A 53968-nucleotide genomic window follows, 5' to 3' on the forward strand; every position below is an offset into this window, starting at 1 on the left:
GTGCCGCTGTGACGTCGATGAAGACGCAGTACTTCGCCAACGAGGAAATGTCCGTGAGCTGGGACGACCAGCAGGTGCTGGTACTGTGCAGGGAGGCGGCGTACCTGAAGATTCCTGCCGCCAAGCTCAAGGCCGGAGCGTTGACCGCCGAGCAGCGGCAGATGATCGTCTATCAGGCGCTGATGTCCGGCCTGGGGGCTGTCGCGGGCGTTGTCGGGCCGGCAGGCGAACTGGTAGCCGTGGCCGATGACGGTGGCGAGACCCGCAGCGTTGGCGAAAACAGCTGGGCCTATGGTGTTGAGCGATACGAGGTGATCACCCAGCGGTTGCCGGACGGTGCACTTCGGGTCCGGACCCGCAAGACGGAAACCGGGAATACCACGCCTCCGGCGGGCCCGGACGATGTGTTCAGCACCGAGGACGACCAGGCGGCACGCTTGTCCGAACTGGCGCCGGTGGGCAGCTGGACCGAAGTGGTGGTGCGCGGTGGCGCGCGCCAGCCGCATGTGGATCCGGCGATGTCGCTGCAGGGCTGGATCTCGATGGGCGATGACCGGGCTGCGACGGTGGCCGAGGCGCGCAAGCTGCACGGCTGCAAGTAAGGGCCGCGAGGGGTCAGATCCCTTTGCCAGGGGCAAAGGGATCTGACCCCTATCGTTGCCGGCCTCATCGTTCCATTTATGTGCTCAATATTCACTTGCGCGCCAGATTGGCAGGTCTAGAATGCGCCCCATGAACCGGATGCCGCTCCTGAAGTTTTTCACCCTGACCCGCGCAAGCGCGGAACGGGCGTGTCTGCCTGGAGCCCCACGAGGCCGTTGAGACGGCCATCGCTGGACCTTCGACAGAGCGCCCTTCGGGGCGCTCTTTTCGTTTCCGCAGTTCCATTCCCCGTAACCCGATGTGCCGCAAGGAGAACGTGCCATGCACCAGATCGCCGAGACCGAACGCTAGCCGCGCACCCTGTCGCCAACCGGGGTGCGCGGCCCCCGAAGTTGGCTTTGCAGGAACCTTTCTCATGAACACCCAAGTCCTTTCCCGCCGTCGCAACCTCGGCATCATTGCCCACATCGATGCCGGCAAAACCACGCTGACCGAACGCCTGCTGTGGAAAAGCGGCGAAATCCACCGCGTCGGCGAAGTGCACGACGGCAATGCGACCACCGACTTTTCGGCGATCGAGCGCGAGCGTGGCATCACCATCGGCGCTGCCGCCGTGCAGGCGCAGTGGGCGCCGCGTGACCTGCCGCCGCATCGGCTCACGCTGATCGACACCCCCGGCCACATCGACTTCGCGATCGAAGTCGAACGTTCACTGCGCGTGCTCGACGGTGCCGTGGCCGTGTTCTCGGCCGTGGACGGCGTGCAGCCGCAGTCCGAGACGGTGTGGCGCCAGGCGCGCCGCCATCGCGTGCCGCTGATCGCTTTCGTCAACAAGATGGACCGCGTCGGCGCTTCGTTCGAGCGCGTGCTGGAGCAGCTGCAGGACAAGCTGCAGGCACGTCCGTGGGCGCTGGGCGCACCGCTGGGCAGCGAAGGTGGCTTCAACGGCTGGGTCGATCTGGTCGATGAGCGCGTGCTGCAGTGGCAGGATGGCGCCGCAACCACGATGACCCCGTGGGACGACGCGGTGCGCGCCCAGTGGCAGGCACAGCGCGATGCGCTGGTCGAAGCCGTGGCTGATCACGACGAGCAACTGGCCGATGCCTGGCTGGAAGGTCGCGTGATCGATGCCGGGACGCTGCGTGCGGCGATCCGTCGGGCGACGCTGGCAGGTGCGGGCGTGCCTGTGCTGGCCGGTGCTGCGTTCAAGGACAAGGGCATCGAAACGCTGCTGGACGCCGTGGTCGATTACCTGCCGTCGCCGCTGGATCGCCCTGCGGTGAGCGCCGAGAGCGAAGGTGGCGAGGTGGTGCTGCCGCCGGATCCGGACGGTCCGCTGGCGGGCCTGCTGTTCAAGATCACCCACCAGCAGCACGGCGCGCTGAGCTTCGTGCGGCTGTACTCGGGCACCTTGAAGGTGGGCGACGCCGTGGCCAGTTCGCAGCATCCGCAAGGGCGGCGCGTCAGCCGCCTGGTTCGCGTGCAGGCCGACCAGACCCACGACATCGAACAGGCCGTGGCCGGTGACATCGTCGCGGTACTGGGCTGGAAGGATGCGGTCAGTGGCGAGACGCTGAGCAGCCGTGCGCTGCCGTTGCGCCTGGAGAACATCCAGGCACAGGCGCCGGTGCTGGCCTGGCGGCTGGAGCCGGCGCGTGCGGCCGACCTGATCCGGATGGCGCAGGGGCTGGCCAACCTGGCCCAGGAAGACCCCTCTTTCCGCGTCGAAACCGATCGCGATACGGCGGAAACCCTGGTCTGGGGCATGGGCGAGCTGCACCTGGAGGTGATGGTCGAACGCCTGCGCAGCGAATGGAAGGTGGACGTGGGCGTGGGCTCGCCGCGCGTTGCCTACCAGGAGACGCCGATGCGTGCGATGACGGGCGTCGTCGGGCGGCTGGTCAAGCAGACCGGCGGCCAGGGCCAGTTCGCGCACGTGGTGCTGGACGTGGCGCCGCGTGAGGACGATCAGATCGTGTTCAACGATCGCATCGTCGGTGGCGTGGTGCCGCGCAGCTTCATCACGGCGGTGGAAAAGGGCGTGCGTGCCGCACTGTCGGAAGGGCCGCAGGGTCATCCGGTGGTCGGTATCGAGGTCAGTCTTGTTGATGGCCAGACCCATGCCAAGGACTCGTCGGAGATGGCGTTCCACCGTGCGGGTGCCGAGGCGATCAAGGCGGCGCTGGCCGAGGGTGGCACGCAGCTGCTGGAACCGGTGATGGCGGTGACGGTGCATTCGCCATCAGCGTCGGTGGGTGATGTGGTGGGCGACCTCAACCGTCGCCATGGTCGCATTGCCCGCATCGACGACCAGGACGGTCGCGCCGAGGTCAGTGGCTTTGCGCCGCTGGCGCAGCTGGTGGGTTACACCACGTCGCTGCGTTCGCTCAGCCAGGGGCGGGCGAGCAGCGAGGCGCACCTGCACGGCTATGAGCCGGTACGCGCTGCATGAGGAAGGTGAGGGGAGCCCGTTCGCGGGCTCCCTTTTTTTTGTGGTCGGGAACGCGCATCCACGCATGGCGCGGATCTACTGGGAGTTGACGGGTTTCCGTATCCACACAAGGCGCGGCGATTCCGCAGTAGATCCACGCCATGCGTGGATGGAGCCCTCGGCATGCGATTTTTTGCATTGCATTGCAACAAAACTGCAGAAAAGGCTGGATTAAAGTGATGCCTCACGATAAATTGCGCACCCCCCGTTGCTCGCCGCCGCCCGCACCCCTCTCATGCGTGATGACAAAGACCCCGGAACCCTGGAGCTGACCCTGCCGCGCAAGCGCGGCCGTCCGCCCAAGTTCGGGTACGCGATGAGCGATGCGCAGCGCGCCGCGCGTTATCGCGCGCGCCGGGCAGGGCAGGCCAACCATGCCGACGTGCGTTCCTGCAGCGATATGGTGCTGCTGGACAAGATCCGTGCCGCGGTGAGCGCGCGCGACACCGAGCTGGCCGGGTTCCTGGTGCACGTGCTCTGGCAGCGCTACCCCTTGCAGCTGAAATAGGCCGTCGGTGGGGTGGCCGTTGTCATCGAGCTTGTTGATAATGCGGGATTCAGGTTGTTCCCGCTGGCGCGCCCGGGATGGCAGGCGCGCATGATCGAACGGTTCCCAAGATGACCACCACCAGCGACACCACCACCGAAGCGGCGCCGAGCGGCGCTCCCCTGTTCTATACCCGTCCGGTGCCGCTGCAGGCCGATGTGCACGCCGATCTGCGCATCCTGCCGGGCAGGCTCGAGTTTGCGGCCGGCAACAACGCCATTCCGCTGGTGCTGGGCGAGTTCTCGCTGGCCCTGCACCACTTCCCGATTCTGTTTGCTGGCCCGACCGCCGTGCCGATGGCGGCCGTCGGCGTGTCCGACCAGAACCTGTTCATCAAGGACGGCCTGTGGGAAGACGAGGCCTACATTCCGGCCTACCTGCGTCGCCACCCCTTCATTTTCATCGACACCGGTGCGGACAACGACTTCCTGCTGGGCATCGACGAAGAGAGCTCGCGCGTGGTCAAGGGCGGTGACGAAGGCCAGCCGCTGTTCGTGGACGGCAAGGCCACCGACATGGTGCAGCAGGCGCTGGAGTTCTGCGGCCAGTACACCCGCGAGCACGAACAGACCCAGGCCTTCTCCAAGGCCCTGATCGACAACGGCCTGCTGGTCGAGCGCAACGCCACCGTGCGCACTCCGGATGGCCGCGAGTTCAACCTCAATGGCTTCCTGGTGGTGGACGTTGAGAAGTTCGTGGCGTTGCCGGAAGCGACCGTGGTCGAGTGGCACCGCAGCGGCTGGTTGGCGCTGATCCATCAGCACCTGATGTCGCTGGGGCGCTTCAACGACCTGACCCGTCGCCAGGTCGAGCGCCTGGCGGCCTGATCAGCTTGAAGGCACGGCTTCCGCCTTGCGGGAGCCGTGCCACTGCTGCAATCCCTGCAGCAGTCGCCATGCCTCGACCCAGTCGGGCGTGGCCTGCTGCCCCAACTCCCACAGGGCGGCCGCGGTGCCGGCCTGGTCGATTGCCCGGCACATCTGCAACGTGCCCTGCAGGCGGTGCGCATGATGGCGCAATGTCGCGGCATCGGCGTCCTGCAGGGACTGTTCGATCCCGGCCAGCTCATGGGCGATATCCGCAGCAAAATCCGGGTCGGCGCCCCGCGCGCTACAAGGCGCGGCAGCGTGCGCCGAAGGCGGAAGGCCCAGCGCCTGCAGCAAGTCTGCCACCTGCAGCGGCTTGACCAGGACGGCGTCGAATCCGGCCCGGCGACAGCGCGCCACGTGCCGGCGCCCCATGCGGGCGGACAGGGCAATCACTCGCAGGGGCGCCTTTGCCCGCGCGCGCAGCTGCTGTGCCAAGCCGTAGCCGTCCCGGCCGTGGAGCCCGATATCCAGCACCACCGTGCCGCGCGGTCGCAGCGCCTGTTCGGCCAACGCGGTTTCCGCATCGGCAACCGCGCACACATCGGCACCCAGCCGACGCAGTTGCTCTGCCACGACGCGCCGGCTGAGTGCATGGTCCTCGACCAGGAGCAGCTCTGTGCCCGTCAACGGCGCCTGCTGCGGGCGCTCGATGGGGGGCGGATCGCGAGGGACAGCGCGGACCGGCAGTCGCAGGGTGAAGCGACTGCCGCGCCCATGTACGCTGTACGCGGCCAGGTTGCCGCCCATGGCAATGGCCAGCTCGCGCGCAATCGTCAGGCCCAGGCCAGTGCCGCCGCGCTTCTGGCCATCCTCCCCCTGCTGGAACGGGCGGAACAGTAGCGGCAGTTGCGCGGGGGCGATACCGATGCCGCTGTCGATCACATCCAGCAACAGCTCCCTGGCAGACGGGATGGGTGACAGCTGCAGGCGCACTTCGATGCCACCGGCATCAGTGAACTTCAACGCGTTGCCCAGCAGGTTGTCGACAATCTGGCGCAGCCCGTCAGCATCGAGTGCGACCGTCGGCGCGGGGTCGGGCGTGCAATCAAGCTTGAGGGACAATCCCCTGCGCAGTGCCTCCAGCCGGATCGCGTCCAGTGCATGGGCACAGAGCTGGCCGACGTCGCAAGGTACGACGTGGGGCCTGAAGCTGCCGCTGGCCAGACGCGAGAACGCGAGCGAGCGGTCGAGCAGCCCGCGCAGCGCGTGGCCGGCGGCACGCGCGGCCGCGAGCAGGTCGTGCTCTCTCCTGGACAGGCGCGACTGGCTCAGCAGGTCGATCGAAGCCAGTATCGTCTGCGCGGAATTGCGCACTTCGTGGCTGATCATTCCTGCCGCGCGCCCAAGGCGTTGTTCCGTGCGACCGATTCGCCAACGTAGTGCCTGCCAGAACATGGTCAGGCCGATGAGTATTGCGGCCACATACAGCAGCCAGGGCAGGTGCAGGGCGCGCACCCGGTCAAGCGCGTTCTCGACGGGGGCGGGCAGCATCTGCTGCGCCCACAATGCCAGCAGGCCCGCGTGCTCTTCGAGCGTGATGTCGTGCAGTGCCTGGTCGATGCGCGTCAGCAGCTGCTGGTCCTCGCGGCGCACGAGCAGGTGCAGATCGGTGGAGAAGTCGCTCTCGAACGGATGAAGCTGCAGTTTGCCCGCGAAGTGCCGCCGGATCATCGCGTGCAGTGTAGCTTCCAGGCCGATCGCAGCATCGGCGATGCCGTTGTCCACGGCGGCCAGGGCTGCATGCCGATCGGGCAAGTGCAGCAGGCGGACCTGCGGATGGTGGGTTGCCAGCCAGCTGGCATAAGGGCCGCCGCGAATCACGGCCAGCACCTGCGCCTTCACGCTGCCGACGTCACGTGGCGCGTGCTCGCCTTTACGCACGGCCAGGACCGTCTTGCCGCCATCGAAGGCGCCGGATGCCATCAGGCCGGGGCAGGGCCGTGGGCGATGCGCCGGGCCGCCCATCACCAGCACCAGATCGGCCTCGTGCCGGCAGACGGCAGTGACCGCTGCCCTCGTGCTGGTGTAGGCGATGTCACGGAAGCGCAGTCCGGAATGGTCAGCCACGAGCTGCGCATAGCCGTGGGCGAGGGTTGGGAGCGGGATCGAGTCTGCCAGTGGTGCAGGCAGCGGGCGCAATGATGGCGCGGTGGCGACCCGCACTTCGCGACCCGCCGGCCACGCCTGCAGATGTGCATCCTCGGCCGAGGCTGCTGGCAGCAGGATCAGGACCATCAACGAGGTGACAAAGGTATGCAACCGGAGGCGAACACGGCGCCTCATCGGAGGTTCCGCTGCTCTCGCAGTGCATAGATCTCCACGTCATTGCGCAGCCCGAGCTTGCGCAGGGCGGCCACCTTCTGGGTGCTGACCGTCTTGACGCTGCGGTGGCGGCGCAATGCGATCTCCGACACGGTCAGGCCGGACAGGAGCAGGTCCAGCACTTCGCGTTCATTGCGACTGAGTTCGTCGCGGCAGGCCGGGACCAGGCAATCGGCCGGCAGGCGGCACAATCCCTGCGATACACGCACGATGGCCTCGGACAGCATCTCCAGCGGCTCGGATTTGCTGACAATGCCGCTGATGCCGGCTGCCAGAAGGTGGTCCACGCGGGTTGTTGGCGTCAGCGTGGCGAAGGCCAGCAGGGGCACATGAGGAAAGCGCTCCCGCAGCAACGGAACCAGCTCATCACTGCTGCGGTCGCCAGGCGCCAGGGTGAGATCGATGATGGCGACATCCACTCCCAGCTTGCGCAGGCAGCCGATGAACGCGTCGCTGTGGGTGTGGCTGGCGACAATGTTGAAGCGGACATCGCGGCCCAGGTGCAAGGCGGTGCCGCGGCGGACGACTTCGTGATCGTCTAGCAGTGCGAGCCGCAGACGGCGCGGTGCAGGGTATCCATTCATGCGCTGGGAGGTGATCGGCGCCCGGGAGGGCGTGGCGACCATTCTGGCGCTGCTGCCGCGCCGGGCACCGAATTTGCTGGATTTTTGCGATTATTCCTAAGAGTCAATGTGCGCGAACCATCAATCCAGGGGTGTTAATTGATGTAATGGATCGCCACGCCCGAATCCAGGCCCTTCAGAAGTTGGCGGGCGATGCCGCCCAGCGCAAAGGGTCGTGGCGTGTCATCGGACCGACTGCGGCACGCGTCTGAGCTTGCGGGTGTCATAACCCATGGCCGCAATCCGTGCGACCGCCTGCTCATAGTCATGCTCGGACACCTGTGGTGTGCGGGCCATGTACCAGACGTAGTCGCGCTTGCTGCGCGCCACGATGGTCTGGCGGTAGCTCTCGTCGAGCCAGGCAATCACGTATTCGGCCTGGATTGGCCAGATGAACTGCATGCCCCAGATCGCGCCATTGCCTTCCTTCTCCACACGACCGATGGGATGCATCGACTTCTGCGGCGCATCGAAGCTGCCCTTGCGGTAGGTGAAGGTGGTCTGGATGCGCCCGTCGGGACGAAGTGCGTAACTCTCCACCGCGTCGAAGGCCTCGCGTTCGGGGCGCGACGGGATATGCGCGATCACATACCAATCGCCCATGAAGCGCGGCACATCCACGGATGGCGGGCGCGGCAGCGGGCGGGTGTCGCTGGAACTGCAGCCGGAACCGAACAGGCCGACCGCGATCAGGGGAAGCAGCGAGAACATGCGCATGTTGCACCTCAGCGGGGTCGGAACAGATAGTGGGCCACCAGCCACTGCTGGCCGTCGTCATAGCCAAACAACTCGGCACAGGCCATCCAGAACATCCGCCAGCGCTGCCACCAGACCTTCGCTGCAGCCTGGCCATAGGTTGCGATCAACACCGGCATCACCTGCTGGCGGGCCGCATCCTGGTTGGCCAGCCAGTGGTCGGCGGTGCGCTGGTAGTGGGTGCCGTCCAGCAGCCAGCGCTGGTCGAGCCGCAGGTCGCGCTGGAAGTGCAGCAGGGTGTCAGCTGCCGGCATCAGCCCGCCGGTGAAGAAGTGCCGCCCCATCCAGTTGTCGCCGCCGTCTGTCTCGAACGGATACATCAATGTGCGATGGGCGAAGATGTGCACGAACAGTGCACCCTCCGGCTTCAGCCATCGTGCGATGCCTGCCAGCAGACGCTCGTAGTTGCGTACGTGCTCGAACATCTCCACCGACACGCAGCGGTCGAAGCGTGCCGCAGGCAGCTCAAGCTGGTTGACATCGCGGGTGATCACCTCGACGTTGTGCAGCCCCCTGGCTTCACACTGCGCCATGATGTGCTGGCGTTGGCTGTGCGAATTGGAAACGGCGGTGATGCTGGCCTGCGGGTAGCGTTCTGCCATCCACAGGGTCAGTGAGCCCCAGCCGCATCCCAGTTCGAGAATCTGCTGGCCATCGGCCAGGCCTGCGCGCTGGCCGTACAGTTCCAGCATCGCGTCCTCGGCCTGGTCCAGCGTTTCGCGCCCGGTGGGGTAGTAGCAGCTGCTGTACTTCAGTCGCTTGCCCAGGCAGGCCTGGAAAAAGGCAGCTGGCACTTCATAGTGCTGTCGGTTGGCTGCGTCGGTGTGCAATGCGAGTGGGCTGTCGGCCAGCTCGGCGATGCGCCGGCTGAAGCGCGCCGACTGGCCTTCGATGCCACCCTCGCTTTCCTCATGCAGGCGTTGCGCGCACAAGCGGCGGATGCCCGCACGCAGCGCCGCATCGGGGACCAGCCCGCGTTCGGCCCAGGCGATCAGCCCGGTTTCCGCATCTTCGGCTGGGTTCAGTGACGGGATCGCGCTCATGCGGAATGCTCCTTGGAAGAACGGGGAAACCAGGGAAAGAACATCGGTGTACTGCGCTGGTAGGCGCGATAGTCGTCGCCGCGGCTGCGCAGCGCCTGTTTCTCGGTGAATGGGATGCCGCTGAGGTAGCGCAGGAACACGTACATCAGCAATGGGCCGGCCCACGCCAGCCACCACAGTGGCGAACCGACGGCGAGCAGCACATAAGTGAACCAGTGCAGCCACTCGAAGAAGTAGTTGGGGTGGCGGGAATAGCGCCAGAGCCCTTCGCGGCAGGTGCGGCCCTTGTTTGCCGGGTCGGCGCGGAACCGGGCCAGCTGCCGGTCGGCCAGTGCTTCGCCGCCGACGCTCAGCAGCCACACCAGCGCGGCGGCCACGGCCCACCACGTCATGCGGCTGCTCGGGTTGGCAGCCACTGCGACAAAGGGCAGGGCAAACAGCACCACCAGCAATGCCTGCGCCATGAAGAAGCCAAAGATCTTGCCCTGGTGACCCTGCCAGTGTTCGCGCAGATAGCGGTAACGCCCGTCTTCCGGTTCGCTACGGACCCGGTGCCAGAGGTGCAGGGCCAAACGGCTGCCCCACAGGCCGCCGAGCACGCCCAGCGCGATCCGCGGCATCGTCGCGCCGTCGCCGAGCAGCGCCAGCAACAGGGCCGATGCACCGACGCCCTTGGCCCAGAGCACATCGACCACGCCGATGTTCTGGTGGCGGCGCTGCCAGGCCCAGCCCCAACTCATCATCAGCAAGGTGTACAGGAGGACCCACAGGAGATGATTCATGAAGGAACTCCAGCCAGGGGCGGCGAGCTGGCTCGTGAGCCGCGACGGGCGCAGTGGCACAGCAGTGAAAGCGCGATGCACCAGCCCGCACCCAGTACCAGCAGGCCCTGCCATGCCGGCACAGCGAACCGCACTGCATCAAAGCCACGTGCCGCGGACAGATAGGCCAGCGGTGCCAGCAGCAGGCCGAACAGCGCCGGCAGGGCACGGTGGCGCAGCAGGAAGCGCATCGAGGTCGTCAGCGTCATCGCGAACGCGGCCCACAGCGCCATGATCCACGGCGGAGGCGCCCAGGCGAGCGGGGCGGCGGCGTAACGAACGGTGCCGGTCGCAGCGGCGCTGGCATCGACCAGCCAGGCGCAGGCCAGCGCCAGCACCATCAACCGAAGGTCCAGCCGTGGTTGCGGCGACGTCAGCAGCTGGCTGCCGATGTAGAGAGAGGCTGCCAGCAACGCCGGCCACTGCCAGCCGCGCCCGGCGCCGGCCACGGCGCACAGCCAGACCAGCTGGTTGCCAAGCAGATTGGCCCAGAACCGGCGCATCTCAACTGCCTTGGCCCGATGAGGCGCCCGGGCGATGCCCCGGGCGCGCCATCAGCAGATGGGAGACCCCGATCGAGCGCTCCAGGAAGCCGCCCTCGCAATAGGCCAGGTAGAACTCCCACAGGCGGCAGAAGCGCGTATCGAAGCCCTGCGCCTGCACGTCGGGCAACCGGACGAGGAAGCGCTGGCGCCAGGCGCGCAGGGTCAGCGCGTAGGAGTGGCCGAAGTCCTGCTGGGCGATCAGCTGCAGGTCGCTGGACCGCGTTTTGGCGGCCATGATCGCGTTGATCGACGGAATGAAGCTGCCGGGGAACACGTAGCGCTTGATGTAGTCGACGCTGCGCCGGGCCTGCTCGTAGCGATGGTCCTCGATGGTGATGGCCTGCAGCAGGGCAACGCCATCAGGCTTCAACAGGCGCTGCAACGTCGCCATGTAGGTGTCCAGGTATTCGGCGCCGATGGCCTCGATCATCTCGATCGACACCAGCTTGTCGAACTGGCCCTGCAGGTCGCGGTAGTCCTGCATCAGCAGCGTGACCTGGCCTTGCAGGCCTGCGGCGCGCACGCGCTCTGCCGCCAGCGCATGCTGTTCTGCGGAGATGGTGGTGGTGGTGACGTGGCAGCCGTAGTGCTGCGCGGCGTGCAGCGCAAAACCACCCCAGCCGGTGCCGATCTCCACCACGCGGTCGCCCGGTTTGAGCTTCAGCTGCTGGCAGATGCGGTCCAGCTTGCGCCGGGAGGCGGATTCCAGCGACTCGTCTTCTTTGTCGAACAGGGCTGAGGAATACATCAGGTCCGGCGACAGGAACAGGGCAAAGAAGTCGTTGCCCAGGTCATAGTGCGCGGCTATGTTGCGGCGGCTGCCCTCGCGGCTGTTGCGGCGCAGGCGGTTCCAGCCCCGCAACAGCCAGCCGCCCAGGCGGGCCGGGCCACGCTCCATGCCGTCGAGCAGGTCGCGATTGCGTACCAGCAGCCGAATCAGCGCCACCAGGTCATCGCAGTGCCATTCGCCCTGTATGTAGCTTTCACCTGCACCCACACTGCCTTGCGCTGCAACCTTGCGGTAGAACGCTGGGTCATCGATGGTGACGGTGACATGCAGTTCGCCATTCGCATCGCCCAGCCAGACTTCGCCGAGTGCATCACGCACGCACAGGCGGCCGTCGCGCATGGGGGCAAGCTGGGCCAGCAGGCGGCGGCGCAGGAATGCATCCAGGGCGCCGGGACGTGGCAAGGCGACCAGGGGAGTCATCGAATTCATCGTGGTTTCTCGGCAAGAGCAGGGTGGTCGTGCACGGGGTTGCGCTTCAGCCACAGCCGCAGCGCGTGCCAGTGGATGGCGGCCACCACCTGCGTGGTCATCAGGGGGTAGCAGGCCAGTACCCGGGCCAGCCCAGGGCCGTCCAGCACCCTTCGCTGCATGGACTGGGTGGCGTCGAACTGCCGAACGCCGTCGCGCCAGACCTGCATGTGCACGCGAAGATCATCACCAGGTGCGTTGAACCGCCAGTCGTAGCGGCAGTCCATCGGCATGAAGGGTGAGACGTGAAAGGATTTGTCGAATGTCCAGCGCAGTGATGCCCCGTCGCCGGTGGCCGCAGCTACCGGCAGCACATAGGCGTGCCGCTCCTTCCACGGGGTATTGGTGATCTCGGCGACGATGCAGTCCAAGGTGTTGCCATCGGCCCGGTAGCAGTAGTAGAAGCTGACCGGATTGAATACGTGCCCGGCGAAGCGAAGATGGGTGAGCAGGCGCACCGGGCCGGTGGGCCGATAACCCAGGGTAGCCGCGGCATGGTCGCGCACCGCATCGGGCAGTGGTTGCGCAGGGTTGCCGAAGTAGTCACTGCGGCGGAACTCGGCCAGGTTGCGGCGATTGACCGACCACAGCCAGCGCCCGGCGAACACGGTCTCCAGCTCGTCCAGATCGAGCAGCAGCTGCGCGATCGGATAGCGGAACGCGTGGGGCTGCGGATGATGCCGTCGGTGCATCACCTGCCCGAAGTAGAGTGCGCTGGCACTCACGCTGCCACCTCGCCGGGTGCGATGGTGTCGCGGTGCGGGGTGCACTCGCGCATCGCGTCCACCACGCGGCGGGCGCTGCGGATGCCGTCTTCGTGGAAACCCCAGCCCCAGTACGCGCCCGCGAACCAGGTGCGGCGGCGGCCCTGCAGCTCAGCCCAGCGCTGTTGCGCGCGTACCGCTGCGTGGTCGTGGACCGGATGGGCATAGTGCAGCCTGCGCAGCACCTTGGCCGGATCGATCGCCTCGCTGCGGTTGAGGGTCACGACCAGCGGGGTGTCACCGGGCAGGCCCTGCAGAAGGTTCATGCAATAGCTTACCGTACAGGGCGCGCCTGGCTCCTTGGGAACGTGTGCATTCCATGCGGCCCATGCCTTGCGGTTGCGCGGCAGCAGCGATGCGTCGGTATGCAGTACTGCTTCGTTGGCCTGGTAGCGGATGGCGCCGAGCACGTCGCGTTCGACCGGATCGGCGTCACGCAGCAGGGCCAGCGCCTGGTCGCTGTGGCACGCCAGGATGACCTCGTCAAAGCCCTCCACGCCGGCCGCGCTGTGCACGCGCGCGCCCCACGGCATGCGCTCGACCGAATGGACCGGACATTCCAGCCGCTCGCGTACCCGCCAGCGGGCACGCAGGGCATCGACATAGCGTGCCGAGCCACCGCTGACTACCCGCCAAGGTGCGCGCCCGGTCATCTGCAGCATCTGGTGGTTGGCCATGAACTGGGCCAGGTAGCGGGCCGGGAACTGCATGACCGTGTCGGTCGGTGACGACCACAGCGCTGAAGCCATCGGCAGCAGGTGCTCGTCGATGAACGCAGCACCGTAGCGCTGGCTGTGCAGGTACTGGCCCAGTGTCGGGCCTTCGCCTTCGGCAAGCAGCAGCGGTGCATCCCGGTAGAACCGGCGCAGGTCGGCCAGCATTCCCCAGAAGCGTGGCGAAACCAGGTTGCGACGCTGGCAGAACAGGCCATCCAGCGACGTGGCGTTGTACTCGACGCCACTGCGCTCGCTGTGCATTGAGAAGCTCATGGTGGTCGGCTGCGAGGCCACGCCCAGTTCTTCAAATAGTGCCGTCAGCAGCGGGTAGTGCAGGGGGTTGAAGACGATGAAACCGGTATCCACCGCCATGCGCGTGCCGTCCACCTGCACGTCATGGGTGTGGGTATGCCCGCCCAGGTAATCGTTGGCCTCGAACAGCGTCACTTCGTGTTCGCCGTCCAGCCACCAGGCGCTGGCCAGGCCAGCGATGCCGGAGCCGATGATCGCGATGCGCATGTCAGTACCTCGCCTTGGCCAGTACCCACTCGGGGATGGGCTTGAGCCCCCTCACCAGGCCGAAGGCCGCCATTGCGCGCAGCCCGTACCAGGTCAGGTCGATCTCCCACCAGCGGAACCCCTGGCGGACGGTGCCAGGAAAGAAATGGTGGTTGTTGTGCCAGCCTTCGCCGAAGGTAAGCAGCGCCAGCCAGAGGTTGTTGCGGCTGTCGTCACGGGTCTCGAAGCGCCGCCGGCCAAAACGATGGGCGAGTGAGTTGATGGTGACGGTGGCGTGGAACAACACCACGGTGGAAATGAAGAAGCCCCACACCAGCAACTGCGGGCCAGAGGTGTGCAGCCCGGGCGCCCAGCGCTCCAGGCCGGCGCCGAGTGCGTACAGTGCAGCAGCCAGCAGTACCGGTACCGCCGTATCAAAGCGGTCCAGCCAGCGCAGCTCGGGGAAGCGCGCCAGGTCAGGCACGCGCGATAGATCCGTGGCGAATGCCTCACGGGTCAGGAACCAGCCCATGTGGCTGCGCCAGAAGCCGCCTTCGCGCGGCGAGTGCGGGTCCAGCGGTTGGTCGGCATGCCGATGGTGATGGCGATGGTGGGCGGCCCACCACAGCGGCCCACGTTGCACGCTGGACGCGCCGATCACCGCGAACACGAACTGCACCGTTCGCGATGCCTGGAACGTCCGGTGCGAGAAGTAGCGGTGGTAAAAGGCGGTGATCGCAAACATGCGCACTGCGTAGAGGGCTGCGGCGACGATCACTGCGGTCCACGAGATACCTACCCAGATCACCGCGATGCAAGCCAGGTGCATCAACGCGAACGGTACGGCGCGCAGCCAGTCGATGCGTCCGGGCTCGCCAGCGGCGTGGTCTGCAGCGCTGCCGGTGTCGACCCAGCGCTTCAGGGTGCGCAGCAGGCGCCAAGGTCGGCGGGGGAGGGGCGCTACAGAGGCCATGGCGGATCTCGGCGGGTGTCGTGTCTTCCTCTACGCAGCAGTGCGCGCAATGGATGCGGCCGGCTGTGGAGAATTTCGGCTTCACTTGGGCATCACGCTGCAGCGCCCCACCAGGGGTTGCGTCCAGGCCTGTTGCCATTCGCTGGCGGACCGCTCGGCAACCGGCGAGCTGAAGCGCACCGTGACCTGTGGGTAGGTGCCGCGGGCATCGCGCAGGTTGCTGGTGCCGCGGAACTCCAGCAGGCGGCGGTCGGCGCTGGCATAGACCAGCGACAGGCGCGGTGCGATGCCGCCGTACCAGGTGTCCAGACTGGCCTCGATGGCCTGGGCGTCGATGCCCTGCCACCGAACAGGTTTGGTGCGCCGCACCTGCACCGGGAAGAAGCGCTGCCGCCCCGGCACCAGGAAGGGCAGGCTGATGCGTTCACCTCGCATCAGCGCTGGCCAATGCTGACGCACCGCGGCGTCGAAGCCCGTGTCGATCACCGCATCCGGCGCCAGCTCAAGCCGACGCTGACGCAGCTCGCTGGCGGCATCTTCTTTCCAGGCGATGGACACCGATTCGCCACTGGCGTCGACTTCAGCGGTTTGCCCGCTACGGCTGTCCTGCAGCGAATAACCCCGGGCCTGCGGGCGCGCGCTGGCCGGCAGATGCTTGCGGGCGAAGGGGCGGCCATCAGGGCACTGATAGAGCACCCAGCGTTCGGCACCCTCCGATGGGCCGCGCCGCCAGTGCACTTCACGATAGAGCAGGTCGCCCTGCGCCGAGGTGGCCACGCCCTCGTTGCGCAGCCAGGGCGCCGCCAGCGCGGCATGGGGCAGGCATAGCAGCAGCCAGGCAGTGCGCATGGTATTCGTCCGGTAGGGAGGCTCAGGTCATACGGTGGCCGTGGCTGCTTGGATGCGCAGTGCCTGCTGCATCCAATGGCCACCCCTGCGCGTAGAGAGGACAGACCTTCACCTGCCCGCCGCTCACGCAGATGTACCCTGACGCCGCCAGCACCCTCCTCAACTTCGATACCGCACGCACCGTGTCCAGTTCCCAGCAGCCGAGCAGCGAGCCGACGAACTGGGCCGATGACATGGACAGTGTGGCGCGGCTGCGCGACCGCGACTGCTTCATGCGGATCTATGACTACTTCATGCCGCGGCTGTGCGTGTATCTGCGTGGCCTGGGGGCACCCGACGCCGTGGCCGAGGAAATGGCGCAGGAGTGCCTGCTGCGCCTGTGGTTGCGGGCGGCCGACTACGATGCGGCCCAGGGCGCGCTGAGTACGTGGCTGTACCGGATTGCGCGGAACCTGCATATCGATCGCATCCGTCGCGAGCGAAGCTGGATGCAGGTGCAGGCAGCGGTGGAAGACGCCGCGGCCGTGGACGTGATCGAGCGCAGCAGTGCCGAGCAGTTCGCCGACCAGGCGCGCCTTCGCCAGCGCATCAACGAGCTGCCCGCCGTGCAGGCGAGGCTGGTGCGGATGTCCTATTTCGAGGCGAAGAGCCACAGTGAGATTGCCCAGGCGCTGGGCATGCCGCTGGGGACGGTAAAGTCACACCTGCGACGTGCGTTCCTGCAACTGCAGGCCAAAGTGGGAGGTGCGCTGTGAATCCGCACCACCACCTGCACGAATCCACGCTGATGAGCTATGCCGCCGGCGCGCTGCCGGCGCCGTTGAGCATCGTGGCCGGTGCCCACCTCGAGCAGTGCCCCCACTGCCGCCAGCGCCTGCGCGATGCCGAGGCAATCGGCTCGGTGTTGCTGGAGCAGACCCAACCGCCCGCTGCCGACGGGCGTCGCGAGCAGTTGCGCGAGGCCATGCAGATGCAGCTGGCCTCGGAGGCGCCGAGCGCCATCGCCGGAACCAGGCGCCCTGTGCCGAGGGAGCGGCCAGAGGCCGACCCCGACCACCTTCCTGCATCACTGCACCCGTACTTCGGCGCATCGCTCAGCGAGCTGCGTTGGCGCTGGATGGCGCCCGGCGTGCATTGCATCCGTGCCGAGCAGATGCCCTCGCTGATCATGCTGAAGATTGCCCCGGGCAAGTGCCTGCCCATGCACAGCCATGGCCGCAGCGAACTGACCCAGATCCTGCGGGGTTCGTACAATGACGCGCTGGGGTTGTTCGCACCGGGTGACGTGGCAGATCTGGACGAAGACGTGGAGCATCAACCGGTGACCGCGCCCGGTGTCCCCTGCATCTGCGTGTCAGCGCTGGATGCGCCGCTGGTGTTCAGTGGCTGGCTGGCGCGGAAGATCCAGCGTTTCGTGAAACTCTAGCGGGGATGACGATGGCCGGGACGGGCGCATTACGGATTCTGTTGACCGGTGCCGCAGGCCTGGTCGGGCAAGGTGTGGCGCTGGCCTGCCAACGCTCACCACAGGTGTCCGGCCTGACAGCGCTGGTCCGCCATCCGGGAAGTCTGAGCGGCGCCGGCAGCGAACTGATCGTTCCGGACTTCCTGCGTATCCAGGACCGGTCGGATGAACTGGCCGGGTTCGATGCCTGCTTCTACTGTGCCGGGGCGCCACCGGTTGGAACGGCAGAGGCCGAGTACCGACGCGTGACCCTGGACAGCACTCTGGCGGTGGCCCTTGCCTGGGCGGCTGCGAATCCCGAAGGGTGCTTTCTGTATGTATCCGGTGCCGGCGCGGACCCTCGGAGCCGGCTGATGCCGTTGAGGATCAAGGGCGAGACCGAAGTCGCATTGCAGAGCCTGCCGGTGCGCACCGTGATGCTGCGCCCGGGCGGTGTCAGGCCGGTCCCGGGCACCGGCACCCGTCATGCCCTGTTGAAGCCCCTTTACTGGGGCGGTGCGCCATTGATGAAACTGGCCGGTGCGGTTGCACCTTCGTTGGTGACGAGCAACTTGGCACTGGGCCAAGCGATGATTGCCTTGGCCGTCAGGGAGCATCCACCGGCGACGGTGGAGTGCGCGGACATCAACCGGATCGCGGCCGGCGGGCGCGATCCGGCGTCCTGACCTCAGTGTGGCGCTGCCTCCAGCGCGGTGCGCACGGCCGCCGCCAGATCGCTTCGGGTGAACGGCTTTGGCAGCAGCGCAACGGCCCGCCCTTGGCTGCCCACCTGGTCGTGGTCACGGGGATAGCCCGACGTGAACAGCACGGCGACCTCCGGCCAGCGTTCACGGACTTCCCGCACCAGCTCCCATCCCGACATGCCGGGCATCACCACGTCCGAGAACAGCAGGTCCACCCTGGTATCCGGGCGTTCCAGCAGCCGCAGTGCGGAAGGGCCGTCGTGGGCTTCCAATACCCGGTAGCCCAGCAGCCGCAGTGCATCCACCGTGTGGGCGCGGACATCGTCGTTGTCCTCGGTCACCAGGATGGTTTCCTCGCGCGGCGAATAGCCTGCCAGGCCGGTCTGCGGAGTGCGCGCCTCGCTGGGCAACGGCAGCAGTGAACGCGGGAACATCATGGTGATGCTGGTGCCGCCGCCTTCCACCGAATCGATCAGCACGTGGCCGCCTGACTGCTTGACGAACCCGTGCACCATCGACAGGCCCAGGCCGGTGCCACGGCCAACCTGCTTGGTGGTGAAGAAGGGTTCGAAGACCCGGGCGAGCGTCGCCGCATCCATGCCGTGGCCGTTGTCGCGCACCCGCAGCATCACGTACTCGCCCGGCGTTGCATCCGGGAACAGCGCGGCATAGTCGTGGTCCAGATGGCTGTTGTCGACTTCAATCACCAGCCGCCCGCCATGCGGCATCGCATCGCGGGCGTTGACCGCCAGGTTCAGTACGGAGGCCTCCAGTTGGCTGATGTCGATCTCCACGCACCAGATGTCCTCCGCGCTGCGGATCTCCAGCTGCACCAGTTCACCCAGTGCACGCTGCAGCATGTCGTGCATGTCCAGCAGGCGGACATTGAGGTCAGCGGCCTGGCTGCGCAGCGGCTGGCGGCGGGCAAACGCCAGCAGGCGCTGGGTCAGGCTGGCGGCACGGCCCACCCCCTTCAGCGCATTGTCCAGCGCACGGCCCACCAGCGCACCGGCCTCGCCAGCCCTTTCACTGAGCAGCATGGCGTGCTCGACATTGCCGGAAATGACGGTCAGGATGTTGTTGAAATCATGCGCGATGCCGCCGGTGAGCTGACCGACCGCCTCGATCTTCTGTGACTGGCGCAGCGCGTGCTCGGCCTGCAGGCGTGCGGTGGTTTCGACGGCCTCGGAGACAACGGCGGTGACCGCCCCTTCGGCGTCGAGCAGCGGACGGAACGAGAAGTCGAAGCTGCGGCGGCCGGTCGGAAGCTCCAGCTCCAGCGCATGCAGTGAACTGCGGCCCTGCGCTGCGTCTCCGACGGCGCGGTCGATCGCTGCGCCCATGCCCTCGGTGGTGGCGAACCAGACCGATTCGGCGAAGTGCTGGCCAACAATGTCCTTCTTGTCTGCAAGTACAGCGGCCAAGGAAGCGTCATTGGCATCGACCACGCATCCGCGCAGATCCAGCAGCACCTGATGCTGGAAGCTGGACTCGAAGATCGCCTGCAGGCGGCGCTTGCTGGCGCGCAGCTCGGCCGTGCGCGCCTGCACCTGCTGCTCGAGCAGCTGGTTGTCCTCACGCAGGGCCAGCTCGGCCTGCTTCAGCAGCGAGATGTCGCTGCCCAGGCAGATGTAGCCGGCCACGCTGCCATCGGCGGCATGCTCCGGCACGCAGTCCATCTGTACGAAACGCGACTCGCCACTGCGATGGACGAGCTCGACCTGGAAGCTCGTGCGTTCGCCCTGCAGTACCCGTTCAAGGCTGGGCAAGGCGTGTTCGAAAGCGGAGATGCCGCTGACATCGCGCGCGGTCCGGCCCAGCAGCTCGGCCAGGCTGAATCCATGCCAGTCCAGGAACGCCTTGTTGGCGAACCGGTAGCGATGCGCGTTGTCGAGCTGGGCGATCAGCGCGGGTACGGCATCGGTGACCTGCTGCAGCTGCGCCTGGCTCTCGTTCAGCGCCGCCTGGGCATGCATCAGCTGGGCGCGTTCATGGGCTTCCTGGCGAGCGCGGCGGATCGCATCCGGCAGGCGTTGCAGGCGCTGCTTGACGACGTAATCGCGCGCGCCACGGGTCAGCGCCTGTACGGCCAGCTCTTCGGTCAGCGTGCCGGAGACGAAGATGAAAGGGGTCTGTGGAATCCGCTCGCGCGCCAGCGCGAGGGCCGCATCGCCATCGAATCCGGGCAGCACATGGTCGGCCAGGATCACGTCGAACGCACGGTTGTCGATGGCCTCGATGAACGCATTGCGCGTCCACAGGCGCTCGACCTCGAACTCCAGGCCGGCACGCCGCAGCTGTGCGGTGATCAGCTCCGCATCAAGCGCGCTGTCCTCCAGCATGAGGATGCGCAGGCGCTCGCTGCGGCGCGATCCATCACGCATTGTGCTGCCCCGAGCCGCTGGGCCGGTGCGGTGGTGGCTGGTTGGTGATGCCCCAGAACATGCCCAGTCCTTGGATGGCGTCAAAGAACTCCTTGAAGTCGACCGGCTTGACCACGAATGCGTTGACGCCCAGTTCGTAACTGCGCACCAGATCCTGCTCCTCGCGCGAAGAGGTCAGCATCACAACCGGGGTGCTGCTCAGGTACGGGTCGCCACGGACCTGCTCCAGTACCTCCAAGCCATTGACTTTGGGCAGCTTCAGGTCCAGCAGCACGACCACCGGGCCGCCGTGCATGGCACCGGCGAACTTGCCTTCGCAGCGCAGGTAATCCAGCGCTTCGGCGCCGTCGCGTACATGGATGACATCGTTCAACAGCTGGCAGCGCTCAAGCGCGGCCATCGTCAGCTCTGCATCCTTGGGGCTGTCCTCTACCAGGAGGATCGGCCGCAGGTCCCTCATGGGTGTTCTCCTGTGGAGCGGGGTAGGGTGAAGTGAATGGTCGCGCCCTTGCCGGGCTCGCCCTCGGCCCAGGTACGGCCGCCATGGCGGCCGATGATGCGGCGGACATTGGCCAGGCCGATGCCGGTGCCTTCGAACTCTTCGACGTGGTGCAGGCGCTGGAACACGCCGAACAGCTTGTCCACGTAGCGCATGTCGAAGCCGCAGCCGTTGTCGCGCACGAAGAAGTGGTCTTCCTCGTCGTTTCGCTCGTGACCAACCTCGATCACTGCATGTTCGCGCTCGCGGGTGAACTTGATCGCGTTGGCCAGCAGGTTCTGCCAGACCAGGCGCAGCATCGTCGGATCGGCTTCAACCTCCGGCAGCGGTGCGAGCGTCCACTGCACGTCGCGGCCGGTGTAGTCCAGGGCCAGGCTCCGGCGCACATCCTCGGCCAGCGCGGTCATGTCCAGCCGCACACGCCCCAGCGTGGAGCGTCCCATCTGCGAGAAGCTGAGCAGGTCATCCACCAGCGTGCCGGCGGACTTGGCCGATTCCACGATCGTGTCCAGGAAGCGGCGCTCGGTATCGTTCAGGCGTTCGCCCGCCGAGCTGCCCAGCAGCTCGGAATAGCCGACAATGTGACGGAAGGGAGCGCGCAAGTCGTGGCTGACCGAATAGGAGAAGGCTTCCAGTTCCTTGTTGCTGCGGAGCAGCTGCTCGTTCAGTTCGGCCATTTCCTCGGCCTTGCGCAACACGATATCGACGATGGCCGTGCGCATTTCGTGTGCCGCTTCGCAGTCAGCGTCGCTCCACGGCAGGCTGCGCTGCTGCACGGTCTCCTTCCAGGCCTCGAACGAGTTGCGCGGGGACAGCGCAACGCCCGGTGCGGCTTCCTTGCGGGGATCGCCACCCCAGCGCACGGTACGCACCACTTCCGGCCGGAACCACATCAAATAACTGTCATGCAACTGCGAAATGGACACCGCCAGCAGGCCGCTGGCCACATCGGCCAGGTGCGCGGCAGGCGACCAGTCGGCTGCCAGGTGATCGGTGCAGTAGGTTTCCTGACCGGCCTGCTGCGCGGCCAACCAGTTCGCCAGGGCCAGCACGTCGCTGGCGGAAGGGCACTGGCCAACACGCAGGCAATCGCCTTTGTGAACGATCGCCGCGCCGGCCGCGCCGGTCAGCGACAGCAGGCTGGCCTCGTCCTGGCGCAGGGCCGCCATGAAGTCCTCGTCGCCGGCCATGCGACCCAGCAGCTTGACCAGTATCGAGCGCCGCGCGACGCGCTCTTCGATCGCACGCGCCCGCTCCTTCAACGCGATCTGCAGCGACAGGATCTGGCCCATGAGCTCGCAGGCGGTACGCACGTGGTAGGGCAGGCGCCGTGGCTGCACGGTGTGGCAAGACACCAGCCCCCACAAGCGGCCTTCATGCACCAGCGATACCGACATCGATGCGCCGGTCCCCATGTTGCGCATGTACTGCAGGTGGACCGGCGAGACGCTGCGCAGCACGGCCAGGCTCAGGTCGGTGGCTGGTGCGTCGCGATGGTCGTCGGCCCGCATCAACGGCGCGGGGGTGTAGTTGTTGTCCGCGATCAGGCGCACCCGGTTGCGGCGGTAGAGTTCGCGGGCCTGCGCAGGAATGTCCGATTCGGGGAAGCGCAGGTCAAGGTAGGACGGCAACAGGCCGTTGCCATCCTCGGCCACCACGATGCCATTCCAGCCGGCATCGAACTGATAGACCAGGGTGCGGTCAAAGCCGGTCAGCCGGCGCATGTGCGCGGCAGCCAGCTGGCAGAGGTCTTCCACGGTGCCGGCCGACTCGATCCCGGCCATCAGCTCGCGGATGGCCGGATACAGTTCTTCCAGCGAGCCGGGCTGGCCGGGAACCGGCGCTTCCAGCTCGACCAGCAGATCGGTGGCGGAGCGGTGCACCAGCAGTTGATGGCGGCCATGGCCATCCAGATGCACGGCACCGACATGCGCGCTGCTGCCGACCGTCGCCTGCTGGAACAACGCCTGGAACGGCGCCAGCGCACCGCCAAGCACCTTGCTGACATGCTGCGCCAACGGCTCGCCGAACTGCTGCAGCAGCCCCGGATGGCTGATGGCGCGCTCGAGCACCTGCAGGGACTGCGGCTCAACGACCAGAAGCACACCGTACGGCTGGATCGCGCCGGGGGTATGGATCGGTTCGCGCGCGCAGCTGGACGAGGCGGTGTCGTGCGCGGATTCAGCAGAAGGCATCAAGGGCAGGGCTCATGGTTCGTGGATGGCTGGATAGCCCAGTGATACATCCGTATCCATCAATGGTGAAGCAAAATCGTGCATCCGCCTACCAGTGTGTGCGTGTGAAGCGTGTTTCTGTCCAAGCTGAATTCTTCATGTAACGACCAGGTCGAACACTTGCAGTTTTCGCGAAGAGTACATCTGCGCTGCACATCAGCTCGACAGGTCATTGCCTAGGGTGGGTCCACTTCCCTGAGCGACCGCCCCGTGAATCTGCAGACCGTGCCCTTGCCCCCGTATCGCATGCTGCCTGACAGCTGCCAGTTCGAACTGCTGGATGTGGATGCGCTGCAGGACCCTGCCAGTGGCCGGTTGCTGCATCTGTACTCGCTGGTGGCCCGTTGCCTGTCCTGCGAGACGATCTTCAAGGCAGAGGAAGGGCGGGGCCTGGTCAGCCATACTGCGGCGCGGGTGGTGCGATGCCCCACTGGCTGCGGACAGCAGGCCTTCAAGCCGGCCCTGCTGCGGAGCTGGCACCGGCAGGCCGCGGCCCAGGCGTGACCGGCAGAGGTCACAGCAGCCCGGGATTGGCTCGCCATACCGCGAAGTTGAGCGCTGAAGCGAACGAGATCCAGGCCAGATAGGGAAGCAGTAGCGCCGCCGCAATCGGACGGACGCGCGCAAACGCGACGGTTGTTGCGCATACCAGCGCAATCAATACAAGAATGTCGGCGAAGGCCAAGGCGCCCAGCTTCCAGCCGAAGAACAGCCAGCTCCACAGCGCATTGACGGCAAGCTGCACCAGGTAGAGCATCAGCGCCGGTCGTGCTCCACGCCAGCCGCGTTCGCGCCAGACCAGCCAGGCGGCAATGGCCATCATGGCGTAGAGCAAGGTCCACACCGGACCGAAGACACTGGCCGGTGGTGCCCACGGGGGAAGGGCGAGGGTGGTGTAGAAGCTTGCCGCGGATGCCGACGCCCACGCCCCCAGAGTGGCCGCGATGAAGGTGATCGCCATCCATCCCAGAAGCCCGAAAACCTGTGAACTCAGCTTCATACCGTGCAGCTCCATGATGCGCTTGCTTGCGCCTACGCACTGAGGCCGCAAATGGATGCAGGCCGCCAGCCTTCAGTCCGATGAACCTGCGGCGCCCGTCCCCTGGCTCGCTGGCAGCAGGGAAGGCCGCTGATCAAACCACTCGCGTGCCTTGGCCAGGTGCCACTGGCGCTGGTCACCGTCCAGCTCGATGCCCGCACCCAGCAGCCCCCAGCGCAGATACAGGTCCCCGCGCTTGCGCTGGTCGAGCAGATCCAGCCGCGCGCGTACCGACAGGCGATCGTTCTCGGCCTGCAGTCCATCGATGACCAGATGGCCTGGGCGCCAGCGCAGCGTTGCCTGTGCCTGTACCTGTCCGGAATCCAGCAGCGACAAGGTCCAGCGCGGGTAGTCGGTGCGCTCTGCGAACAGTGCAAGCAACGGACGGGCGTCGCTGAGATCCAGATCCGTGGTGGCATCGACCTGGAAGGGCGACTGCGCATCGATGCGGCCACGCTTGAAGGCCACGCGGCCCTTCCATGCACTTGGGCGCTCTGTACCGGCCACCTGCACATTGCGCAGCTCCACGGTGGTGCCGGAGAGATCGAAATGACGTTCATCGAAGTCACCGCGGCGCAGGGTCGCGTTCACGCCGATATCGCCGCCCATTTCCAGTCCCGCCACCTTGGCACTGGCGTTGCGCGCAAACAGCCGGGCCGTGCCATGACCGACGCGTCCATCGGTGTCGAGCGTGGCATCGCCGCTCAGGCTGCCGGTGCCTTGAAGCAGCCGCACCTGCGGCGAGCCGAGGTAGCGGTTGTAGGCCGTCAGATCAGGGATGGTGGCTTCACTGAAGCGCAGCTGCGCGCGTACCCCTTTGCGCAACTCCTGCAGGCGGCCATCGCCGGCCAGGTCCAGGGCCAGGTCACGGCCGTCGAACAGGCGCACGCCCTTGGCATCGGTTGGCTGCGCAGTGAATCGTGGCAGTCGGACAGCCAGCTGTGCCTGGCTGGGGCTGCCGGCCTTCAATACGCCATGGGCACTGGCCGTGCCCGCCAAGCGGACGCCGGCGACCTCGGCCACGGCCGCGGCCGCCGGGATGTCCACGGTGCTGCCTTCGATCAGTTCGCCGTTGCGCAGGCGCAGATCGGCTTTCAGCGTGCCGCCTCCGTCCAGCTGCAGCCACGGCTTGCGGACGAACAGGGCAGGGATCCAGTTGAGCGAAGTGAACGTCCATTCGCCGCGCACGGTACCAGAGCTGCGCTCCAGCAGCTGGGCAGGCTGCTGGAAGGGGATGTCCCGGCCACGGACGTGCAGTTCGGCATCCACTTCGCTGCCTGAGCCGGGTTTGGGCGGCAGGCGGGCCTGCAGGCGCAGGTCGTTGGCCACATTGAGCTGCAGGGCCAGCACGCCGCGGTCGGGGGCGCCGTCACCCAGGTAGAGCGGCACCTGCCAGATTGCGCGGTCCCCGGGCTGCAGCTGGCCGTCGATCAGGTGCAGCGCCAGTTGCAGGCGTCCGGGTATGGGCGCGCTGGAGATCTTCGGCGTTGTGGCATCCGTGTCCATGCGCAGGCCCTGGCTGCGGGCGTCGACCTCGAGCTGGGCATGCAGCAGCTTCAGCTTGGCCAGACCAGGCGCCTGGTCCCGATAGTGGCGCGGATAGCTGAAGCGTGCGCTGAGATTCATGTCACCCAGCAACTGCACACCGTCATAGCTGGTGTCCGCGTCGGCGAACGCAACTTCGGACTCGAAGAGCTCCGAAGGCCCGCCGCGTAGCTGCTTGAGGAAGCCCACCGTGCCGTGGCCCTTGCCGATGATCAGCAGCTTGCCAAAGCGTGCGCTGCGGATGCTGTCGCTGTGGATGGCGTCGAAACGCAGGGTCCAGCCGCGGTCACTGCGCGGCGGTGGCGGGATGGCTTCTTCGACGCGGCTGATCTCGGCGGAAACCCCCGTCGCCTGCAAGCGCGGAACCCGCACCTCGCGCTGGAACAGGGGCAGCACCGCCAACCGGGCGCTGGCGCGCTCGGCATGCAGCGCGTAGACCGTGTGGTTCACGTGGCCGCGCATGTGCACGTTCCAGGCGATGACATGGCCGGGCAGCAGCGTGATGGCCGGGCCGGTGGTCATCACGAACTTGTGCGGCTTGCGGTTGGTGACCTGATCGAACAACGGGGTATTGAGGAAGATGTTGCCGGCCAGCAGGTACAGCAGGTAGACGCCCAGCAGGACGTAGGCAGGAACGCGCCACCGTCGAAGCCGGTGCGGGATGTGCACGGAAACAGGAGGCATCTACTGCTCTGAGGGCTGGAATTCCCACAACTATTGCGGAGCCGACGGCGGTGGCGCGTGAAGCAGCTACGGGGCAGGGGCTGGATTCTGGTAGTGTCCGGCCTGGTCACCACCACAGATCTGCAGGAGACGCATGGAGATCCGGCCCGCCCGTGCAGGCGATTTCGACGCGATGTGGGGCATGTTCAAGGCGGCCATTGCGGCGCAGGATGCGCTGCCCTTTGCCGGCTCTTTTGGAGTCGAAACGTTTCGCGCGCATTGGTTCCAGGCCCAGGCACCTCATGTAGCTATGCTGGAGGGCCGAGTTGTGGGCATGTACAAGATGGGCCCGAATTTCCCTGACCTTGGGGCGCATGTGGCCAGCGCCACGTATGTGGTGGATGCGCCGGCACAAGGGCAAGGCGTGGGCCGGGCCCTGGTGGAGCACAGCCTGGAACGGGCGAGGGCGGAAGGATTCCTGGCCATGCAGTTCAATTACGTGGTCAGCACCAATGGGCCGGCTGTGGCGCTGTATCGGAAGCTGGGGTTCGATGTGGTGGGAACGCTACCGAAGGCGTTCCGGCATGGGACGCTGGGCTTGGTGGATGTCTTTGTGATGCACAGGTTCCTGTGATTGCCCAGCCGCAGCTAACGCAATAGGCAGATCAAGGTGCTCGGGAGCGAGCTGTGGCATTGGAGTTGGGCTGAGCGACTCCCAGCTCTTGATCAAGAATGAAAGTAGCTCGACGACCTGTCTCGGCCTTTCGCGGGATGCGAGGAGCACAGTGGCGACGATGTAGAGGCAACAAGCCATTGCGATCGGCGCCCATAGCAACACCACGCCTTCCTGCCTAATGAGATTGGCCGCAGCCAAAGCACTGCCCGCCAATGCGGGGGCCAAACCCAGCCGGCGGAGATCGCCCGAGAAGAGACCAACCCGTTGCTCAAGCATGTCCCAGTGCCACTTGTACTGTGTCAGTGCGTACTCGACAAGGTGCTTTGGAAAGGTGCGGAGCAACTGGATCTGCTTCCAATCTTGAATCGTGTCGCGGCGCATTCTCCGGAGCATTGCAGGAGTGGGATCCTTGCGCGCTCTTCGGTTGGCGATAACCGCATTGACGAGTGAGGATAGGATGTACGCGACAACGAGTACGAATCCTGTAAAGAAACCGGATTGAAGGTAGGGCTCCGCCGGCTCCTGCAAAGATGTAGCTGCAGTCACAACGGCCGAGGCGGCAGTGATCACGAGCACGCCAACATATGCGATCAGAAGGCTGCGTTCTAAGAGGTATGGCCAGGTCGCTGTAGTGCTGGGCAACGAGAGCGGCTTCTCGCTTGTCAGCTCGTTGAGAATTCCCAGAATTTCGGCAAGGCATTGCTCATCGTGTTGCTGGTTTGTCATGTCCGGCGGCAGGTGAAGACGGTTCACTTTGATATCGACGGTAAGAGATGGCGCTGAAGGTCGTCCTACGCAGAGGCTTCTTGAGGAGACGCAAAGCTGAAGTGGATGGGTGCCAACCCACCGGTTCGGTCCAGTCTCATGTGAACATAATATACATTATGCGAAATGCTGTATCGGGCGTGATCCGGTTCATGGGTTCTGCTTGGCTCTGGCTTGGCTCTTGCCTCCCTGTTGGCTCCCCCGACAAGGATGAGATTGCAGCATATGTTCACCCCTGAGGGTCACCAACTGGAGCCTTGTGACATGACCTGGTGGTCCTTGACCTGCAACATCGCGCGGGAATGGCGGCTGATGATGGCTGAGGCGGCTCCCCGGACCGCAGCTGCACGGAAAGCTTCGACCACGGCGAAATCCAGCGTCATCTACCTAGCCGAAGCGCTCAGAATTCGCCGAGAACGACGGTTCTGCGTGCGTGATCCCGGCCCCGGCGCCGAGACGTCCAATGTGGTCTACATGAGTCGTGGGCCGAAACCGCGTCAGCGCGTGTAAGGCTTTGTTCGTAGGGGCGCTGCCCCTACACCCCAGATCATTCAGTGACGGATGCTCTGGGGCGGTAGCTCTCTGCAGTCCGAGTGATATAGCCAGCGGCCCCGATTATTGCCATGTTCAACTTGTGCGCACGCGAATCATCCTTCCGGTGATGCTCGCTCAAGCCGGGCATCGCGCTTAGGAAATCATCGATCTTCCTTTCAAGGATGGACAGGTCCCGTCCATGGGCTAGCTCGTTGCGCGCGGAATTGAGTTTTTCAAGTGCGGGCCAGATGTCGACACTCTTGCCAACTACTCCCTGCGCAAGCTTCAATTTTGTCCAAAAGCTCAACTTAGCCTCAATTACAGCCTCAGGCTCGGAGAATACGGACATAATGATCACTTCAAGTTGCTCTTCTATAAAGAGGTGGCCCTGAAGAAGGTTGTGAGCGTATGGGTGCGGCTTGTTATAGCGCTCAAAGAACTCAGCTCCACGCACGTCACGAAGCTGGTCAGAATCTTCCTTGCTGATAGCCATCTTGCACCTGAGGTTAATTTCACAGTGGTTGTTGCGCGCTACATCGGTTGGAGGCTGGCTGGTTTGCAGGGGCTCCGCGCCCTGCCCTTTAAATCAACGCTCCCGGCAGCGAAGCCAGCCGCCTCTGGGAGACAAAACCTGCTCCCAGCCGTTCGATAGCTTACGCATTGCCTGACCGCCTATGCAGGCCATTCCTGAGCGTTTAGCTGCATCCGTACCCATTGCAGGCAATGCAACAACCTCGGTTGATGGCTTAGGGCGTCCCGCCTGCCTGGACTCGCCTTGAAGGACATCGGCCTCAAGCCCGTCACAAAGCGGGTTCATTCCCGGGTGCGGGTGATTAGGCCAGCGGTACTGGTCACAGTTGAATGGCGTAGTGGTCTTTGCCATCGAGTTGTGGGTCGCGCTGGGCGCTATCGGGATGTGATTTGGTGCAGGGCCCCTGACTGAATGGATCTGCTGCCCTGAAACAGAGCCGGCTGCAGCTAACAACACACAGAAGATGCCAAGTCGAGTATCCATCCCCTCCTCCTGAGGATGTTAGCCAGCTTCCCGTTGGTGGAATTCCTACGGCGTCACCAATTTGCTGCCTACCAGGATGATCTGTAGCAACAGTAATACTGCATATGCGATCCCCGCGATGCCCGCAAGCGTCAAAATTCGCACCATTCGGTATCGCCAAGCCGGCAACTTCTCGTAGAAATTAAGCTCTACATGCCTCGCCACTGCTTGCTCGCTTCGGCAGCTTTGCATCTGAGGCAGCGCTGAGCCGAATCCAATCACCTCTACCAAAAAGTCTTCGCCTGGCGCCAAGCTCTTGATCCCCACGACATGGCGACCGTCATGTGTTTGCTCCTGAGAAAATGGGCGCGGAGGCCAAAGGTGCATTCCATCTGGCTTCCACTGCCAAACCACCTCCACTCCATTCAGAGGAATTTTTCCATCGTTCCGAATGAAATAGGAGATGGTGTGCACAGTGATGGCATCTCTCTGCTGTCCCGAGCTATCGGCTTCAGGAGGGATATAGAAGGTAAAGCCATGCCTCTGGGCACAAAGCAGCCTAGCGCGCCCCTTGGAGAGCCAGCCGAAAGTCGCTGTTAGCACAGGAGCTAACAACGATGCGATTTCTTTGCTGTGGTCTAGTAAGAACATGTGCATTCCCTGTCGCCGTAATCATCAGCCCTAAATGAGTCGACTTTGAACAGAGGTATCCTCGCGTGCATTGCTTACATGATTGGTATCGACAATGGATAAGAACGCGAATTTGTCTTTAAGAACATCCGCCGTCAAAAGACCGCGCCCCCGCAAGGATGCATAGAGCGCTGCGGAATAAGCTTGGCAGTTTACGGATTTTTCCGGATTAAAAGCTATATCAGTAAAGGCTTGGTACCTCATCACCTCATCGGCAATTGCGGGCTGCTTGTGAAGTGCGTTGATGTACAACCAATCATAAAACGCGGTCTTTGGCTCCAGTTCCCAGTCGATCCCAAAGAACCGGAAGCCAACCAGTCGACCACTTCGAGTCAGGCGCGGATCTCGCTTGGCATCAATCGATGATGCATCCATCAAGTCAATGTAGGGACCTCCAGACTCAAACACCTTGCTTGCTTGATATGCGCATTCCAAGCTGAACTCGCGGCCACGCTTGACTGTCTTGATCATCAGATTAAAGGCGCTCAAGCTTACTCCAAGAGCGTCGGCTGACTTGCTTGATATCTCAAGTATATCGTCCAGCCCAAATTGCCTATTCGCTTCCGCATGCAGGGATCGAATCGACTTTTGAGACTGAGTTTTCGACATCCCAGGGAACCACTGAAAGTCGACGTGCCTCGTGAGCACGAGCAGGTCGCCACTGAGTGAAGGCGCAAATACTGGCCTAGATGCCACTGTCAGCCACCTGTTTCCAATGGGCGTAGTCCTGGCGGTAGCGGAAAATACTCGCATTGACTACAACATTTCTTTCGTTCAGCTTTGCGTGCGTAGCAACAAGCCTAGCCTTTACCGCTTGATTCAAAGCAAATACTCCAAGTATGTGCTCTCTCGAAACTCCCTCTAGCATTAGGACTTCAGCTTGTGGATTAGTTGGGTATCTATCGGGGATGCCTAGAGTTGCGCGGCTCACACCATTCCAGTCAGCGTACATGCCCTGAAGGGCTTGTAGCCCCATGCGTTGAGCGATCGGAATGCTTGTCATCGCGGCCGACGCTGCATTGCCAGCGCAGAATGCGGCAGTGGGCGACGACAGTACAGCGGGGCTAACCGCCACAATTACCCAGCTTTCGTCGACATCTGCCTGCTTAACCTTGAAGAACATCTTGTAGTTGGGGAAGTCAATTGAAAGACAGACTGCCGATGTCCCGTCTAGCCGTACAGTATCGTTAAACTTAACCCCGCCTTCTCCAGCTAACAGATCCCTAGGTACAAGTCCTCGCTGAATGATGGAAGTCAGATTGCTCTCCCTCGTGAAATGAACCAGATACTTGATACCTCGTTCGTGTACGAACTCCTGGATCGTCGCTGCCATGATGATTTCCTTCTCTGTCATGTGCTGTCAATGATGACCCGGCGGCCAATGGCTCGGCCCCGGCGCGGGCACGTCAGTGCGAACCGCATCTTTCAATTTATCATGCCGCAGTCGATGCGGCGAGCAAAGAGCAACCCGCCCTAGTTGAGCCAGAATGAAAGCAATATTTATGAGAGCCTGTGAGAATTAGTTGATATCTATCGTAGGTGTATGGAGCGGCCAGATTTCCGTAGTGCTTACCCCGCGATCTATGAGTCTGATGATGCGAGGATGCCGCAAGCTAGCTTCCCCTTAACCTCCAGGAGCGCAAAGTCCAATGTCTGATAGGCGATTCGTACAGCTGCTGCGTAGCCAGCCGCAACCACAGACAGCCCGATGAACAGGTTTGCTACAGCGATGGCTGGAAAGATGCTCGCCTTTACAGTGTCCAGTGAAATGGCCGGGGATAGCACGCGTGCCGTGACGAGCCAGAACAGGGCGCCCCAAAGGATGCCAGCGAACACATTGAAACGCGCCATTCGCTCGGTCGTTTGAGCTTTCACTAGCTGCACGCCGGAGGACAATCGCTCCAGCTCTGCTTGATCCTTCACAAATTCCTCGATAGCAACTGCAAGCTTTCCAGTAGACGTTGCGGTGACGCCCGCAAGGACCGTTCGAGTAGGAAGACCGAAGTAGACGCTGACAACACTCAGCACCAATGCGGCGATAATCATGACAGGATCGAAAGCGGATTCCATAAGGAAGAATCCACTCATGAAGATCAGCGTGAGGAGGAAGATCCAGAGTAGGCGTTTCCAGATGATGCTGAAGCCACTCATGATTAACCATGGTCCGACTAAAAACTCTTCTGAAAATGCAAGCAGCGGACCCTCCTTCACCCGGAGTGGCGGCCGGTCGACGACCGTGTATTCCGCAAGCCTGACTACTGCCCGGATCTTCTCAAACTCCATTTGCCCTCCGTTTAATCACCCGGTTTTTTACCGCATCGGTAGGCCCGCCCTGCGTCGAGGAGGGGTTGATCCAATTAACGTGACGCGTCACGCCCCCCCCCACCTGCACCCCATTGGCGCCCTACCCCGCTCCCACTATAGTGCCAGCCCTCCCAAGGACCAGGCACCCACATGCCCTATATCGGAATCGGACTCCACGTACTGGCAGCCATCTACTTCGCGGTGCACGCCATCCGCTCGGGCCAGAGCCTCTACTGGCTCATCCTGCTCTTCTCGTTCCCGCTGCTCGGCAGCGTCGTCTACTTCCTGGCGATCTACTTTCCGGAAGTCCGTCACTCGCGCGGCGCCCGGCAGGTCGTCCGTTCCGCCAAGCAGCTCATGGACCCGGGCCAGAACCTGCGCAACGCTCGCGCCGAACTTGCGCGCACGCCCACCGTGCAGAACCGTGTTCGCCTGGGCATGACGCTGCTGAATGCCGGCCAGGCGGAGGAAGCCAGAACCCTGCTTGAGCAGGCCGCAAGCTCGCCATTGGGCGACGACCCCTACATTCTGACCGGCCTTGCCCGTGCTCGCCTCGATTCCGGGCACGCCGCACTTGCAGTCGAGACGCTGGACGGCCTCTTCGCCCGTCATCCGGATGTGCGCCGCAAGCCAGAACAGACCCTCCTCCATGCGCAGGCATTGGCCGCCACCCAGTCGCCCGGCGCCCGCGCCGCGTTCGAGCGCGCCGTGGAATGCGGAAACGATGCGGCCGCTCGCTGCCTCTACGCCGAATGGCTGATGGCGCAGCCGCAACCGGACGATCGCGAGCAAGCCCGCAGCCTGTTCGCCAGCATCATCGACGATGCCCAGCATTGGTCGCGCCATGCACGGAGCCACAATGCCGCATGGCTGGAGCGAACCAAGGCTGCGTTGAAGGGTTACTGACGCCTGTTCGCTCCTGGCGAAACTGTCGCATCCGCCTCCCTTATGACCCCGGTGAGCGGATGCCGACAGTCCGCGGGCATCCAGAGCCAACATCGCCGTTAGCCTTGCAGCGCAAGGATCCGGCTCGGCTGCGCCATATGCAACGATTCTGAAAATCTTGAAAGTGGTGTCGGCATCGGCCTTACTGCATTGGCATCACGGACGACCGCGCGTATTCCTTTTCATGCCACCAATTCATCGGTGGCCGGGGCTCGAAATCCCGGTAACGCGACTGTAGTTTGCGCTTGCCAGCCGGCACCACGCCTTGTGGTGCCGGCTGGCAATCCGTCGGCCGGCTATGGCGGGCGGTGCGTGGGGGCCTTGTGCCCACCGGTCATAGTCGCGTACCGGATTTCGAGCCACGCATCGTCCGCCACCTTTATCGGTGGCGGCTTCTGCCTGCACGCAAGGAGCCCCCGCCATGACCCAGCCCCACTGCCCTGCCCCGCACCCGATCCACGATGCGCCCGCCAACGGCCCCGCGCTGGACCCGAACACCCTCATCGCCCTGCTGCACAGCATCGGCGCCGGTGCCGCCTCCGATGGCCAGCCGTGGCCGGAACGCCACCAGATGCCCGGTCGACGCATCGCCTTGGCAGATACCGATTGCTCGCTGGCCGGCCTTCGGGTGGTGCTGGAGATCCTGCTGGCCGCGCAGCGCGCCCGCGAAAATGGCGAGCTGGAGCAGTACGTTGGCCCGCGCGTGATGGAGGGGCTGATCATGGCCGGAATCGGCCTTACCGCACACGCCAGTACCCGACTGCATCCGGAGGGCTGAGTGGCCTGGTGGCGCTGGGCGGCCACCGCGCTCTGTCTTGCGGTGGTGGTTGCGGCACAGACGCAGTGGCTGGCGCCGCCGGTGCCCTCGCCTGTCGCGTTCCAAAGCATCAACGATGATCGATTCTCACAACTGCGCCGCCAAGCCGTTCAGTTCGTGGAGGCTCGGCCACGACAGGGCTTCCAGTTCGTCGAGCGGCATCAAAACGCCGGATTCCAGATTCACTGTGGAGGCGTTCCAGTGCTGTGGCTGGAGAGGCGCTCGCACCATCTGCTGTTGCAGGCCTCACTGGACGCGAAGCAGCGGGCGCCCGCCGTTGTGCGGTTGCGGGCGCTCCTCCAATGGCAGTTGGAGCCGTTGGATTACCTGGAGCAGGTACTGGCTGGCGCACCGGAACCTGTTCTGTTGGATCGGGTGCTGCAGAGTCTTGCTAGTGATGTGCCTGATGGGGCGCGATGTGGCGTGCCGTAGTCGAGCATGGCCCGACTCTACAGGGTTGCGGGCAGCGAGGGTTCGGGCTGCAGCTCTGCCGCTCGTCGCCTGCGCGACAGGCATTTGCCCAGTGATCATGCGGGTCACCTCCCGGCATCGATCCAGCCCGCATCGCGCGCACGCGCAAGATCTTCTGGCGTATCGATATCCAGGCCCAGTTCCGGTGCCTGCAGGACATGCACCGTATCGACAGGAAGTTGCCGCAGGCGCGCTCCGAAGCCGCGGTCACCGGCTGCACCGACAGAGGTGAACCAGGCGCGCGGCACTACTGCGGGAACGCCAAGCGCATTTCCGTGGCGGGTGCCCGCGCACGTTGACGCTGCGGCGCGGGCACCCGAAAGCAACGCCTGCAGATGGGAGTGCTCGATCGCGGGCTGGTCGCATGCCACGACCATCACCGCGGTCACCGTGGGCAGCAGGTGTGCGCCGGCAACCTGCAGACTGCTCGCCAGGCCGCGTTCCCAGTGGTGGTTGGTTACCGGAGTGGCGTCCAGCCCGGCAATGCTGGATGTCACGGCCTGTGCGTTTGCGCCCACCACGACCAGCACCTGCGCTGGCGCGAGCTCGCGCGCCAACCGCACCACGCGATGTACCAGGGTCTCGCCCTGCCGGGTCAGAAGCTGCTTGGGCTGGCCAAGTCGGGTGCTCCCGCCGGCAGCCAGCACGACGACCGCATGCGCGTCAGTCACGTGCCGTGCGCGCTTCGCCATTGCTGCAGCTGCGCGGCGATGCTGAGCGAAATCGCCTCTGGCCCTCGCCCGCCGATGTTCAGGCCGACCGGTGATCGAAGTCTCGGGGACAGGCGGTGGCGCTGATCCGGTGTCAGCAGCTTGAACAGGTCCTCGCGCCTTCGCCGCGGACCCAGCAGTCCAATGAACGCAACTTTGGTATCAGCCAGGGCCACCAGCGCCTCCCGGTCCAGTTCGAAATCGTGATGCATCACCAGTGCCGCGTCGCACGGGTCGCCATGAAGGGCCTCGGCCGGGCTGGTCTGAAGATGCGCATCCGCGCACTGCCCGGCTGAGGCCCAGCGCGCTCTCCGTTCGGCCACGCTGACCCGCCACCCCAGGCTCCGCAGCAACGGAACCAGGAAGGGCGTTTCGGGACCGCCCCCCAACACCAGAGCCCGCGGAAGACGGGGCAACGGCAAATGCCATGCGCCCTCGCCAAAGGGCTGCGCACCATGCATCGGATCCAGCTGCCACGCCTGCTCGCGATGGCCGGCACGGAAAACGACCTGGCCCGACGTGCGAAGGTCGCGCCGGAGTGACACGCCCTCGCGCAGCCAAGCCTCGATGACGGCGTCGATGCCGGACATGGCACGCAATGGCAGGAGCGCAATCCGAAGCCGGCCGCGGCAGCCGAGCGCAGACCCACTCAACAGGTCGTCGTCACTGCGGGTGTCGATCTCGATCCAGTCGACCCGCCCTGCCGCGCTCACCTGCTCCGCGCGTCGCGCGAGCTCCGGCTCCAAGCATCCGCCGCTCAGCCAGCCGACCTGGCTGCCGTTGCAGAACAGCACCATGTCGCCGGCACCGGCGTAGGTGGAGCCATCGGTTTCCAGCACCAGCGCGAGCACGGCGTGCTCCCCCGCGCGCACGCGCGTCAAGGCCGTCTCGAGTACGCCGCGCGGGCTACCTTCGGCGAGGAAGCCCGGCGCTGCGGACAGGTCCTCGGCAAGATCGCCGGGCTCCCCTCCGCCTGCGGCGGAGGCTTCCAGAGTGGGCGAGGCTGCGGGTCGGTCCATGCGCAAGGGTCAGCCCACGTCGGGCAAGCCGGGCAGCAGCTTGTCCAGGGTAATGGGATAGTTACGCACGCGCACGCCGGTTGCGTTGTAGATCGCATTGGCGATCGCGGCGCCAACCCCGCAGATGCCCAGTTCACCCACACCCTTGGCCTTCATCGGCGAGATCACCGGATCCAGCGTGTCGAGGAAGACCACCTCCTGGTACGGGATGTCGGCGTGCACGGGAACCTCGTAGCCCGCCAGGTCGTGGTTGATGAACAAGCCAAGCCGTTTGTCGACCACCAGCTCCTCCATCAGGGTCGCGCCCGCACCCATCACCATCCCGCCGATGACCTGGCTGCGTGCGGACAGCGGATTGAGGATCCGTCCGCCATCGCATATGGCAAGCATGCGGCGAATGCGTGTCTCTCCCGTGTAGGCATGCACGGCAACCTCGCAGAAATGCCCTGCATAGGTGCCGACGTCGTAGCCTTGCTTGAAGTCGCCGAAGTCAATGCCGTCCTCCGCCGACAGTGTCCCCGCCTCCGCCAGCTTGATCGTCCGCCCACCCGCCTGGATGCGGCCATTGGCGAAGTCTGCGGTGTCGCCGTCGAAGCCCAGTTTCTCGCCCACCTTGCGGCGCAGGCTGACGCACGCCGCGTACACGCCCGCGCTGGAGCTTGCCGCGCCCCACTGGCCGCCGGAACCGGCGGAGGCGGGATGACGGGAGTCGCCGAGTGTCACCTGGACCCGCTCCAGCGGCACGCCCATGGTCTCGGCAGCCGTCTGCGCGATGATTGTGTAGGAGCCGGTGCCGATGTCGGTCATGTCGGTCTCGACAATCACCCCGCCTTGGCCGTCAAGCCGGACCCGCGCCGCCGACTTCATCGTCGGTGCACCGCGATAGCCCGCAGATACGCCCATGCCGATCAGCCAGTGCCCTTCCCTGACCTGCGCCGGCCTGGGGTTGCGCTTGTTCCAGTTGAAGCGCTCCGCGCCTTCGCGCAGGCAGCGCACCAGGTTGCGGTCGGAGAACTTCTTGGACGGATCGCCGGGTACGACCTCAGGCTCGTTGAGGATGCGGAACGCGATCGGGTCGAGGCCCAGCTTCTCGGCCATTTCGTCCATCGCCACTTCCAGCGCCATGTGGCCCGGTGCTTCGCCCGGTGCGCGCATCGCATTGCCTTCGGGCATGTCGAGCGTGGCGATGTAGTTGGCCACCAGGCGGTTGGCGCCTGCATAGAGCTTGGGCGTCTGCAGGGTGCCGTTCTCGCCGTCCTCGCCGTTGATGTTGCCCGACCAGTTCTCATGGGCGATGGCGGAGATCCGGCCATCCTTTCCGCAGCCGATCCGCACGCGCTGGAGGGTGGCGTGCCGGTGCGTGGTGTTGTTGGGCATCAGCGGGCGTTGCAGCGCGATCTTCACCGGCCGCCCGACCTGCTTGGCCGCCAGCGCGGCCAGCACCGCGTCGGCACGGATGAACAGCTTGCCGCCAAAGCCGCCGCCGATATAGGGCGAGTCCACGCGCACCTTGGCAGGATCGATGCCGAGGATCGCCGCCATGCCTTGCCTGGCCCAGTCGATCATCTGGTTCGCCGTCCACAGCGTGAGCGTGTCGCCCTCCCAGGCGGCGATGGTGGCGTGCGGCTCCATCATCGAATGACTTTCGTCGGAGGTGTGGTAAGTCTCGTCGAGCTTGACCGCGGCGGTCGCGTAGGCGGTGTCGAAATCGCCGAGCGTCTGCCGGTCGGGCTTGCCACCGCGCCCCTTTGCCAGCGGCGCGGACGGCGCCAGGGCCGGGAAATCGAAGCGGCCCTTGCCGCGCTCGTAGCGGGTGCGGATCAGCGCTGCGGCGGCGCGGGCCTGCTCGAAGGTCTCTGCCACCACGCAGGCGATGGCCTGGTGGTAGTGGGCCACTTCGGGTCCGCCGAACAGCGGCGCGTTGTTCCAGTTCGATGTGCCGACCGGCTTGGTTTCCGGTGCGGTGATGACCGCCAGTACGCCGGGCGCGGCACGTGCGCGGGAGGCATCCATCGAAATGATGCGCCCCTTGCCGATGCCCGCACCGACGATGTAGCCGTAGGCCTGGTTCGGCGCCACGTCGTGGCGCTCGTAGGCATAGGGGGCGGTACCGGTGGTCTTGCGTGGACCGTCGATGCGCGGCGTCGACTTGCCGACGACCTTGGCCTTGTCGAACAGGTTGTCGCCGGCGGGGGCGTTGAATTCAAGGGGCATCAGCGCTCTCCTTCCACCAGCACCGCCGCGAGGGTGCGCTCGGCGAGCGCGATCTTGAACGCATTCTCCCGCGTCGGACGGGCACCGGCGAACACCTGCCGGGTCGCGGCCTTCACGCCGTCGCGCAGCAGGGGTTCGGCTGCCTCGACGCGCCACGGCTTCGGCGCGACCCCACCGAAGGCGAACCGCGCCGAGCCGTCACGCTGCACGACCGCGGCGACCGACACCAGTGCGAACGCATAGGACGCGCGGTCTCGTACCTTGTGGTACACGTGCCGACCGCCCAGGGGTTCTGGCAGCGTGACGTGGGTGATCAGCTCACCGCGCTGCAGCACGTTGTCCTGCTGCGGCCTGTCGCCGGGGGAACGATGGAAATCGGCAATCGGGATGCTGCGCGTACTGCCGTCGCCCCTGACGGTCTGGATCGAGGCGTCCAGCACCCGCAGGGCCACCGCCATGTCGCCCGGATAGGTCGCGATGCAGCTGTCCGAGGTGCCGATCACGCCCATCTGCCGGGAGAACCCCTCGAGTGCGCCGCAGCCGGATCCGGGCAGGCGCTTGTTGCAGGGCAGATTGGGGTCGTAGAAATACGGACAGCGCGTGCGCTGCAGCAGGTTGCCGCCGGTGGTGGCTTTGTTGCGCAACTGCCCGGAAGCGCCTGCCACGATCGCGCGGGTCAGCACCGCGTAGTCGCGGCGCACGCGCTCATGCGAGGCCAGCGCGGTGTTGGTGACCAGCGTGCCGATGCGCAGGCCACCCTCGTCGGTGGGTTCGATCCTGTCCAGGCCGATGTCCTGCACATCGACCAGGTGCGCTGGCGTCTCGACCTCCAGCTTCATCAGGTCGAGCAGGTTGGTCCCTCCGGCCAGGAACTTCGCGCCCTCGGTACCGGCGACGGCCCTGGCGGCCTCGGCCGGGGATTTCGCGCGCTCGTAACTGAAGGCCCTCATGAGCGCCTCCCTGCAGAGGTGACGCCAGCGACCTCTGCCATCGCCTCGGCAATGTTGGAATAGGCGCCACAGCGGCAGAGGTTGCCGCTCATGCGTTCGCGCATTTCCATGTTGGTGGCCTGGGGCCGTGCGCTGACATCCGCCTGCACATGGCTGGGCACACCCCGCTTGATCTCGTCCAGTACCGCCACCGCCGAACAGATCTGCCCCGGCGTGCAATACCCGCACTGGTAGCCATCATGCTTGATGAAAGCGGCCTGCATCGGATGCAGGTCATCGGGAGTTCCGAGGCCTTCGATGGTGGTGATGGCATCGCCCTGGTGCTGCACCGCCAGGCTGAGGCAGGCATTGATGCGCTCACCGTTGACCAGCACGGTACAGGCACCGCATTGACCGTGGTCGCAGCCCTTCTTGGTGCCGGTCAGCTTCAGATGTTCGCGCAGGGCATCGAGCAGCGTGGTCCGGGTGTCCAGTTCAAGTTCCCGCCGCTTGCCGTTGACGGTCAAGGCCACCGTGCTGATGACCGGCGGCCTGGGCGGCGGGGGCGTCGCCAGTTCGGCGGCGAGCGATGATGCCCCCGGTGCGGCGGACATCGCCACGGTCGTGACGCCGCCGGCGATCACCTGCCGGCGCGTCAACTTCATTCCTTCATCACAACTTGGCACAGTGACCTCCTGGCGTTCGGGAAAATCCCGTGGCTGGATGGACGCGCTCACACTACCGAGGGGCCACTATGCCCATCTGCGGGGTACAGATCTGTGAAGTCGGCGAAATGTACGAACATGATGCAGCAAGCCCGAAGAAATCGGCTGCATCCAGCCACAGCGCGGCACTCTTGAGCCATGCGTATGCCTCACTGGATGACTCACAGTCCTGTTTGTCCCTCAGCATGAGGAACATGATGGCCCGACGCTACAAAGGCGTTGGCTGGGAGGGCTCGGGTTCGTGGATGGAGCCCTCCAACAAGGCAACGTAGGTATCAAGCCTGGTGCGAAGGCCGATCAGCATCCAGCCCAGCAGGTACAGCAGCACCATGGCGAAGATCAGTAGTGCACCCAGCGGGCCAACATTGAAAGCGCCCGCCCAGTCGCCCCATTTCCATCCGCGGAACTGCAGGTAGAGGGCAATCAACAGCGGGAATGGTCCCAGCCGCTGCAGGCCGCCATACATCATGCCCATGCGCTCAATCATGTTTGTGCGCAAGGTGCTGACGAACTTGAGTCGCCGCTCGCGCTGGACGCGCGGGAATCCGCGAAGCTCGGTCACCACCGCTTGCCAGTGAGCGAAGTCTTCATCCATCTCCCGGGCGTGCGAGAGCCGCGGCTGGATGAACTGGCGAATGCCCCTGCGGGCGGCCAGTACGCCACCGACAATGAACCCTCCGATTTCGATTGCCAGGCAGGCAACAACCACCTGGAGCACTACGCCAAGAGGCAGCCATCGATCCGGAAGCTGACCCATGAGAATGCCGATGATCGCCGCACCCACGCCGATGCGAAACGCCCACGTCTCCACCCTGCCCGCCTTGGGGTAGATGCTGTGCTCAACCAGTCCCTGCACCCGCTGGTAGAGCCAGTGGAATGTCAGTTCCTGCGAATCGGTCTTTGCCGACGGATCGAATCCGCCCCCTGCCTGCATGTCCATTGCATCCCCTGCCCGGCCGGCGCAGACGCCGGCCACCCCATCGTACCTGAGCGCGCTTGGGATGGCGCCCAAGCGGGAATCACATACCCAGCTCCGACAACCCCGGATGATCATCCGGGCGACGCCCCAGCGGCCAATGGAACTTGCGGTCACTCTCCTTGATCGGCAAATCGTTGATGCTCGAGAAGCGGCGCTGCATCAAGCCATCCGCGTCGAACTCCCAGTTTTCGTTGCCATAGGAACGGAACCAGTTGCCGGAGTCGTCGTGCCATTCGTAGGCGTAACGGACAGCAATACGGTTTTCGGTAAAGGCCCAGAGCTCCTTGATCAGGCGGTACTCGAGCTCCTTGTTCCATTTGCGTGCCAGGAACTGCCGGGCTTCTTCCCGGCCGTTGGTGAACTCGGCGCGGTTACGCCACTGGGTGTCGAGCGAATAGGCAAGCGACACCTTGTCGGCATCGCGGGAGTTCCAGCCATCCTCGGCAAGACGCACTTTCTGGGTGGCCGATTCAAGGGTGAACGGAGGAAGCGGCGGACGGGGTTGTTCTGCGGACACGGGGAGACCTCCAATCGAGATGGATACACGGATTGCTTCAAGCGATCTGGCGTACCCAGGCGCTAACGCTTGGCCTGTTCCAGCAACAGCTTCGCGACATCCTTCGCAGTGTCTGCGGCGTCGTAATCACCCATCACGCGCGACAGGGTGATGGCGCCTTCCATCAGGACCAGCAGCTGACGGGCCAGGTCCGCCGGCTGCTCCACCGCCAGTTGCTCGGTAAGTTCCAGCGTGTAATCGAGCACTTTCCGCTTGTGATTCCGCGCGATCTCCCGGATCGGATCGGCAGGGTCGCCGACCTCGCCCGCGGTATTGATGAACGCACAGCCACGATAGCCCTCGGACTGGAACCAACCCTTGAGCACGGTGAACATGCCGAGGATGCGTGCTTCCGGGGTATCAGCCTTGTCGCACTCCTGCCGGAACCAGGCCAGCCAGCGCACATCGCGCGCACTCAGCGCGGCAGCGGCCACGTCGTCCTTGTTCTCGAAGTGGCGGTAAATGCTCTTCCGCGCCACGCCGGAGGTCTTCACCAGCAGGTCCATGCCGGTGGCGTGGATCCCGTTCTGGTTGATCAGCGCCTCGGCCGTGGCCAGGATCTTCTGGTGGGTATCGGTGCCGGCCTTGTTCATGGCCACAAGGTAGAACGAGCGTTCTCCCTCGTCAACAGGCGGTGGCGCGGGGCCCGTACGCGCACATCCGTGCAAGACGATCTATCAAGAAATTCGGACTTGTCATATTCCTGGCACCTGATCGCGGGCGCAAAGTACGTCTCACCACCCACCCATGAGAGTTCCCGCATGAACACCTTCGCCCGTACCCTGGCCGTTGCCGCCCTCGCCCTCTCGGTCCAGGCCGGCCTGTCCGCACAGGCCGCCGAACCGGCCAAGCCGGTCGCAGTCACCAGCATCGCGCGCACCGCCAGCTACATCACCACCGCCGATGGCGTGCAGCTGTACTACAAGGACTGGGGTCCGAAGAACGGACCAGTCGTGACCTTCAGCCACGGCTGGCCGCTGAACTCGGACAGCTGGGAATCGCAGATGATCTTCCTGGCCAACCACGGCTACCGCGTCATTGCCCATGACCGTCGCGGCCACGGGCGCTCCAGCCAGCCGTGGGACGGCAACGACATGGATCACTACGCCGATGACCTGGCCACGGTGATCAATACGCTGGACCTGCACGATGTGACGCTGGTGGGCTTCTCCACCGGTGGCGGCGAAGTGGCGCGCTACATCGGCCGGCATGGCATCGGGCGGGTGAAGAAGGCCGTGCTGATCAGCTCGGTACCGCCGCTCATGCTGAAGACCGCCGACAACCCGAACGGCCTGCCGATCGAAGTGTTCGATGGCATCCGCAAGGCACAGATGGATAACCGCGCGCAGCTGTACCGGGACATTCCGTCGGGCCCGTTCTACGGCTTCAACCGCCCCGGCGCGAAGGTGTCGCAGGGGCTGATCGATGCGTGGTGGGCACAGGGCATGCAGGGCGGCCACAAGAACACTTACGACTCGATCGCTGCGTTCTCCGCCACCGATTTCCGCGCAGACCTGAAGAAATTCGATGTGCCCACCCTGGTCATCCACGGTGACGACGACCAGATCGTGCCGATCGACATCTCAGGCCGCCAATCGGCAAAGCTCATCAAGGGCGCAAAGCTGATTGTCTACCCGGGTGCGCCGCACGGCCTGACCGACACCCACAAGGACAAGGTCAACCAGGACCTGCTGACGTTCCTGCAGGAAAAGTGAGCGTACGGGGCTCCGTTGTGGCGGCGGAGCCCTTCCTGCCCAGAGGCAGGGCCGGCACCGGACGAGCGCCGGCTGCCACGTCAGTGCACGATTGCGGCCGTGGGATTTCAAGCCAGTCATGGCGCGCGGTGTGCACCTTGATGAAGGGTTAACCTCCAACAAAGCACACTGCGCTCTCACGGCTCTTCTCCGGCGCAGAATCCTTTGCTCCCGTGTCCAGCCCCAGACGACACGGCCATGCATCCTCCCAATGCCTTCCGGATCCACGCGATCCAGCCCCTTCTTGCGCGCAATGGGGCCATCGTTCGCCTCGATCAATTGCGATCCACCTGCAAGAGCTGCGGCTTGCGCTCATCAATGACTCAGGACGAGGGCATCAAGACGAGTCCATTGGGCACGACGCTCACGTGCCCCGCGTGCGGTGCCACGGGGCTGATGGACGAGGTGGAGATATGGCACCACTGGCTCGAACAGTGCCGGCGGGAACGGATGCTGGCGCTCTTCGATCCCGCACCTGACGAACCTCTGGAGCCTGATGGCCCCGAATGAGAGCGACGCATGGACTGTCCGGCCGGCGCCTCAGCGCCGCGCCTCAACCGTCGCCGGGGTGACGCCCTGCCAGGCTACCCATCGTGAAGGCGTAGCCCGCCTCCTCCAGCAACGCTCTCATGCGCAGCTCCACACGCCGGGGAGAAAGCAGGCTGTTGGGCGCGTACAGGGCATAGACGTAGCCTGCGCCGTCGATGATCTCGCGGCGCACGGCGCACTCATTGGATTCGGCAGCCTCGGACCAGACGGACATCAACCTGGCGGGACTGATGGATTGGCCGTTGCGAAGACGGAAGAACAGCCAGCGCACTCCCAGGGAACGCATCGGATTCAACCTAGCCATTGCGAACCCCCGATGCGCCGGAAAAGGTCCCTCAGGACCTCTGGATCCAAGCGTGGATGCTCGTCTTTCGAAGAGCGCGGAAGGTCGATGCGTGCGGCGCCGTTCACCAGCGCGGGCAGATCGGACTGAAGGTCGATCCACCACCCCGCGGGCAGCCGGAGCCCCGTGCCCGTTCTATCGTAGATGCAGATCGGAAAAGTCATGGCGTTGCTCCTGGATGACCCGAGCATACGCCTGCGCGGTGTCAGGTCTGGATGCGACGCCTAGGAAGATGCCGCATCGGCGCGCTTTGCGCATTCGAATACGTGTGCTTCGTCCTGCTGGACCCTGCGGAACGACTCCAGCCAGCCGAACGCTGCGCCACGATTGTGAATCGTTTCGCCAAGCCTTCCGGTCAGGCATCGTACGCACTCCATCCCGCCAGGACTGGGCGCATCGCAGCAACGGCATTGCGCCATCGTCGTCGTTCTCTCCGGGCGGCACTGGTACATGATCTTGGTCATCAGGCTGATCGCCTGGCTTTGCGAGGACATGCGCGCTCCCTGTCTGCTGCGCGGAAGCAGCCGCGCGGCGCGCGGCTCCTCCTGTTCCTCAGCGGCGGGTATCGCCGCCGAGACCGCCCTTCTTTTCATCCGCTGGCTTCGGGCTCTCGCGATCCTTGTTGTCCTGCTGCTGTTGCTGTCCTTGCTTGCCGGGCTCCTCCCTGCCGGGTTCGCCCCCCTCGCCCTGCCCCTGCTGTGCAGGCTGTTCTGCTTCAGCGGACGCGTTGGAGCGGTCATTCCTGTTCTGTTCGGGGACGCTGTTCATTTCGATTCTCCGCCGCAGCAAGTCTGCTGCCGATTGACTGTGGGCGTGTCGCCGTTACGGGAACGTACGGGGACGCGTCCCATATGAACAAGGGTCATGAACAGGCCCGCAGCAACAAGCGTGTACAGTGGAGTTTCGAAAAGGGGTAACGCCATGATCCATGGAAGAAGCAAGCACGTTGTCGACGTCGAGCGCGAGCTGGCCCACTGGAAAATCGCGTTCAACCTGGGCGCCCTGCCCGCGATGAGCTTCCGATATGAAGTGGCGCCCGTTATCCGGCTTGCCTGCGATATCTATGTGAGAGATCCGCATGGCACCCGGTCGGCATGGATGGACGATCTGCAGGGCAGGCTTGCGAAGCGATCGAGCCTGCGCGGCCATCCTGGCGCAGCGGAGATTGCCGATCGGTGCTGGTCCCTGCTTGGCTGCGCCTAGGCGCGGCTGGCTGCGTGATTCCGCTCGCGCATCAACTCATCATTCAGTACGTGGACAATGGACATCACCGCGTCGGCAAGTCCACGGGAATCGCTGATGGATCCGTAGAAGTAGATCCTGGCGCCTTCAATGCGAACATCCGCCAGCTGGAGCTGGGACGCCAGGGCCCTGCACTTGATGAGGAACATCTCTGTCCAGCGAGCGCCCGGCGCCAGATCCAGCAGCGCGGTGATGGCTTCGTCGGTGGATGCGTCTACACGCTCATGCAACAACGGGACATCGAAGCCGACGATTCTTGGGAGCATGGAAGCGTTCACCTGACCATCCTCTCGCTGATGGGCGCTGCGAGTACTCCCACAGTACAACAGAATGCATGCAGCCCCAGATGAGATGGCGTCAGCTGGCCAGCCCCAGCTCGCGCGCAAGGAACGGCGCAGTCCTGCTTCGCTTGGCGCGGGCCACCTGTTGCGGCGTGCCCTTCGCCACGATGGTGCCACCCGCGCCGCCTGCACCTGGCCCGACATCAATCACCCAGTCCGCCTGTGCGACAGAACGCATGTCGTGCTCGATCATCACCACGGTGTTGCCAGCCTCCACCAGCCGTTGCAGCTGCGCCAGCAACCTGTCCGCGTCCGATGCATGAAGGCCGGTGGTGGGCTCATCCAGCACATACAGCGTGCGCCCGCGCTGGCTGCGCTGCAGCTCTGTGGCCAACTTGATGCGTTGCGCCTCGCCACCTGAAAGTTCGGTGGCTGGCTGGCCCAGCCGCAGGTAGCCCAGGCCGATCTCCTGCAGCAGCTGCAGCGGGCGGGCGATGGCCTCTTCTCCGGCGAAGAACGCATGGGCCTGGTCCACCGTCATCTGCAGGACCTCGGCAATGTTGCGGCCGTTCCACTGCACCCTCAGCGTGGCTTCGTTGTAGCGGGCGCCGTGGCAGGTGGGGCATGGTGCATAGACGCTGGGCATGAACAGCAGTTCGACGCTGACGAAGCCCTCGCCTTCGCAGGTTTCGCATCGGCCCTTGGCCACGTTGAACGAAAAGCGGCCCGCGTTGAATCGGCGGCGGCGCGCGTCGGGTGTCGCGGCGAACAGCTTCCGCACGTGGTCGAACAAGCCCGTGTAGGTAGCCAGGTTGGAGCGTGGCGTGCGGCCGATGGGCTTCTGGTCTACCTGCACCACGCGCTGGATGGCATCCACATCGCCAGCAAGCTGGCCCCGAGTGGCTTCGATCACGGTGGGTCCATCCGTGGGCGCGCTGTCGGCGCTGTCGTCTACCGTCTCGTGCCCCAGGTGCAGCAGCATCAGCTCAGGCAGCGCCTGCGCCATCAGGCTGGACTTGCCCGATCCGGAAATGCCGGTCACTGCGGTCAGCAGCCCCAGCGGTACCTGCGCGTCCACACCGTGCAGGTTGTGGCGATGGATGCCTTTCAGCGCCAGCCAGCAGTTGGCACTGCGCTGCCGGCTGGCTGGCGCAGGCACCTGGTCGAACAGGTACTGCGCCGTGCGCGAATCCTGAACGTTGCGCAGGCCATCCGGCTGGCCACTGTAGAGAACGCGTCCGCCATGCTCTCCTGCCTGCGGGCCCACATCCACCAGCCACTGCGCGCGGCGCATCAGCTCCAGATCATGTTCAACGACAAACACCGAGTTACCGCCGTCGCGCAGCCGTTCCAGCGCGTCGTACAGCGCCTGGCTGTCGGCCGGATGCAGGCCGGCCGAGGGTTCGTCGAGTACGTACAGCACGCCGAACAGCAACGAGCTGAGCTGGGTGGCCAAGCGCAGGCGCTGCAGCTCGCCGGCCGACAGCGTGGGCGTGGCGCGATCCAGCGAGAGATAGCCCAGGCCGAGCGCGCGCAGTTGCCCCACCCGCGCCATTACCCCACCCGCCAGGCGTTGTGCCGCCAAGCGCTTTTCCTCCGACAAGGCTGAGGTCAGGCGCACGTCGGGGGCGCCTTCGTGGGTCGCGCGGCCACTTGCTGCCCGCTTGGCGCGATCGCGGGGCGTTGCACGCCTGCTGGAACGCGCGCCGTGGCTGTGTGCACTGAAGTCGCCCCGCGCGATGGGCTCGAGCAACACCGCCAGCTGGTCCAGCGGCAGCCGCAGGAACTCGCCGATGTCCACGCCTGCGAAGGTGACCGAGAGCGCTTCCGGTTTCAGGCGCTTTCCGTTGCAGGCGGGGCACAGCCTGCCTTCCATGTAGCGCGACACACGCTTGCGCATCAGCGCGCTCTGGGTGTTGGCAAAAGTGTGCAGCACGTAGTGGCGTGCGCCGGTGTACGTGCCCATGTAGCTGGGCTCCAGCTTGCGCTTGAGCGCGGCGCGGGTCTCGGCGGGCGTGAAGCCGGCATAGACCGGCACGGTCGGGGTTTCCTCAGTGAACAGGATCCAGTCGCGGTCCTTCTTCGGCAGCTTCTTCCACGGCACATCGATGTCGTAGCCCAGCGTGACCAGAATGTCGCGCAGGTTCTGGCCATGCCATGCCGGTGGCCAGGAGGCGATGGCGCGCTCGCGGATGCTCAGCGATGGGTCCGGCACCATCAGCGCTTCGGTCACCTCGTAGACGTGCCCCAGGCCGTGGCAGGTGCTGCAGGCACCCTGTGGGGTGTTGGGCGAGAAGTCTTCGGCGTACAGCATGGGCTGGTGGGCCGGGTAGGCCCCTGCCCGCGAGTACATCATGCGCACCAGGCTGGACAACGTCGTCACGCTGCCCACCGATGAGCGCGCATTGCTGGCACCGCGTTGCTGCTGCAGGGCGACCGCCGGTGGCAGCCCGTCAATGGCATCCACGTCGGGCACGCCGGCCTGATCGATCAGGCGTCGCGCGTAGGGCGCGACGGATTCGAAGTAGCGCCGCTGCGCCTCGGCGAAGACCGTGCCGAAGGCCAGCGAGGACTTGCCGGACCCCGACACGCCGGAGAACACCACCAGTGCATTGCGTGGAATGGAGACATCGACATTCTTCAGGTTGTGCTCGCGCGCACCGCGGACCTCGATGCAGCCGCTGGCTGCGGCAGCACATGACGACTCGCCAAAGGGAGTGTTGGACATCTCAGCATTCCTGCAATCGGTGGGCGGATCGCGCATGGTGCGCCCGCGGAGCCATTGTCGCCGCTGCGGAGTGAATGGCGCGAGGGCGCCGGAGGCGGGATGTTGTCTTCACCTCCCCTTCGTACGGCGTTGCCCAGCCAGGGGCTAGCGTGGGGTGCCCACACATCGGAGGCCCTCATGCACCCCGACGTACTTGGCTGGGCCGCCACGGCGGTGCTGATGGCAACCCTGATCCGGCAGATGGTGAAGCAGTGGCAGTCGTCCCACCCGGAAGCCGTATCCAGGTGGCTGTTCGCGGGCCAGATGACCGCTTCTGCGCTGTTCACGGTGTACAGCGCGATGCTGGGGACCGTGGTCTTCGTGGTGACCAATGCGATGCTGCTGTTGACGGCGGTGGTGGGCCAGGTGATGGCGTGGCGCCGCTGCGGCCGACGCCGGGCTCCTCCACCCTGCTGATTGTTAACGCGTGTTGCCCGAAGGTTTACATCACGTTGCCCCACTCTTGATGGGGCCGCTCACAGCGCACTCCTATGCTGGGCCCGCCACCTGAGGGGTGGTGATCAACCTGGAGATGCACCATGCAACGCGACCAGAAAGACCTTCCCCATCCGGACCAGGAGGCACAGCGCCCCGATCCTGTCAGTCCGCTGCAGGCGAGGCTGCACAACCGCCGCAATCATGACGAGGCGCTGCAGGAAACCTTCCCCGCCAGTGACCCGATCTCCCCCTTCGTCGCTGCGCCAACGCCGGAAGAGCAGGACAAGCGCCTCGGGGAGCGCGTCAAACTGCCAGACCGACACACGGATGAGGAGGCCGCGGGAGGTGACCAGTGATCCGGCGCGGTTTCGCTCGTGTCGCGGCCGCGACGGCGCGATTGTCCGGCAGTCTGGGGGCATTCGTCGCAGCGCTGGGGGTGATCATCGCCTGGGCTGCCAGCGGGCCGGCCTTCCACTTCAATGACACGTGGCAGCTGGTGGTGAATACGGGAACGACCATCGTGACCTTCCTGATGGTGTTCCTGATCCAGCATACGCAGAACGCCGATACCGCTGCGCTGCACATCAAGCTGGACGAACTGATCCGCGTGAGCAAGGACGCCAACCAGGAGTTGTTGAACCTGGAGTCGATGGAGCCGGCCCATCTTGAAGAGATACGCCAGCGTTACGAGGCACTGGCCAAGACCGCTGCAGACATCAAGTGCAAGAAGGAGCGCTGCATGCCCAGCGATGCGGACGCGGCCGCCGAAGCCTGAGGTCGCGGCTCCGGCGGCTACCTGCGCCTATCACGGTTCTGGTGTGAGGCCCTGCCTGGCAGGGCCTTCCAGCAGCGCTCCGGTGGCCGAAAAGCGGCTGCCGTGGCAAGGGCAGTCCCATGTGCGCTCATGGCCGTTCCATTGAACAACGCACTTCAGGTGCGGGCAGAGCGCCGACATGGTGTGCAGGCGCCCGCCCTCGTCGCGGTAGACCGCAGTGCGCTTTCCATCCACGTCCAGCAGTGCGCCGCAACCACGGGCCAGCTCACTGGGCGAGCGCGAGGGCGCCGTGGCAAGCCGATCTCCCACCATGTGCCGCGCCACCGTGGCGTTGGTGCGGGCCCAACCAGAGGCCGAGCGCACCGGGGTGAATCGCATGGGGCTGAGCAGCTGCTCGATCTCGCTGGCCGTGCCGATGATTCCCTCGGTGATCGCGCGCGCGGCCACGCCTGCCCAGGTCAAACCGTCCGGCCCATAGCCGGTAGCGACCCACACATTATCGTGCGCGCTGCTGCCGATATAGGGGAGCTGGTCGGCGGGCCGGAATTGCTGCGCCGACCAGCACAGCGGCCCGCCCTGCACGTTGAAGTTGCGGCGCGCGTCGGCGAGCAGATGTCGGGCCGGATCCACCGCTGGCGTTTCCCCGGTGCGATGTGTTTCGCCAACCAGCACAAGCCAGTCGCGGCCATCAGCGCCGTGTACCCCGCGCAGTGAGCGCTGCCGGTCGGCGATCCAGTGAATGCCGGCCGCAGGTGGGTTGGCAACCTGTACCGCCATCCCGTACTCGCGGTACACCTCCATCTCGGCCTGCACCAGGTTGAAGCCTGCGGGCGAATGCGTAGCCAGCACGAACTGCCTGGCCTGTATACGGGCGCCATCGGCTGTCGCAACGCCGGCGGATGCCTCGATGCTGCTGATCCGGGTCCAGTCGTGGATGCGCACGCGACCGGCCAGATGAGCCGCCAGTTGCCTGCAGAACGCCGCCGGATCCAACTGCGCCTGGTCGGGAACACGGAAAGCGTGGCCCAATGCAAACGGCAGCCCGGACTGCCGGTGTTCGCACTGCAGGCCGACGCGCTGATAGGCCTGCAGCTCACGCTCGAACTGCGCGGTGACCTCGCGGGTGCGCTCCTGCACACCGTACTGCATGACCACGCGTTCGAAGCCACAGCGCAGATCATAGCGATGAACCAGGGTTTCGATGGACCGCAGCGCCTGCTGCCGCCACTGTACGACACGGCTGGCCGTGTCACCGCCCCAACGGGAGACCAGATCGGCCAGCCGGGAGACGGGCGCGTAAAGATTGCCGGTGGACATCACCGTGTTGCGCCCACCGATGGGCCCCGCATCGACCACCAGCACATCCAGCCCGGCATCGGCCAGGCGGGCCGCTGTCAACAGGCCGGTCATGCCGGCGCCAACCACCAGCACGTCCGCCCGCGTGGTTCCGGCAAGTGGGCGAAAGCTGTTCGAATCGCTATCACGGGACCATAGGCTGGCGCGCAGTAACGGGTCGGTCATGAAATGCACCCTTGCAGAGTCAGCTGGAAGCCTTCCCTGATACGCCGCCGGGGGTGAAACAGCCGTGGTGCGGCCGTGCAGAAAATCCTCACACACGTAGCCGTAGCGATGCCGAGCAGGGGGTGGGTGAACATCGCGTAGACGGCACGCCTGCGTCCGCTGTGCGGCCCACAACACCCTCCTTGCGGTGCGGTTGCCAGCTTGCCCGGAAGGCGGAACCCGCAGTGAGCACGCACCTGGAGCTCGACCTGATCATCGCGCAACTGGAGGAAATGCTGCCGGAATGGGCGGCGCTCTACCCCGAGCAGCAGTTCATGCGCATGCTCGCCGAAGCGCTGGACTACATTGCTGCCAGTGCGGACCCGGAGGCCCGGCTGTACTGCGTGATGCGCACCGGGCACCTCCATCTGTGCAGCGGAGAGATTCCGTGGCCGGCGGGCTATGGAGGCCCCTGGCCGTTTGCTACGGGTCTGACTGCGCCCATCGCGCGAGATTCTGTTTCACTTGCCCGATGCCGGCCCACGGATCCTTGCGGCGTCGTTTGAGCTTTGCCGGCACATCCTTGATCGTGAACCCGTCGGCGCGCTTGAGTTTTGACAGATCACTCCATGCAATCGGCAGCGCCACCGGTGCCCCCGGCCTGGCCCGCAGCGAGTAGGACGCGACCGCCGTTGCACCGCGCCCATTGCGCAGGTAGTCGACGAAGATCCGCTTGTTGCGCAGGCTTTTGGTGGCCGTTGCCACGAACCGCTGGGGCTCGGATTGCGCCAGCGCTTCGGCGAAGCCTCTGGCGAAGCGCTTGGTCAGGTCCCAATCACATCCCGGATCGAGCGGCACGACCACGTGCAGGCCCTTGCCGCCGGATACCCGCAGGAACGACTCCAGTTCCAGCTGCGCCAGCAGTTTGCGGATGTCGGTGGCCGCTTTCCTGACCTCGGCAAAGGGAACGCCGGGTCCTGGATCCAGATCGAACACCACCCGGTCGGCCTTGTCGGACGTTTCGGCGTGGCTGCCCCACGGGTGGAATTCCAATGCGTTGAACTGCACCAGTTCCAGCAGGCTGGCCGGGTCACGCACCACCAGGTAATGCGCGTTTACCCCGCTTTCTTCCTTGAGCTTTACTGCGTCGACCAGCTCCAGCCCGGCCGTATGGTGTTTCTGGAAGAAGCAGGGCTTTGTGGCGCCACTGGGGCATCGGATGATCGAGAGCGGGCGGTCAATCACCTCGGGAAGCAGGTGCTCCATCACTGCCGTGTAGTAATCCCACACGTCCTGCTTGGTGTAACCGTCGCCGGGGAACAGGATCTTGCCCGGCGAGGACAGCGATGGCGGCGCGCGATCCGCCACCGGTGCCAGCCTGGTCTTGCGCGCAGGCCGCGGGGGTGCCGGTGCGCGCGCCGCCGCCAGGGCCGTTCCAGCGCGATCGGAATCGGCGAGGTCAGCGATATCCTTGTCCGCGCGCACTGCCTTCAGCGACGCCTGGCGCAACAGCTTCTGCCCGCCGATCCCGCGGTAGAAGACCTCCACCACGAATCGCGGCTCGAACCAGGTCGCAGCGCGCAGGTCGGTGTCCTGGGTGGGCACGTACGCGGTTGGCTTGCGGCCGCCACCGCCCTTGATGCGCTTGCTGATGTCGCCGATCAGCTCGTCCGAGAACCCGGACCCCACCCGGCCGGCGTAAAGCCAGCCGTGCTCCGCATCTGGACGGGCCAGCAGCAGCGCGCCGAAGCCGGCACGGCTGCCTTTGGGTGCGGTGTAGCCCACCACCGCAAACTCGTCGCTGGCCAGCTGTTTGGTCTTGCGCCAGTCATCACTGCGGCCGCTGTGGTAGCTGCCGTCGGCGCGCTTGGAAATGATGCCTTCGAAATGCTGCTCACCGGCCAGGCGATAGGCCTCGTCGCCATCGCCCTGCACATGGGAACTGAACGCCAACGGGCTGCCCTGCCCTTCCAGCAAGGACTGCAGCAAGGCCTTGCGCTCCAGGAGCGGCGCATCGGCGACGTCCACGCCATCAAGATGCAGCAGATCAAACAGGGCATACGTCAGCACGCCCTGGCGCTCGCCGGAGAGCGTGGCCTGCAGCAGGTTGAAGTCCTCCTTGGTGCCGGCGCCGGCGATGAGCTCACCGTCCAGTGCGGCTGAAGTCAGGCCCAGCGCCGCCACCGCGTCACGTATCTCGGGGATCTTGCCGGTCCATTCCAGTGCATTCCGGGACCACAGCTGCACCTTGCCCTTGGCGACCGTGGCGAGGATGCGGTACCCGTCCCACTTGATCTCGTGGACCCACTGCTCGCCCTGGGGCGGCGCGTCTCCCAGCTTGGCCAACTGCGGTTCGAATGGACCGGACGGCGCTGCGGCCTTTCTTGCCTTGCTGAGCGCCAGCGCCTTCTTCGCCCAGTTCGTTCGTCGGATGCGCTTGACGGGTACCACGGTGAGCCGCTTCTTCGCGCTCTTGCCGGCCCCGGCCCGCTTCAGATCCTCCGCTGGCGCTTCAGCGACATCCGCCAGCAGATCGTCTGCCTCGATGTCGCTGGCGAATTCGTCGTCATCCTTGAACAGCAGCCACTGCGGTTGGCGCGCCGGCTTCCCGGAGCGGACCAGATGCCATCCGCCCTTCAGTTTGGCGCCGAACAGTTCGAAGCGCAGATGGCCCTTGGCGAGCTGGGCTTCCGGGTCGCCCTGCGTCGCCCACACGCCATGGTCGAACTGGGCCACATGGCCACCGCCGTACTGGCCTTTGGGGATTTCGCCTTCGAAGGCCGCATAGTCGACAGGATGAT

General features: G+C 65.1%; 58 protein-coding genes (2 of these 58 only partly in view). 20 read left to right on the forward strand and 38 right to left on the reverse strand.

What is annotated here, in order from left to right; genetic code table 11:
- The 4 genes from AC5P8C_RS00275 to AC5P8C_RS00290 form a co-directional block, all read left to right on the forward strand.
- A protein-coding gene (locus AC5P8C_RS00275) for a hypothetical protein (RefSeq protein WP_100445628.1) crosses the window boundary here: on the forward strand, positions 1–602 show its 3' portion. The gene continues 148 nt to the left of window position 1, outside the view; 602 of the gene's 750 nt are visible here — the last part of the coding sequence; the start codon falls outside the window, past its left edge; it ends in the stop codon at positions 600–602.
- A gap of 416 nt (positions 603–1018) precedes the next feature.
- Positions 1019–3055, forward strand: a complete 2037-nt coding sequence (gene fusA, locus AC5P8C_RS00280; protein ID WP_495218184.1) for an elongation factor G — start codon at positions 1019–1021, stop codon at positions 3053–3055.
- 274 nt (positions 3056–3329) lie between these two features.
- Complete coding sequence (locus tag AC5P8C_RS00285; protein WP_005409616.1) at positions 3330–3602, forward strand: hypothetical protein; 273 nt, start codon at positions 3330–3332, stop codon at positions 3600–3602.
- Between the two features lie 110 nt (positions 3603–3712).
- Positions 3713–4468 carry a SapC family protein gene (locus AC5P8C_RS00290; protein ID WP_019659662.1) on the forward strand — a complete coding sequence of 252 codons (756 nt, stop codon included), beginning with the start codon at positions 3713–3715 and terminating at the stop codon, positions 4466–4468.
- Here AC5P8C_RS00290 and AC5P8C_RS00295 read toward each other — a convergent pair whose 3' ends face one another.
- The 11 genes from AC5P8C_RS00295 to AC5P8C_RS00345 all read right to left on the reverse strand — a co-directional run bounded on the left by AC5P8C_RS00295 (position 4469) and on the right by AC5P8C_RS00345 (position 15678).
- On the reverse strand, positions 4469–6793 hold the full coding sequence (locus AC5P8C_RS00295) for an ATP-binding protein (protein WP_100445632.1): 2325 nt from the start codon (positions 6791–6793) through the stop codon (positions 4469–4471). It abuts the gene before it with no gap.
- On the reverse strand, positions 6790–7458 hold the full coding sequence (locus AC5P8C_RS00300; protein ID WP_233652850.1) for a LuxR C-terminal-related transcriptional regulator: 669 nt from the start codon (positions 7456–7458) through the stop codon (positions 6790–6792). The genes AC5P8C_RS00295 and AC5P8C_RS00300 overlap by 4 nt, the downstream gene beginning before the upstream one ends.
- Before the next feature lie 180 nt (positions 7459–7638).
- Complete coding sequence (locus AC5P8C_RS00305) at positions 7639–8172, reverse strand: lipocalin family protein (RefSeq protein WP_019659664.1); 534 nt, start codon at positions 8170–8172, stop codon at positions 7639–7641.
- Positions 8173–8180: 8 nt separating this feature from the next.
- Positions 8181–9254, reverse strand: a complete 1074-nt coding sequence (locus AC5P8C_RS00310; RefSeq protein WP_071306133.1) for an SAM-dependent methyltransferase — start codon at positions 9252–9254, stop codon at positions 8181–8183.
- Positions 9251–10036 (reverse strand): DUF1295 domain-containing protein, encoded by a 786-nt coding sequence (locus AC5P8C_RS00315; RefSeq protein ID WP_071306132.1) that lies wholly within the window; start codon positions 10034–10036, stop codon positions 9251–9253. The genes AC5P8C_RS00310 and AC5P8C_RS00315 overlap by 4 nt, the downstream gene beginning before the upstream one ends.
- Positions 10033–10578 carry a DUF2878 domain-containing protein gene (locus AC5P8C_RS00320; protein WP_019659667.1) on the reverse strand — a complete coding sequence of 182 codons (546 nt, stop codon included), beginning with the start codon at positions 10576–10578 and terminating at the stop codon, positions 10033–10035. Before AC5P8C_RS00320 ends, AC5P8C_RS00315 begins: the two co-directional genes overlap by 4 nt.
- Position 10579: 1 nt before the next feature.
- Complete coding sequence (locus AC5P8C_RS00325) at positions 10580–11839, reverse strand: SAM-dependent methyltransferase (protein ID WP_071306131.1); 1260 nt, start codon at positions 11837–11839, stop codon at positions 10580–10582.
- Entirely contained in the window at positions 11836–12603 is a 768-nt protein-coding gene (locus AC5P8C_RS00330; RefSeq protein ID WP_495218185.1) for a DUF1365 domain-containing protein, read from the reverse strand. The genes AC5P8C_RS00325 and AC5P8C_RS00330 overlap by 4 nt, the downstream gene beginning before the upstream one ends.
- Positions 12600–13877 (reverse strand): NAD(P)/FAD-dependent oxidoreductase, encoded by a 1278-nt coding sequence (locus tag AC5P8C_RS00335; RefSeq protein WP_010485790.1) that lies wholly within the window; start codon positions 13875–13877, stop codon positions 12600–12602. The genes AC5P8C_RS00330 and AC5P8C_RS00335 overlap by 4 nt, the downstream gene beginning before the upstream one ends.
- A 1-nt stretch (position 13878) precedes the next feature.
- Positions 13879–14829 carry an acyl-CoA desaturase gene (locus AC5P8C_RS00340; RefSeq protein ID WP_010485789.1) on the reverse strand — a complete coding sequence of 317 codons (951 nt, stop codon included), beginning with the start codon at positions 14827–14829 and terminating at the stop codon, positions 13879–13881.
- Between the two features lie 81 nt (positions 14830–14910).
- Positions 14911–15678, reverse strand: coding sequence for a hypothetical protein (locus AC5P8C_RS00345; protein ID WP_010485787.1), 768 nt, complete (start codon positions 15676–15678; stop codon positions 14911–14913).
- A gap of 131 nt (positions 15679–15809) precedes the next feature.
- Here AC5P8C_RS00345 and AC5P8C_RS00350 point away from each other — a divergent pair, with 131 nt between their 5' ends.
- The 3 genes from AC5P8C_RS00350 to AC5P8C_RS00360 are packed head-to-tail and all read left to right on the forward strand — an operon-like array spanning position 15810 to position 17808.
- Positions 15810–16433, forward strand: coding sequence for a sigma-70 family RNA polymerase sigma factor (locus AC5P8C_RS00350; RefSeq protein WP_495218186.1), 624 nt, complete (start codon positions 15810–15812; stop codon positions 16431–16433).
- The gene (locus AC5P8C_RS00355) at positions 16430–17104 is read left to right on the forward strand and encodes a ChrR family anti-sigma-E factor (RefSeq protein WP_019659673.1); all 675 of its coding nucleotides are present in this window, start codon (positions 16430–16432) and stop codon (positions 17102–17104) included. Before AC5P8C_RS00350 ends, AC5P8C_RS00355 begins: the two co-directional genes overlap by 4 nt.
- Before the next feature lie 11 nt (positions 17105–17115).
- Entirely contained in the window at positions 17116–17808 is a 693-nt protein-coding gene (locus AC5P8C_RS00360) for a Rossmann-fold NAD(P)-binding domain-containing protein (protein ID WP_495218379.1), read from the forward strand.
- Positions 17809–17810: 2 nt separating this feature from the next.
- Here the strand turns inward: AC5P8C_RS00360 and AC5P8C_RS00365 are convergent, their stop codons facing one another.
- Genes AC5P8C_RS00365 through AC5P8C_RS00375 form a run of 3 tightly spaced genes read right to left on the reverse strand, consistent with a single transcriptional unit; the run spans position 17811 to position 22904 of the window.
- Positions 17811–20210, reverse strand: coding sequence for a hybrid sensor histidine kinase/response regulator (locus tag AC5P8C_RS00365; protein ID WP_019659675.1), 2400 nt, complete (start codon positions 20208–20210; stop codon positions 17811–17813).
- Positions 20203–20670 carry a response regulator gene (locus AC5P8C_RS00370; RefSeq protein ID WP_019659676.1) on the reverse strand — a complete coding sequence of 156 codons (468 nt, stop codon included), beginning with the start codon at positions 20668–20670 and terminating at the stop codon, positions 20203–20205. Before AC5P8C_RS00370 ends, AC5P8C_RS00365 begins: the two co-directional genes overlap by 8 nt.
- Complete coding sequence (locus tag AC5P8C_RS00375) at positions 20667–22904, reverse strand: ATP-binding protein (protein WP_019659677.1); 2238 nt, start codon at positions 22902–22904, stop codon at positions 20667–20669. Before AC5P8C_RS00375 ends, AC5P8C_RS00370 begins: the two co-directional genes overlap by 4 nt.
- A 249-nt stretch (positions 22905–23153) precedes the next feature.
- Between AC5P8C_RS00375 and AC5P8C_RS00380 the strand changes: the two genes are divergently transcribed.
- Positions 23154–23447, forward strand: a complete 294-nt coding sequence (locus AC5P8C_RS00380) for a hypothetical protein (protein WP_495218188.1) — start codon at positions 23154–23156, stop codon at positions 23445–23447.
- Positions 23448–23457: 10 nt separating this feature from the next.
- On the opposite strand, the gene AC5P8C_RS00385 is transcribed toward AC5P8C_RS00380, so the two are convergent.
- Both AC5P8C_RS00385 and AC5P8C_RS00390 read right to left on the reverse strand, forming a co-directional pair.
- The gene (locus AC5P8C_RS00385) at positions 23458–23943 is read right to left on the reverse strand and encodes a TspO/MBR family protein (RefSeq protein ID WP_495218380.1); all 486 of its coding nucleotides are present in this window, start codon (positions 23941–23943) and stop codon (positions 23458–23460) included.
- 72 nt (positions 23944–24015) lie between these two features.
- Positions 24016–26211: a hypothetical protein gene (locus AC5P8C_RS00390; protein WP_233652846.1), complete on the reverse strand. Its 2196-nt coding sequence runs from the start codon at positions 26209–26211 to the stop codon at positions 24016–24018.
- Positions 26212–26344: 133 nt separating this feature from the next.
- Between AC5P8C_RS00390 and AC5P8C_RS00395 the strand changes: the two genes are divergently transcribed.
- Entirely contained in the window at positions 26345–26824 is a 480-nt protein-coding gene (locus tag AC5P8C_RS00395; protein ID WP_072167010.1) for a GNAT family N-acetyltransferase, read from the forward strand.
- Here the strand turns inward: AC5P8C_RS00395 and AC5P8C_RS00400 are convergent.
- Positions 26756–27619: a hypothetical protein gene (locus AC5P8C_RS00400; protein WP_495218189.1), complete on the reverse strand. Its 864-nt coding sequence runs from the start codon at positions 27617–27619 to the stop codon at positions 26756–26758. The two genes, AC5P8C_RS00395 and AC5P8C_RS00400, sit on opposite strands and share 69 nt — an antisense overlap.
- Positions 27620–27895: 276 nt before the next feature.
- On the opposite strand from AC5P8C_RS00400, the gene AC5P8C_RS00405 reads away from it, so the two are divergent.
- Positions 27896–28141, forward strand: coding sequence for a hypothetical protein (locus tag AC5P8C_RS00405; RefSeq protein ID WP_233652842.1), 246 nt, complete (start codon positions 27896–27898; stop codon positions 28139–28141).
- A 37-nt stretch (positions 28142–28178) separates the two neighbouring features.
- Here AC5P8C_RS00405 and AC5P8C_RS00410 read toward each other — a convergent pair whose 3' ends face one another.
- The 5 genes from AC5P8C_RS00410 to AC5P8C_RS00430 form a co-directional block, all read right to left on the reverse strand.
- Positions 28179–28658, reverse strand: coding sequence for a hypothetical protein (locus tag AC5P8C_RS00410; protein ID WP_088430497.1), 480 nt, complete (start codon positions 28656–28658; stop codon positions 28179–28181).
- Positions 28659–29225: 567 nt separating this feature from the next.
- Entirely contained in the window at positions 29226–29810 is a 585-nt protein-coding gene (locus tag AC5P8C_RS00415) for a hypothetical protein (protein ID WP_141098013.1), read from the reverse strand.
- Positions 29811–29840: 30 nt separating this feature from the next.
- Positions 29841–30602: a DarT1-associated NADAR antitoxin family protein gene (locus AC5P8C_RS00420; protein ID WP_428993024.1), complete on the reverse strand. Its 762-nt coding sequence runs from the start codon at positions 30600–30602 to the stop codon at positions 29841–29843.
- Entirely contained in the window at positions 30535–31182 is a 648-nt protein-coding gene (locus AC5P8C_RS00425; protein ID WP_233652841.1) for a DarT ssDNA thymidine ADP-ribosyltransferase family protein, read from the reverse strand. The genes AC5P8C_RS00420 and AC5P8C_RS00425 overlap by 68 nt, the downstream gene beginning before the upstream one ends.
- 248 nt (positions 31183–31430) lie before the next feature.
- Positions 31431–32132 carry a hypothetical protein gene (locus AC5P8C_RS00430; protein WP_233652840.1) on the reverse strand — a complete coding sequence of 234 codons (702 nt, stop codon included), beginning with the start codon at positions 32130–32132 and terminating at the stop codon, positions 31431–31433.
- Positions 32133–32303: 171 nt separating this feature from the next.
- Here AC5P8C_RS00430 and AC5P8C_RS00435 point away from each other — a divergent pair, with 171 nt between their 5' ends.
- From AC5P8C_RS00435 to AC5P8C_RS00445, 3 genes are all read left to right on the forward strand, one after another.
- A complete protein-coding gene (locus tag AC5P8C_RS00435) occupies positions 32304–33059 on the forward strand; it encodes a hypothetical protein (RefSeq protein ID WP_233652839.1) in 756 nt (251 codons plus the stop codon).
- Between the two features lie 460 nt (positions 33060–33519).
- Entirely contained in the window at positions 33520–33876 is a 357-nt protein-coding gene (locus AC5P8C_RS00440) for a hypothetical protein (protein ID WP_495218191.1), read from the forward strand.
- Complete coding sequence (locus AC5P8C_RS00445) at positions 33877–34347, forward strand: hypothetical protein (RefSeq protein WP_495218192.1); 471 nt, start codon at positions 33877–33879, stop codon at positions 34345–34347.
- A 104-nt stretch (positions 34348–34451) separates the two neighbouring features.
- Here the strand turns inward: AC5P8C_RS00445 and AC5P8C_RS00450 are convergent, their stop codons facing one another.
- The 8 genes from AC5P8C_RS00450 to AC5P8C_RS00485 form a co-directional block, all read right to left on the reverse strand.
- Complete coding sequence (locus AC5P8C_RS00450; RefSeq protein WP_217015800.1) at positions 34452–35078, reverse strand: nucleotidyltransferase family protein; 627 nt, start codon at positions 35076–35078, stop codon at positions 34452–34454.
- Positions 35054–36115, reverse strand: a complete 1062-nt coding sequence (locus tag AC5P8C_RS00455) for an XdhC family protein (RefSeq protein WP_495218193.1) — start codon at positions 36113–36115, stop codon at positions 35054–35056. Before AC5P8C_RS00455 ends, AC5P8C_RS00450 begins: the two co-directional genes overlap by 25 nt.
- A gap of 9 nt (positions 36116–36124) precedes the next feature.
- Entirely contained in the window at positions 36125–38329 is a 2205-nt protein-coding gene (gene paoC / locus AC5P8C_RS00460; protein ID WP_495218194.1) for an aldehyde oxidoreductase molybdenum-binding subunit PaoC, read from the reverse strand.
- Complete coding sequence (locus tag AC5P8C_RS00465) at positions 38329–39279, reverse strand: FAD binding domain-containing protein (protein WP_099560618.1); 951 nt, start codon at positions 39277–39279, stop codon at positions 38329–38331. The genes paoC and AC5P8C_RS00465 overlap by 1 nt, the downstream gene beginning before the upstream one ends.
- On the reverse strand, positions 39276–39923 hold the full coding sequence (gene paoA / locus AC5P8C_RS00470) for an aldehyde dehydrogenase iron-sulfur subunit PaoA (RefSeq protein WP_100445686.1): 648 nt from the start codon (positions 39921–39923) through the stop codon (positions 39276–39278). The genes AC5P8C_RS00465 and paoA overlap by 4 nt, the downstream gene beginning before the upstream one ends.
- Positions 39924–40191: 268 nt before the next feature.
- A complete protein-coding gene (locus AC5P8C_RS00475; RefSeq protein ID WP_026346983.1) occupies positions 40192–40923 on the reverse strand; it encodes a hypothetical protein in 732 nt (243 codons plus the stop codon).
- A 79-nt stretch (positions 40924–41002) separates the two neighbouring features.
- Positions 41003–41479: a nuclear transport factor 2 family protein gene (locus tag AC5P8C_RS00480; RefSeq protein ID WP_495218195.1), complete on the reverse strand. Its 477-nt coding sequence runs from the start codon at positions 41477–41479 to the stop codon at positions 41003–41005.
- Between the two features lie 62 nt (positions 41480–41541).
- Positions 41542–42111, reverse strand: a complete 570-nt coding sequence (locus AC5P8C_RS00485; RefSeq protein ID WP_495218196.1) for a TetR/AcrR family transcriptional regulator — start codon at positions 42109–42111, stop codon at positions 41542–41544.
- Positions 42112–42279: 168 nt separating this feature from the next.
- Here AC5P8C_RS00485 and AC5P8C_RS00490 point away from each other — a divergent pair, with 168 nt between their 5' ends.
- Entirely contained in the window at positions 42280–43233 is a 954-nt protein-coding gene (locus AC5P8C_RS00490; RefSeq protein ID WP_233652832.1) for an alpha/beta fold hydrolase, read from the forward strand.
- 237 nt (positions 43234–43470) lie between these two features.
- Positions 43471–43782, forward strand: coding sequence for a hypothetical protein (locus AC5P8C_RS00495; protein ID WP_026346984.1), 312 nt, complete (start codon positions 43471–43473; stop codon positions 43780–43782).
- 43 nt (positions 43783–43825) lie between these two features.
- Here the strand turns inward: AC5P8C_RS00495 and AC5P8C_RS00500 are convergent, their stop codons facing one another.
- Genes AC5P8C_RS00500 through AC5P8C_RS00515 form a run of 4 tightly spaced genes read right to left on the reverse strand, consistent with a single transcriptional unit; the run spans position 43826 to position 44932 of the window.
- The gene (locus AC5P8C_RS00500; RefSeq protein ID WP_005416560.1) at positions 43826–44107 is read right to left on the reverse strand and encodes a hypothetical protein; all 282 of its coding nucleotides are present in this window, start codon (positions 44105–44107) and stop codon (positions 43826–43828) included.
- 5 nt (positions 44108–44112) lie between these two features.
- Positions 44113–44328 carry a hypothetical protein gene (locus AC5P8C_RS00505; RefSeq protein ID WP_019659700.1) on the reverse strand — a complete coding sequence of 72 codons (216 nt, stop codon included), beginning with the start codon at positions 44326–44328 and terminating at the stop codon, positions 44113–44115.
- 60 nt (positions 44329–44388) lie between these two features.
- Complete coding sequence (locus AC5P8C_RS00510; protein WP_080112500.1) at positions 44389–44658, reverse strand: hypothetical protein; 270 nt, start codon at positions 44656–44658, stop codon at positions 44389–44391.
- 58 nt (positions 44659–44716) lie between these two features.
- Positions 44717–44932, reverse strand: a complete 216-nt coding sequence (locus AC5P8C_RS00515) for a hypothetical protein (protein WP_080112501.1) — start codon at positions 44930–44932, stop codon at positions 44717–44719.
- A gap of 153 nt (positions 44933–45085) precedes the next feature.
- Here AC5P8C_RS00515 and AC5P8C_RS00520 point away from each other — a divergent pair, with 153 nt between their 5' ends.
- On the forward strand, positions 45086–45367 hold the full coding sequence (locus AC5P8C_RS00520) for a hypothetical protein (RefSeq protein ID WP_019659702.1): 282 nt from the start codon (positions 45086–45088) through the stop codon (positions 45365–45367).
- Here AC5P8C_RS00520 and AC5P8C_RS00525 read toward each other — a convergent pair.
- Together AC5P8C_RS00525 and AC5P8C_RS00530 are read right to left on the reverse strand one after the other, a co-directional pair.
- Entirely contained in the window at positions 45364–45684 is a 321-nt protein-coding gene (locus AC5P8C_RS00525) for a hypothetical protein (RefSeq protein WP_019336574.1), read from the reverse strand. The two genes, AC5P8C_RS00520 and AC5P8C_RS00525, sit on opposite strands and share 4 nt — an antisense overlap.
- A 79-nt stretch (positions 45685–45763) precedes the next feature.
- Positions 45764–48415: an excinuclease ABC subunit UvrA gene (locus AC5P8C_RS00530; protein ID WP_495218197.1), complete on the reverse strand. Its 2652-nt coding sequence runs from the start codon at positions 48413–48415 to the stop codon at positions 45764–45766.
- A 177-nt stretch (positions 48416–48592) separates the two neighbouring features.
- Between AC5P8C_RS00530 and AC5P8C_RS00535 the strand changes: the two genes are divergently transcribed.
- From AC5P8C_RS00535 to AC5P8C_RS00545, 3 genes are all read left to right on the forward strand, one after another.
- Positions 48593–48871, forward strand: coding sequence for a hypothetical protein (locus AC5P8C_RS00535; protein ID WP_495218198.1), 279 nt, complete (start codon positions 48593–48595; stop codon positions 48869–48871).
- A 122-nt stretch (positions 48872–48993) separates the two neighbouring features.
- Positions 48994–49248, forward strand: coding sequence for a hypothetical protein (locus AC5P8C_RS00540; protein WP_019659705.1), 255 nt, complete (start codon positions 48994–48996; stop codon positions 49246–49248).
- A complete protein-coding gene (locus tag AC5P8C_RS00545) occupies positions 49245–49667 on the forward strand; it encodes a low affinity iron permease family protein (protein WP_495218199.1) in 423 nt (140 codons plus the stop codon). The genes AC5P8C_RS00540 and AC5P8C_RS00545 overlap by 4 nt, the downstream gene beginning before the upstream one ends.
- A 30-nt stretch (positions 49668–49697) precedes the next feature.
- On the opposite strand, the gene AC5P8C_RS00550 is transcribed toward AC5P8C_RS00545, so the two are convergent.
- Entirely contained in the window at positions 49698–51188 is a 1491-nt protein-coding gene (locus AC5P8C_RS00550; RefSeq protein WP_495218381.1) for an FAD-dependent oxidoreductase, read from the reverse strand.
- Positions 51189–51412: 224 nt separating this feature from the next.
- On the opposite strand from AC5P8C_RS00550, the gene AC5P8C_RS00555 reads away from it, so the two are divergent.
- On the forward strand, positions 51413–51733 hold the full coding sequence (locus AC5P8C_RS00555) for a hypothetical protein (RefSeq protein WP_233652830.1): 321 nt from the start codon (positions 51413–51415) through the stop codon (positions 51731–51733).
- Here AC5P8C_RS00555 and ligD read toward each other — a convergent pair.
- Positions 51651–53968, reverse strand: partial view of a DNA ligase D gene (ligD, locus tag AC5P8C_RS00560; RefSeq protein ID WP_495218382.1) — the 3' portion only. The gene runs 232 nt beyond the window's last position; 2318 of the gene's 2550 nt are visible here — the last part of the coding sequence; its start codon lies beyond the right edge, outside the window — the gene reads right to left on this strand; the stop codon is at positions 51651–51653. The two genes, AC5P8C_RS00555 and ligD, sit on opposite strands and share 83 nt — an antisense overlap.

This window comes from Stenotrophomonas sp. YJH_SMC_46 (assembly GCF_059370315.1).

Bases quoted from the DNA above. Each gene is read 5' to 3' on its own strand.
- AC5P8C_RS00290 (WP_019659662.1), top strand. From the start codon at position 3,713: ATGACCACCACCAGCGACACCACCACCGAAGCGGCGCCGAGCGGCGCT.
- AC5P8C_RS00360 (WP_495218379.1), top strand. From the start codon at position 17,116: ATGGCCGGGACGGGCGCATTACGGATTCTGTTGACCGGTGCCGCAGGC.
- AC5P8C_RS00295 (WP_100445632.1), bottom strand. From the start codon at position 6,793: ATGAGGCGCCGTGTTCGCCTCCGGTTGCATACCTTTGTCACCTCGTTG.
- AC5P8C_RS00300 (WP_233652850.1), bottom strand. From the start codon at position 7,458: ATGGTCGCCACGCCCTCCCGGGCGCCGATCACCTCCCAGCGCATGAAT.
- AC5P8C_RS00440 (WP_495218191.1), top strand. From the start codon at position 33,520: ATGACCCAGCCCCACTGCCCTGCCCCGCACCCGATCCACGATGCGCCC.
- AC5P8C_RS00430 (WP_233652840.1), bottom strand. From the start codon at position 32,132: ATGGAGTTTGAGAAGATCCGGGCAGTAGTCAGGCTTGCGGAATACACG.
- AC5P8C_RS00450 (WP_217015800.1), bottom strand. From the start codon at position 35,078: ATGGCGAAGCGCGCACGGCACGTGACTGACGCGCATGCGGTCGTCGTG.
- AC5P8C_RS00515 (WP_080112501.1), bottom strand. From the start codon at position 44,932: ATGAACAGCGTCCCCGAACAGAACAGGAATGACCGCTCCAACGCGTCC.
- AC5P8C_RS00385 (WP_495218380.1), bottom strand. From the start codon at position 23,943: ATGAAGCTGAGTTCACAGGTTTTCGGGCTTCTGGGATGGATGGCGATC.
- AC5P8C_RS00335 (WP_010485790.1), bottom strand. From the start codon at position 13,877: ATGCGCATCGCGATCATCGGCTCCGGCATCGCTGGCCTGGCCAGCGCC.
- AC5P8C_RS00550 (WP_495218381.1), bottom strand. From the start codon at position 51,188: ATGACCGACCCGTTACTGCGCGCCAGCCTATGGTCCCGTGATAGCGAT.
- AC5P8C_RS00410 (WP_088430497.1), bottom strand. From the start codon at position 28,658: ATGGCTATCAGCAAGGAAGATTCTGACCAGCTTCGTGACGTGCGTGGA.
- AC5P8C_RS00420 (WP_428993024.1), bottom strand. From the start codon at position 30,602: ATGCGAGTATTTTCCGCTACCGCCAGGACTACGCCCATTGGAAACAGG.
- AC5P8C_RS00510 (WP_080112500.1), bottom strand. From the start codon at position 44,658: ATGTCCTCGCAAAGCCAGGCGATCAGCCTGATGACCAAGATCATGTAC.
- AC5P8C_RS00395 (WP_072167010.1), top strand. From the start codon at position 26,345: ATGGAGATCCGGCCCGCCCGTGCAGGCGATTTCGACGCGATGTGGGGC.
- AC5P8C_RS00370 (WP_019659676.1), bottom strand. From the start codon at position 20,670: ATGAGGGACCTGCGGCCGATCCTCCTGGTAGAGGACAGCCCCAAGGAT.
- AC5P8C_RS00500 (WP_005416560.1), bottom strand. From the start codon at position 44,107: ATGCGTTCCCTGGGAGTGCGCTGGCTGTTCTTCCGTCTTCGCAACGGC.
- AC5P8C_RS00535 (WP_495218198.1), top strand. From the start codon at position 48,593: ATGCACCCCGACGTACTTGGCTGGGCCGCCACGGCGGTGCTGATGGCA.
- AC5P8C_RS00365 (WP_019659675.1), bottom strand. From the start codon at position 20,210: ATGCGTGATGGATCGCGCCGCAGCGAGCGCCTGCGCATCCTCATGCTG.
- AC5P8C_RS00505 (WP_019659700.1), bottom strand. From the start codon at position 44,328: ATGACTTTTCCGATCTGCATCTACGATAGAACGGGCACGGGGCTCCGG.
- AC5P8C_RS00455 (WP_495218193.1), bottom strand. From the start codon at position 36,115: ATGGACCGACCCGCAGCCTCGCCCACTCTGGAAGCCTCCGCCGCAGGC.
- AC5P8C_RS00495 (WP_026346984.1), top strand. From the start codon at position 43,471: ATGCATCCTCCCAATGCCTTCCGGATCCACGCGATCCAGCCCCTTCTT.
- AC5P8C_RS00405 (WP_233652842.1), top strand. From the start codon at position 27,896: ATGACCTGGTGGTCCTTGACCTGCAACATCGCGCGGGAATGGCGGCTG.
- AC5P8C_RS00320 (WP_019659667.1), bottom strand. From the start codon at position 10,578: ATGCGCCGGTTCTGGGCCAATCTGCTTGGCAACCAGCTGGTCTGGCTG.
- fusA (WP_495218184.1), top strand. From the start codon at position 1,019: ATGAACACCCAAGTCCTTTCCCGCCGTCGCAACCTCGGCATCATTGCC.
- AC5P8C_RS00415 (WP_141098013.1), bottom strand. From the start codon at position 29,810: ATGTTCTTACTAGACCACAGCAAAGAAATCGCATCGTTGTTAGCTCCT.
- AC5P8C_RS00485 (WP_495218196.1), bottom strand. From the start codon at position 42,111: ATGAACAAGGCCGGCACCGATACCCACCAGAAGATCCTGGCCACGGCC.
- AC5P8C_RS00490 (WP_233652832.1), top strand. From the start codon at position 42,280: ATGAACACCTTCGCCCGTACCCTGGCCGTTGCCGCCCTCGCCCTCTCG.
- AC5P8C_RS00390 (WP_233652846.1), bottom strand. From the start codon at position 26,211: ATGCCTCCTGTTTCCGTGCACATCCCGCACCGGCTTCGACGGTGGCGC.
- AC5P8C_RS00310 (WP_071306133.1), bottom strand. From the start codon at position 9,254: ATGAGCGCGATCCCGTCACTGAACCCAGCCGAAGATGCGGAAACCGGG.
- AC5P8C_RS00530 (WP_495218197.1), bottom strand. From the start codon at position 48,415: ATGTCCAACACTCCCTTTGGCGAGTCGTCATGTGCTGCCGCAGCCAGC.
- AC5P8C_RS00435 (WP_233652839.1), top strand. From the start codon at position 32,304: ATGCCCTATATCGGAATCGGACTCCACGTACTGGCAGCCATCTACTTC.
- AC5P8C_RS00305 (WP_019659664.1), bottom strand. From the start codon at position 8,172: ATGCGCATGTTCTCGCTGCTTCCCCTGATCGCGGTCGGCCTGTTCGGT.
- AC5P8C_RS00475 (WP_026346983.1), bottom strand. From the start codon at position 40,923: ATGGACATGCAGGCAGGGGGCGGATTCGATCCGTCGGCAAAGACCGAT.
- paoA (WP_100445686.1), bottom strand. From the start codon at position 39,923: ATGAAGTTGACGCGCCGGCAGGTGATCGCCGGCGGCGTCACGACCGTG.
- AC5P8C_RS00465 (WP_099560618.1), bottom strand. From the start codon at position 39,279: ATGAGGGCCTTCAGTTACGAGCGCGCGAAATCCCCGGCCGAGGCCGCC.
- AC5P8C_RS00425 (WP_233652841.1), bottom strand. From the start codon at position 31,182: ATGGCAGCGACGATCCAGGAGTTCGTACACGAACGAGGTATCAAGTAT.
- AC5P8C_RS00325 (WP_071306131.1), bottom strand. From the start codon at position 11,839: ATGAATTCGATGACTCCCCTGGTCGCCTTGCCACGTCCCGGCGCCCTG.
- AC5P8C_RS00340 (WP_010485789.1), bottom strand. From the start codon at position 14,829: ATGGCCTCTGTAGCGCCCCTCCCCCGCCGACCTTGGCGCCTGCTGCGC.
- AC5P8C_RS00520 (WP_019659702.1), top strand. From the start codon at position 45,086: ATGATCCATGGAAGAAGCAAGCACGTTGTCGACGTCGAGCGCGAGCTG.
- AC5P8C_RS00285 (WP_005409616.1), top strand. From the start codon at position 3,330: ATGCGTGATGACAAAGACCCCGGAACCCTGGAGCTGACCCTGCCGCGC.
- paoC (WP_495218194.1), bottom strand. From the start codon at position 38,329: ATGCCCCTTGAATTCAACGCCCCCGCCGGCGACAACCTGTTCGACAAG.
- AC5P8C_RS00540 (WP_019659705.1), top strand. From the start codon at position 48,994: ATGCAACGCGACCAGAAAGACCTTCCCCATCCGGACCAGGAGGCACAG.
- AC5P8C_RS00375 (WP_019659677.1), bottom strand. From the start codon at position 22,904: ATGCCTTCTGCTGAATCCGCGCACGACACCGCCTCGTCCAGCTGCGCG.
- AC5P8C_RS00350 (WP_495218186.1), top strand. From the start codon at position 15,810: ATGTACCCTGACGCCGCCAGCACCCTCCTCAACTTCGATACCGCACGC.
- AC5P8C_RS00315 (WP_071306132.1), bottom strand. From the start codon at position 10,036: ATGAATCATCTCCTGTGGGTCCTCCTGTACACCTTGCTGATGATGAGT.
- AC5P8C_RS00345 (WP_010485787.1), bottom strand. From the start codon at position 15,678: ATGCGCACTGCCTGGCTGCTGCTATGCCTGCCCCATGCCGCGCTGGCG.